At 63.1% G+C, this 57,671-nt stretch carries 51 protein-coding genes (2 of these 51 running past the window's edge); 31 read left to right on the forward strand and 20 right to left on the reverse strand.

The window, feature by feature from the left end; translation table 11 throughout:
- On the reverse strand, positions 1-97 hold the 5' portion of the coding sequence (locus tag AC097L_RS03785) for a Txe/YoeB family addiction module toxin (RefSeq protein WP_479584833.1). Its footprint begins 170 nt before the window's first position; only the first 97 of its 267 coding nucleotides appear in the window; its start codon is at positions 95-97; its stop codon lies off the left edge, out of view.
- A gap of 4 nt (positions 98-101) precedes the next feature.
- On the reverse strand, positions 102-356 hold the full coding sequence (locus AC097L_RS03790; protein WP_479584834.1) for a type II toxin-antitoxin system Phd/YefM family antitoxin: 255 nt from the start codon (positions 354-356) through the stop codon (positions 102-104).
- A gap of 78 nt (positions 357-434) precedes the next feature.
- On the opposite strand from AC097L_RS03790, the gene AC097L_RS03795 reads away from it, so the two are divergent.
- The 6 genes from AC097L_RS03795 (at position 435) to AC097L_RS03820 (ending at position 8,614) form a co-directional block, all read left to right on the forward strand.
- Complete coding sequence (locus tag AC097L_RS03795) at positions 435-2,675, forward strand: FUSC family protein (protein ID WP_479584835.1); 2,241 nt, start codon at positions 435-437, stop codon at positions 2,673-2,675.
- A 69-nt stretch (positions 2,676-2,744) separates the two neighbouring features.
- Positions 2,745-3,932, forward strand: coding sequence for an MFS transporter (locus AC097L_RS03800; RefSeq protein ID WP_479584836.1), 1,188 nt, complete (start codon positions 2,745-2,747; stop codon positions 3,930-3,932).
- 18 nt (positions 3,933-3,950) lie between these two features.
- A complete protein-coding gene (locus tag AC097L_RS03805) occupies positions 3,951-4,454 on the forward strand; it encodes a hypothetical protein (RefSeq protein WP_479584837.1) in 504 nt (167 codons plus the stop codon).
- Between the two features lie 436 nt (positions 4,455-4,890).
- A complete protein-coding gene (locus AC097L_RS03810; protein WP_479584838.1) occupies positions 4,891-6,990 on the forward strand; it encodes an ATP-dependent helicase in 2,100 nt (699 codons plus the stop codon).
- A complete protein-coding gene (locus tag AC097L_RS03815) occupies positions 6,987-7,436 on the forward strand; it encodes a hypothetical protein (protein ID WP_479584839.1) in 450 nt (149 codons plus the stop codon). The genes AC097L_RS03810 and AC097L_RS03815 overlap by 4 nt, the downstream gene beginning before the upstream one ends.
- Complete coding sequence (locus tag AC097L_RS03820) at positions 7,433-8,614, forward strand: phospholipase A (protein ID WP_479584840.1); 1,182 nt, start codon at positions 7,433-7,435, stop codon at positions 8,612-8,614. Before AC097L_RS03815 ends, AC097L_RS03820 begins: the two co-directional genes overlap by 4 nt.
- A 50-nt stretch (positions 8,615-8,664) precedes the next feature.
- Here the strand turns inward: AC097L_RS03820 and AC097L_RS03825 are convergent, their stop codons facing one another.
- Complete coding sequence (locus AC097L_RS03825; RefSeq protein WP_479584841.1) at positions 8,665-10,209, reverse strand: UxaA family hydrolase; 1,545 nt, start codon at positions 10,207-10,209, stop codon at positions 8,665-8,667.
- A 20-nt stretch (positions 10,210-10,229) separates the two neighbouring features.
- Entirely contained in the window at positions 10,230-10,949 is a 720-nt protein-coding gene (locus AC097L_RS03830) for a FadR/GntR family transcriptional regulator (protein ID WP_479584842.1), read from the reverse strand.
- Positions 10,950-11,061: 112 nt separating this feature from the next.
- Here AC097L_RS03830 and AC097L_RS03835 point away from each other — a divergent pair, with 112 nt between their 5' ends.
- The 13 genes from AC097L_RS03835 to AC097L_RS03895 all read left to right on the forward strand — a co-directional run bounded on the left by AC097L_RS03835 (position 11,062) and on the right by AC097L_RS03895 (position 27,122).
- Positions 11,062-11,796 carry an SDR family oxidoreductase gene (locus AC097L_RS03835; RefSeq protein ID WP_479584843.1) on the forward strand — a complete coding sequence of 245 codons (735 nt, stop codon included), beginning with the start codon at positions 11,062-11,064 and terminating at the stop codon, positions 11,794-11,796.
- Positions 11,797-11,988: 192 nt separating this feature from the next.
- On the forward strand, positions 11,989-12,837 hold the full coding sequence (locus tag AC097L_RS03840; RefSeq protein ID WP_479584844.1) for a fumarylacetoacetate hydrolase family protein: 849 nt from the start codon (positions 11,989-11,991) through the stop codon (positions 12,835-12,837).
- 257 nt (positions 12,838-13,094) lie between these two features.
- On the forward strand, positions 13,095-13,754 hold the full coding sequence (locus AC097L_RS03845; protein ID WP_479584845.1) for a TetR/AcrR family transcriptional regulator: 660 nt from the start codon (positions 13,095-13,097) through the stop codon (positions 13,752-13,754).
- A 42-nt stretch (positions 13,755-13,796) separates the two neighbouring features.
- Positions 13,797-15,605, forward strand: coding sequence for an acyl-CoA dehydrogenase C-terminal domain-containing protein (locus AC097L_RS03850; RefSeq protein WP_479584846.1), 1,809 nt, complete (start codon positions 13,797-13,799; stop codon positions 15,603-15,605).
- Between the two features lie 19 nt (positions 15,606-15,624).
- A complete protein-coding gene (locus AC097L_RS03855) occupies positions 15,625-16,053 on the forward strand; it encodes a DUF2147 domain-containing protein (RefSeq protein ID WP_479584847.1) in 429 nt (142 codons plus the stop codon).
- A gap of 15 nt (positions 16,054-16,068) precedes the next feature.
- Positions 16,069-18,483, forward strand: a complete 2,415-nt coding sequence (locus tag AC097L_RS03860; protein ID WP_479584848.1) for a 3-hydroxyacyl-CoA dehydrogenase/enoyl-CoA hydratase family protein — start codon at positions 16,069-16,071, stop codon at positions 18,481-18,483.
- A 9-nt stretch (positions 18,484-18,492) separates the two neighbouring features.
- Positions 18,493-19,701, forward strand: coding sequence for an acetyl-CoA C-acyltransferase (locus AC097L_RS03865; RefSeq protein WP_479584849.1), 1,209 nt, complete (start codon positions 18,493-18,495; stop codon positions 19,699-19,701).
- A 209-nt stretch (positions 19,702-19,910) separates the two neighbouring features.
- Positions 19,911-20,672: an enoyl-CoA hydratase gene (locus AC097L_RS03870; RefSeq protein WP_479584850.1), complete on the forward strand. Its 762-nt coding sequence runs from the start codon at positions 19,911-19,913 to the stop codon at positions 20,670-20,672.
- 577 nt (positions 20,673-21,249) lie between these two features.
- Positions 21,250-22,440 carry an ABC transporter substrate-binding protein gene (locus AC097L_RS03875; RefSeq protein ID WP_479584951.1) on the forward strand — a complete coding sequence of 397 codons (1,191 nt, stop codon included), beginning with the start codon at positions 21,250-21,252 and terminating at the stop codon, positions 22,438-22,440.
- 158 nt (positions 22,441-22,598) lie between these two features.
- Positions 22,599-23,474 (forward strand): branched-chain amino acid ABC transporter permease, encoded by an 876-nt coding sequence (locus AC097L_RS03880; protein ID WP_295953261.1) that lies wholly within the window; start codon positions 22,599-22,601, stop codon positions 23,472-23,474.
- Positions 23,475-23,476: 2 nt separating this feature from the next.
- On the forward strand, positions 23,477-25,414 hold the full coding sequence (locus AC097L_RS03885) for a branched-chain amino acid ABC transporter ATP-binding protein/permease (RefSeq protein WP_479584851.1): 1,938 nt from the start codon (positions 23,477-23,479) through the stop codon (positions 25,412-25,414).
- 21 nt (positions 25,415-25,435) lie between these two features.
- Positions 25,436-26,158, forward strand: coding sequence for an ABC transporter ATP-binding protein (locus AC097L_RS03890; protein ID WP_479584852.1), 723 nt, complete (start codon positions 25,436-25,438; stop codon positions 26,156-26,158).
- Positions 26,159-26,165: 7 nt separating this feature from the next.
- On the forward strand, positions 26,166-27,122 hold the full coding sequence (locus AC097L_RS03895; protein WP_479584853.1) for a DMT family transporter: 957 nt from the start codon (positions 26,166-26,168) through the stop codon (positions 27,120-27,122).
- Position 27,123: 1 nt separating this feature from the next.
- On the opposite strand, the gene gph is transcribed toward AC097L_RS03895, so the two are convergent.
- Both gph and AC097L_RS03905 read right to left on the reverse strand, forming a co-directional pair.
- Positions 27,124-27,816 carry a phosphoglycolate phosphatase gene (gph, locus tag AC097L_RS03900; RefSeq protein WP_479584854.1) on the reverse strand — a complete coding sequence of 231 codons (693 nt, stop codon included), beginning with the start codon at positions 27,814-27,816 and terminating at the stop codon, positions 27,124-27,126.
- Complete coding sequence (locus AC097L_RS03905) at positions 27,816-28,742, reverse strand: LysR substrate-binding domain-containing protein (RefSeq protein ID WP_479584855.1); 927 nt, start codon at positions 28,740-28,742, stop codon at positions 27,816-27,818. The genes gph and AC097L_RS03905 overlap by 1 nt, the downstream gene beginning before the upstream one ends.
- Positions 28,743-28,872: 130 nt before the next feature.
- Between AC097L_RS03905 and AC097L_RS03910 the strand changes: the two genes are divergently transcribed.
- From AC097L_RS03910 to pcaF, 6 genes are read left to right on the forward strand one after another with little or no spacing between them, the layout of a single operon-like run.
- Entirely contained in the window at positions 28,873-30,057 is a 1,185-nt protein-coding gene (locus AC097L_RS03910) for a muconate cycloisomerase family protein (RefSeq protein ID WP_479584856.1), read from the forward strand.
- 11 nt (positions 30,058-30,068) lie between these two features.
- Positions 30,069-30,347, forward strand: a complete 279-nt coding sequence (gene catC / locus AC097L_RS03915; RefSeq protein WP_479584857.1) for a muconolactone Delta-isomerase — start codon at positions 30,069-30,071, stop codon at positions 30,345-30,347.
- A gap of 58 nt (positions 30,348-30,405) precedes the next feature.
- Complete coding sequence (locus tag AC097L_RS03920; RefSeq protein WP_479584858.1) at positions 30,406-31,320, forward strand: catechol 1,2-dioxygenase; 915 nt, start codon at positions 30,406-30,408, stop codon at positions 31,318-31,320.
- Between the two features lie 22 nt (positions 31,321-31,342).
- A complete protein-coding gene (locus AC097L_RS03925; RefSeq protein ID WP_479584859.1) occupies positions 31,343-32,059 on the forward strand; it encodes a 3-oxoacid CoA-transferase subunit A in 717 nt (238 codons plus the stop codon).
- 14 nt (positions 32,060-32,073) lie between these two features.
- Complete coding sequence (locus AC097L_RS03930; protein WP_479584860.1) at positions 32,074-32,718, forward strand: 3-oxoacid CoA-transferase subunit B; 645 nt, start codon at positions 32,074-32,076, stop codon at positions 32,716-32,718.
- Between the two features lie 36 nt (positions 32,719-32,754).
- Complete coding sequence (gene pcaF, locus AC097L_RS03935) at positions 32,755-33,957, forward strand: 3-oxoadipyl-CoA thiolase (RefSeq protein WP_479584861.1); 1,203 nt, start codon at positions 32,755-32,757, stop codon at positions 33,955-33,957.
- 32 nt (positions 33,958-33,989) lie between these two features.
- On the opposite strand, the gene AC097L_RS03940 is transcribed toward pcaF, so the two are convergent.
- The 11 genes from AC097L_RS03940 to AC097L_RS03990 form a co-directional block, all read right to left on the reverse strand.
- Positions 33,990-34,751 carry a dienelactone hydrolase family protein gene (locus AC097L_RS03940; protein WP_479584862.1) on the reverse strand — a complete coding sequence of 254 codons (762 nt, stop codon included), beginning with the start codon at positions 34,749-34,751 and terminating at the stop codon, positions 33,990-33,992.
- 11 nt (positions 34,752-34,762) lie between these two features.
- On the reverse strand, positions 34,763-35,287 hold the full coding sequence (locus AC097L_RS03945) for a superoxide dismutase family protein (RefSeq protein ID WP_479584863.1): 525 nt from the start codon (positions 35,285-35,287) through the stop codon (positions 34,763-34,765).
- 22 nt (positions 35,288-35,309) lie between these two features.
- Positions 35,310-38,063: an aconitate hydratase AcnA gene (acnA, locus tag AC097L_RS03950; protein WP_479584864.1), complete on the reverse strand. Its 2,754-nt coding sequence runs from the start codon at positions 38,061-38,063 to the stop codon at positions 35,310-35,312.
- A gap of 71 nt (positions 38,064-38,134) precedes the next feature.
- Positions 38,135-38,671, reverse strand: coding sequence for a hypothetical protein (locus AC097L_RS03955; RefSeq protein WP_479584865.1), 537 nt, complete (start codon positions 38,669-38,671; stop codon positions 38,135-38,137).
- A gap of 5 nt (positions 38,672-38,676) precedes the next feature.
- Positions 38,677-39,504 carry an ABC transporter permease gene (locus AC097L_RS03960; RefSeq protein ID WP_479584866.1) on the reverse strand — a complete coding sequence of 276 codons (828 nt, stop codon included), beginning with the start codon at positions 39,502-39,504 and terminating at the stop codon, positions 38,677-38,679.
- The gene (locus AC097L_RS03965; RefSeq protein ID WP_479584867.1) at positions 39,501-40,349 is read right to left on the reverse strand and encodes an ABC transporter permease; all 849 of its coding nucleotides are present in this window, start codon (positions 40,347-40,349) and stop codon (positions 39,501-39,503) included. Before AC097L_RS03965 ends, AC097L_RS03960 begins: the two co-directional genes overlap by 4 nt.
- A gap of 12 nt (positions 40,350-40,361) precedes the next feature.
- Entirely contained in the window at positions 40,362-41,516 is a 1,155-nt protein-coding gene (locus AC097L_RS03970; protein WP_479584868.1) for an ABC transporter substrate-binding protein, read from the reverse strand.
- Positions 41,517-41,552: 36 nt separating this feature from the next.
- Complete coding sequence (locus AC097L_RS03975) at positions 41,553-42,638, reverse strand: ABC transporter ATP-binding protein (protein ID WP_479584869.1); 1,086 nt, start codon at positions 42,636-42,638, stop codon at positions 41,553-41,555.
- Positions 42,639-42,760: 122 nt separating this feature from the next.
- A complete protein-coding gene (locus AC097L_RS03980; protein WP_479584870.1) occupies positions 42,761-44,896 on the reverse strand; it encodes a protein-disulfide reductase DsbD family protein in 2,136 nt (711 codons plus the stop codon).
- 214 nt (positions 44,897-45,110) lie between these two features.
- Positions 45,111-45,422 carry a DUF167 domain-containing protein gene (locus AC097L_RS03985; RefSeq protein WP_479584871.1) on the reverse strand — a complete coding sequence of 104 codons (312 nt, stop codon included), beginning with the start codon at positions 45,420-45,422 and terminating at the stop codon, positions 45,111-45,113.
- Positions 45,423-45,442: 20 nt separating this feature from the next.
- Entirely contained in the window at positions 45,443-46,081 is a 639-nt protein-coding gene (locus tag AC097L_RS03990) for a LysE family translocator (RefSeq protein WP_479584872.1), read from the reverse strand.
- 235 nt (positions 46,082-46,316) lie between these two features.
- Between AC097L_RS03990 and AC097L_RS03995 the strand changes: the two genes are divergently transcribed.
- Both AC097L_RS03995 and AC097L_RS04000 read left to right on the forward strand, forming a co-directional pair.
- Entirely contained in the window at positions 46,317-46,910 is a 594-nt protein-coding gene (locus AC097L_RS03995; protein WP_479584873.1) for a CBS domain-containing protein, read from the forward strand.
- Between the two features lie 322 nt (positions 46,911-47,232).
- Positions 47,233-50,583: an EAL domain-containing protein gene (locus AC097L_RS04000; RefSeq protein ID WP_479584874.1), complete on the forward strand. Its 3,351-nt coding sequence runs from the start codon at positions 47,233-47,235 to the stop codon at positions 50,581-50,583.
- A 37-nt stretch (positions 50,584-50,620) separates the two neighbouring features.
- Here the strand turns inward: AC097L_RS04000 and AC097L_RS04005 are convergent, their stop codons facing one another.
- Entirely contained in the window at positions 50,621-51,595 is a 975-nt protein-coding gene (locus AC097L_RS04005; protein WP_479584875.1) for a sodium-dependent bicarbonate transport family permease, read from the reverse strand.
- Between the two features lie 83 nt (positions 51,596-51,678).
- On the opposite strand from AC097L_RS04005, the gene AC097L_RS04010 reads away from it, so the two are divergent.
- On the forward strand, positions 51,679-52,599 hold the full coding sequence (locus tag AC097L_RS04010) for a LysR family transcriptional regulator (RefSeq protein ID WP_479584876.1): 921 nt from the start codon (positions 51,679-51,681) through the stop codon (positions 52,597-52,599).
- Between the two features lie 30 nt (positions 52,600-52,629).
- Positions 52,630-53,802, forward strand: a complete 1,173-nt coding sequence (solA, locus tag AC097L_RS04015) for an N-methyl-L-tryptophan oxidase (RefSeq protein WP_479584877.1) — start codon at positions 52,630-52,632, stop codon at positions 53,800-53,802.
- Between the two features lie 41 nt (positions 53,803-53,843).
- On the opposite strand, the gene AC097L_RS04020 is transcribed toward solA, so the two are convergent.
- The gene (locus AC097L_RS04020; protein ID WP_479584878.1) at positions 53,844-54,248 is read right to left on the reverse strand and encodes a RidA family protein; all 405 of its coding nucleotides are present in this window, start codon (positions 54,246-54,248) and stop codon (positions 53,844-53,846) included.
- A 140-nt stretch (positions 54,249-54,388) separates the two neighbouring features.
- Between AC097L_RS04020 and AC097L_RS04025 the strand changes: the two genes are divergently transcribed.
- A complete protein-coding gene (locus tag AC097L_RS04025) occupies positions 54,389-55,315 on the forward strand; it encodes a LysR family transcriptional regulator (RefSeq protein WP_479584879.1) in 927 nt (308 codons plus the stop codon).
- 801 nt (positions 55,316-56,116) lie between these two features.
- Positions 56,117-57,454, forward strand: coding sequence for an argininosuccinate synthase (argG, locus tag AC097L_RS04030; protein WP_479584880.1), 1,338 nt, complete (start codon positions 56,117-56,119; stop codon positions 57,452-57,454).
- A 118-nt stretch (positions 57,455-57,572) separates the two neighbouring features.
- On the opposite strand, the gene AC097L_RS04035 is transcribed toward argG, so the two are convergent.
- Positions 57,573-57,671: the 3' end of an efflux transporter outer membrane subunit gene (locus AC097L_RS04035; RefSeq protein WP_479584881.1), read on the reverse strand. Its footprint extends 1,356 nt past the window's final position; 99 of the gene's 1,455 nt are visible here — the last part of the coding sequence; its start codon lies beyond the right edge, outside the window; its stop codon occupies positions 57,573-57,575.

Below are 57,671 nucleotides of genomic sequence, written 5' to 3' on the forward strand. Positions count from 1 at the left end.
TCAGGGTGTTGATGCGCTTCAAGGTTTTCTTGTCTTGCCCCTGCCAATAGGTGTAGTCGGCCCACGCCGCCGGGGTGAATCGGATGGAGCGCGCCATCGGCTCAATCCTTCACCAACTCACGGCGCACGGCCTTGCCCGCTTTGTGCTGGGCGATGGACTTGGCCAGGTGCGCGGCGTTGGCCGGGGTCGAGAGCAAGTGCATGGTTTCCATGATGCTTTGGTAGTGGTCTAGCGACATGACCACGGCATCGGCACCATCGCGGCGGCTGATGACGGTGACATCGGCATCGTCGCTTACGGTGTCCAGCACCGATTTCAGCGAGCTGCGGGCTTCCGAGTAGGTGATGATGCGCATGGTGAAGTCCTTTAACTTGTACAAAAACTGGTGCAAGTATAAGTCTTTCACCCAAACTACTCTGCTAAATTGCCCTGCATGCGCCCCACCCTAGCCGACCGCCTCCTGGCCCACACCGACCGCTTCCTGCGCGTCGCCCTGAGCCAGTACGTCACCAACGGCCTTACCGTCACCCTGGGCCTGGTGGTGATCATGCTGCTGGTGTTCGAATCGGCCGGGCTGGCGGGGGCATCGAGTGCGGCGGTAGGAGTGCTGATCACCAGCCTGCCAGACGTGCCTGCGCCGCGCCGCCGCAAGTTCATGCAGATGCTGCCCGCGCCGCTGATAGGCACGCCGCTGTCGATGCTGGTGCAACTGGTGCGCGACGACACGCTGCTGCTGGGCGTGGTGATTGTGGCGGGCACGTTTTTGGCGGTGATGGTGATGGCCTGGGGCAAGCGCGGCGGGCCGATCACGTTTGCGCTGCTGTTTTCCATGCTGTTTTCGATGGCGGCCCCGCCCCCGGCTTCGCTGGAAATGATTGCGGTGCACGGCGGCTGGTTTGCGCTGGGGGCGGGGCTGTACCTGCTGTGGGGTGTGCTGACCACCCACTGGCTGAACAACCGCTTTCGCACCCAGTTGCTGGCTGAGTGCCTGCACAGCTTTGCGCAGATTTTGCGCACCCAGGCGCAGCGTTTTGCGCCGCATGCCGACCCGCAAACCCAATCCCAAATGCTGTTGGCCAAAATGCTGGAGCAGCAGGCCACTTTTGCCGACCACCTGCAAAGCACCCGCGACGTGGTGCTCGAATCGCCCACCACCCCGGCGCGCACCCGGCTGGCGGCCATGCTGCTGGGCCTGCTGGAGGCGCGCGACCACCAACTGGCCTGCGATCTGGACCTGGACACCTTGCTGCAGCACCCCGGCAGCAGCGCCACCCTGCCCGCGCTACAACACGTGCTCAACACCACCGCCCAGCAGCTAGAGGCGCTGAGCCTGTCGCTGTTGCTGGGGCGCGGCATGCAGGCGATTGCGCCGATCGCCAACCTGCGCAGTTCCCTGGCGGGCGTACTGCCGCTGCGGCCCGAGGCGCAAGCGGTGCCCGAGCCGCTGGCCGTGGGCACGCCCGATGCCAGCGCGCTGCTGCACAACATGGCCGACCGCATTGGCCACATCAACGACGAAGCCGTGCACCTGGCCGCGCTGGCGCGGGGCGATGCCAGCCCCGAGCTGGCGGCGGTGCGCACCCAGTGGCAGCTGTTTGTCAGCCCCACGCGCTGGGCCTGGGCACCGCTGCTGGGGCAGCTGGGCTGGCGCGCTCCCACCCTGCGCTACGCGCTGCGGGCCACGCTGGCGGTGGCGGCGGGCTACGTGGTGTCGCTGCACCTGCCCTGGGTGTCGCACAACTACTGGATATTGACCACCATCGTGGTGGTGATGCGCGGCAACCTGGCGCAAACGCTGCAGCGGCGCGACGCGCGGGTGGCGGGCACGCTGCTGGGCTGTGTGCTGGTGATGGCGCTGCTGGCCACCCACCCCGGCGCGCGCACGCTGTTTTTGGTGATTGCGCTCAGCATGGGGCTGGCCCACGCGTTTGCGCTGCGCCGCTACCTGTTCACCTGCATTTTTGCCACGCTGGCCGGGCTGTTGCAGGCCCACCTGTTGCTGGTGGGCGTGGCCCCCACGTTTGCGATTTTTGAGCGCCTGGGCGACACGCTGCTGGGCGCGGCCCTGGCCTGGCTGTTCAGCTACGTGCTGCCCGCCTGGGAGCGCAGCCAGTTGCCCGGCCTGGTGCGGCGCAGCCTGCAGGCACAGTTGCAGCACGCCAAGCTGGCGCTGGAGTTAGGCGAACCGGCGCAGGCGTCCGACCTGCCCTGGCGGCTGGCGCGGCGCGAGGCCTACGATAGCCTGTCGGCCCTGACCCTGGCCACCCAGCGCAGCCTGGCCGAACCCGACCAGGTGCGCCCGCCGCTGGCCCCGCTGGAGGCGGTGCAGGCGCGCAGCTACCAATTGCTGGCGCAGTTGACCGCCATCAAGTCGCTGCTGTTGCTGCGCCGCAGCCAACTCGACATGGCCGTGGCCACCCCGGCGTTGCAAGAGGCGGCGCAGCAAATCGCCCTGGAGCTGACCGCCGCGCCCCCCACAGAAGTGGCAGCCCCCGCCTGGCGAGAAGTCGAGGTCCCATCCATCGCCGCCCAGCCTTTCCAGCCCCGGCCTGATCCCACAGCGGTAGACGACCTGACCCCCTGGCTGCTGCGACGGCTGACCCTGGCCACGTCGATGGCGCGAGAATTGCAGCAGGCCGCCAGCCAGGCCCAGCAGCGCACAGCGAAGGCTTGATGCTATTGAATAGATAGCTGCTTGCGCTGGCTCTACCTGCACAAACGGCCTATTTCTTATAAATTTACCATGACCCAACCCACCAGCACCTTGCGGCAAATTCCCCGTGGCATCTGGGTGCTGGGGTTTGTGAGCCTGCTGATGGACATCTCGTCGGAGATGGTGCACAGCCTGCTGCCGCTCTTCATGGTGTCCACGCTGGGGGCCAGCGCCTTGTTGGTCGGCGTGGTCGAAGGTCTGGCTGAATCTACCGCACTGATCGTCAAAGTGTTCTCCGGCACGCTGAGCGACTACCTGGGCCGCCGCAAAGGCCTGGCGCTGCTGGGGTACGGCCTGGGCGCGCTGACCAAGCCGCTGTTTGCCATCGCGCCCGGCATGGGCATGGTGCTCACCGCCCGGCTGCTCGACCGGGTGGGCAAGGGCATCCGCGGCGCGCCGCGTGATGCGCTGGTGGCCGACATCGCGCCCGCCCACCTGCGCGGTGCCGCCTTTGGCCTGCGCCAGTCGCTGGACACGGTGGGTGCGTTCGTCGGGCCGCTGCTGGCGGTGGTGCTGATGCTGCTGTGGGCCAACGACTTCCGGGCGGTGTTCTGGGTGGCCGTGGTGCCGGGACTGCTGGCGGTGGTGCTGCTGTTTTTCGGCCTGCAAGAGCCGCCTATGGTGCCCGGTGCCCGGCGCAGCAACCCCATCACCCGGCACAACCTGCGCAGCCTGGGCCCGGCGTATTGGTGGGTGGTGGGCCTGGGCGCTGTGTTCACAATGGCGCGCTTCAGCGAGGCGTTTCTAGTGCTGCGGGCGCAGCAGGGCGGCATTCCCGTAGCCCTGGTGCCGCTGGTGATGGTGGCGATGAACATCGTCTACGCTGGTTCGGCCTACCCCTTTGGCAAGCTGTCGGACCGTATGGGCCACACAAAGCTGCTGGCGCTGGGCCTGGTGGTGCTGATCGCCGCCGACCTGGTGCTGGCACACAGCAGCCACTGGGGCGTGGTGCTGGCCGGGGTTACCCTGTGGGGCGTGCACATGGGCATCACCCAGGGCCTGCTAGCCACCATGGTGGCCGCCACCGCTCCACCCGCGCTGCGCGGCACCGCGTACGGCTTCTTCAACCTGGCCAGCGGCCTGGCGCTGCTGGCAGCCAGCGTGTTGGCCGGCCTGCTGTGGGACCAACTGGGCGCGTCGGCCACGTTCTATGCCGGGGCGGGCTTGTGTGGGCTGGCGCTGCTGGTCCTAAAATTCGCCCCCCATCCCTCCCACTGACTGACTGCATTGACCGCTTTGACCGATACCACCGACACCCCCGAAGATGCGCCGGAAGACAGCCCCAAAATCCAGGAACCCCGCCTGTGGACCGGCGACGGCTGGACGGCGCGGGTCATCAAGAACGAAGACGACGACGGCTGGGCCGTGGCGATGGTGAAAGACGGCGAGCCCGAGCCGGCGCTAGTTGGCCCCTGGACCATGGGCCGCGACAAAAAGAACCCCAAGCCGCTGGACCACAACGCCTTCAGCACCCTGGTCAAAACCGCCAACGAGTTCGTGCGCCGCCACGAGCAGCAACTCCACGCCACGCTGCACCAGAGCATCACCGTCACGGCTGAGGCAGGCCGCGTCACCGTCAACCTGGATATCGTGCCCGACGAAGACAACCCCTACGCCTTGCTGAGCGCGCAAGACGACGGCGGCGAGACCCTGGCCGAGGTCAAGGTGGCGGCAGGCTTCAAGCTGAACCGCAGCACGGCGGTGGCCTGGGCGGATGGCGGGTTTGCCAAGCCGCGGTAGCCCAGTGGGGTCAGATCACAATTGCGCACCCCATGGTGGCGGAGCAAGACCGGCGATAACCCGCATTTGTGCTCTGACCCCTCTGGGCGGTCCCCCGCGCCGCACCGCAAATCAACAGCCGCAATCTTTAATGCCGACCCTCCATGCATCTAGCGTCGAGCATGTTTTTGGGCTGCCTATCCGCCAATAGGGGTCAGAGCACACACGCGATTGAGCGGGTCTGCGGAATCTAATTTTCAGCGCGCGTGGATGATCTGACTCCTATTGGCTACCACCCGTACTGCCCTTTCCATCAAAAATATTAAATTGATAGCAGATTACGCATATTGAATATGCGCTAGGGTCACTTTTTACTCTTAAGAAATAGCCCCGATCTCCAATCCACCAGCCCCGCTCTGTATGATCCAACGCTTTGTCCAAAGCATCCCCCCACACCATGTCCGCCGGAATGAACCCCGCCCAGCAAGAAGCTGTGAACTACCTGCACGGCCCCTGCCTGGTGCTGGCGGGGGCGGGGTCGGGCAAGACACGGGTGATCACGCACAAGATTGGCCGACTGATCGAAACCGGCGTGCCGCCCAAGAGCATTGCCGCCATCACCTTTACCAACAAGGCGGCGATGGAAATGCGTGACCGGGCCAAGGCGCTGATCGGGCGCGAGGCCAAGGACGTGGTGATTTGCACCTTCCACGCCCTGGGTGTGCGCATGGTGCGCGAAGACGGCAAGCTGCTGGGCCTGAAGCCCCAGTTCAGCATTCTGGATGCCGACGACGTGACCGGTATTTTGAAAGACGCGGGCGGCAGCGTCGATGTGGCCACGGCCCGCACTTGGCAGTGGACCATCAGCAAGTGGAAGAACATGGGCCTGAACGCCGAGCAGGCCGCCGCCCAGGCCGCCGACGATAGCGAAGCCATCACCGCCCGCGTGATGGCGCTGTACGAAGAGCGCCTCACCGCCTACCAGAGCGTAGACTTTGACGACCTGATCAGCCTGCCGCTGCGCCTGCTGCGCGACCATGAAGAGGTGCGCAGCAAGTGGCAGCGCGTGCTGAACCACGTGCTGGTGGACGAATACCAAGACACCAACGCCACCCAGTACGAGGTGCTCAAATATTTGGTGGGCGAGCGGGCCCACTTCACCGCCGTGGGCGACGATGACCAGTCCATCTACGGCTGGCGCGGGGCCACGCTGGACAATCTGAAGAAGCTGCCCATCGACTTTCCGCAGCTCAAGGTGATCACGCTGGAGCAAAACTACCGCTCCACCAGCGCCATCTTGCGGGCGGCCAACAACGTGATTGGCCCGAATCCCAAGCTGTACCCCAAAACCCTGTTCAGCGAGCTGGGCGAAGGCGAGCCGGTGCGGGTGGTGGATGCCGACAACGAAGAGCACGAGGCCGAGCGTGCCGTGGCCCGCATCCAGAGCCTGCGTGCCGGTACGGCAGCGGTGGTGCAGGGGCCGCAGTACCAGGAATACCGCCACTTCGCCATCCTGTACCGCGCCAACCACCAGGCCAAACCGTTCGAGAAGGCGCTGCGCAAGGCGGCGATTCCGTACAAGGTGTCCGGCGGCACCGGCTTTTTTGACCGGGCCGAGATCAAGGACCTGTGCGCCTGGTTCCGTCTGTGGATCAATAGCGACGACGACCCGGCGTTTCTGCGCTGCATCACCACGCCCAAGCGCGGCATTGGCCACCAGACGCTGGGCAAGCTGGGCGAATTTGCCACGCAGTACAAGCTGAGTTTGTTTGAGTCGCTGTTCACGTCCTCGCTGGGGGCGCTGCTGACCGCCAAGGCGCTGGACGGCCTGCACGAGTTTGGCCGTTACGTGACTGACCTGGAATACCAGGCCCGGCGCACCGTGGGCGCAGAAGATTCCCTGGCCTTCATGCTGCAGTGGCTCAAAGACATCGACTACGAAAAGCACCTGTACGACGGTGAAGACAGCGAAAAAGTCGCCGCCGCCCGCTGGACCAATGTGCTGGAGTTCTGCGACTGGATGGCCGCCCGTGCCGGTGGCCAGACCGACGAAGATTCGGGCACCACCACCATGCGCGAGACCAAATCGCTACTGGAAGTGGCCCAGACCATCGCCCTGCTGTCCACCATCAACCAGCGCGAAAAGGATGCGGATGTGGTGACGCTCTCGACCCTGCACGCCTCCAAGGGCCTGGAGTGGCCGCACGTGATGCTGGCGGGCGTAACCGAGGGCATGCTGCCCTTCAAGCTGGACGACGACGAGGGCCGCCAGCAGGTGGTGGCCGATGACATCACCCAGCGCCTGCAGGAAGAGCGCCGCCTGATGTACGTGGGCATTACCCGCGCCCAGCGCAGCCTGGCCGTGAGCTGGACCAAAAAGAAGAAAAAAGGCCGTGAAACCGTGGCCGCCCAGCCCAGCCGCTTCATCAAGGAGATGGGGCTGGACCAGGCCACCATCAAAGAAGACCCGCGCGAAAAGCTGCGGGCGCTGCGCGCCGAGTTCGCCCAAAAATCGCAAGCCAACGCTGCCGCCGCCCTGGCAGCACAGAATCCATGACCTTCCGAATTACTACACTTTTTATAGCTGCTTGCGTAATCAGTACCTGCGCCAGCGGCCAAAACACCGCTAAAAATACACCTGCCGTCTGCCTGGCACCGGAAGCCCTGAGCGCCGTACACCTGTACGGCCTGTGGCGCGCCGAGATTGAGGGCGAGCCCGGCGGTGCCAGCGTGCGCTTTCAAAAAGACCCCGAGCAGGACAACAGCGTAGTGGGCAGCATCAACCGCGACGGTGCCAAGGCGAAACCAGCTTTGCTGGCAGGCGACGTGCAGCACGGCGACTTCCAGCTGGAAGAATCTGACGACGGCGTGCGCATCAGCGCCACCTGGAGCGGCCAGGTCGTAGACACATCATGTGGCAAGGAAATCAAAGGACTATGGACCAACGCACTCACCGACCAAACCCATCCCTTCGTGCTGCGCAAGCAAGGGGGCTGGCAATGAAGCCCGCCAGGCACTTTGCGCTGGGGACCGCCATGGCCGCTGCCATGGCCACCTTGTGCGGTGGCGCGCAGGCCCAGGTGGCCAGCGCCGCCGACACCGCTTCGGCCATTGCCAAGGCCACCACCTCTGCGCCCTGGTTGGCCTGCAGCCGCCTGACCGATGACAAGGCCGCCCGCCTGGCCTGTTACGACGAACTGGCCCAGCAGGTCACCGCCCCGGTGCCCACTGCCCCAGCCGCGTTGGCCACGGCGGCTGCTGCCCTGCCCGAGGTACCACCCCAACCCGTGGCCGTGGCCTTGGCCATTGCCGCCGACCAGGGCTGTAAAGACGCGCGTTATTCTGAAATGTCGCGGTTCTGGGAGCTGGAGTCGGGCAGCAACTGCGGTACTTTCGGCATCCGTGGCTACCGGCCCATCAGCCTGTCGGTAGTGACCGCCGACACCGTGAACGACCAACCCAGTTCCCCGGCGGCGGGCCATACGGCCACATCGGCCATCAATTACAGCCGCACCGAAGCCCGCATCCAGGTGTCGGTACGGACCAAGATTGCCCAGGGCATGCTGACCCAGGGCAGCCCGGGCCTGAGCGATTCTCTGTGGTTTGGCTACACCCAGCAGTCGTACTGGCAGCTGTTCAGCCCCGACCTGTCGCGCCCATTCCGCAGCACCGACCACGAGCCGGAAGTGGTCTACGTCTACCCCAGCACCCTGGCCCTGCCGTTTGACTGGAAGCTGCGCTACACCGGCGTGGGCCTGGTGCACCAGTCCAACGGCCAGAGCCTGCCCTTGTCGCGCAGCTGGAACCGTGTCTACCTGATGGCCGGGTTCGAGCAATCCAACCAGTGGCGGGTGCAGGCCCGCGCCTGGCAGCGCATCCACGAGAGCAACGGCGCCGACGACAACCCCGACATCACCGACTACATCGGCCACGGCGAAGTGCTGGCCTCGTGGAACGTCAACCCCGACAACACCCTGGTGGCTACGGTGCGCAATTCCTTGAAGGTGAACAGCCGCGGCTCGGTGCGCCTGGAGTGGCTGAAAGCCCTGACCGGCAACGACAACAAAAAGAGTGCCTTGCGTCTGCACACCCAGTTGTTTAGCGGCTACGGCGACAGCCTGATCGACTACAACCGCCGCCGCACCGTGCTGAGCGTCGGTCTGAGCCTGGTGGATTTTTAAAAGCTGGCGTTGCGCCTCCTAATCTCGGTTAAAAACCGAGAAGAGGGGGTCTACATCACCGCGCCGACTTGCCAGGGCACGAACTCGTTCTGGCCGTAGCCGTGGCGCTCGCTCTTGCTTTGTGTGCCGGAGGCGGTGGCCAAAATCAGCGCAAAAATCCGCTCGCCCATGGCCTGCACCGTGCTGCTGCCGTCGATGATCTCGCCGCAGTTGATGTCCATGTCTTCCTCTTGCTTCTTCCACAGCGCGGTGTTGGTCGCCAGCTTCAGCGACGGCGTGGGCGCGCAGCCGTAGGCGCTGCCCCGGCCGGTGGTGAAGCAGATCAGATTCGCCCCACCCGCGACCTGGCCGGTGGCGCTGACCGGGTCGTAGCCGGGGGTGTCCATGAACACAAAGCCGTGCGCCGTCACCGGCTCGGCGTACTCGAACACGCCTTCCAGGTTGGTGGTGCCGCCCTTGGCCACCGCACCGAGTGACTTTTCCAGGATGGTGGTCAGGCCACCGGCCTTGTTGCCGGGGGAGGGGTTGTTGTTCATCTCGCCGCCGTTGATCTCGGTGTAGTGCTCCCACCAGTGGATGCGGCTGATCAGCTTTTCGGCAATCGCGGGGGCTACGGCGCGGCGCGTCAGCAGGTGCTCGGCCCCGTAAACCTCGGGCGTTTCGCTGAGGATGGCGGTGCCGCCATGGGCCACCAGCAAATCCACCGCCGCACCCAGGGCCGGATTGGCGCTGATGCCCGAGTAGCCATCCGACCCACCGCACTGCAGGCCGATGGTGATGTGCGACGCGCTACAGGGCTCGCGGGTGACGGCGTTGGCGCTGGCCAGCATGCCGGTGACCAGGGCAATGCCTTTGTCCACCGACTGGCGGGTGCCGCCGGTGTCCTGGATGTTGAAGGTGCGCAGGGTATCGCCCTCGCGCAGGCTGCTGTGGGCCAGCCAGGCGCTGATCTGGTTGGCCTCACAGCCCAGGCCCACGACGACCACCGCGCCGAAGTTGGCGTGGCGTGCGTAGCCCGCCAGGGTGCGCTCCAGCAGCTGCAGGCCCAGGCCTTCGCCGTCCATGCCGCAGCCGGTGCCATGGGTCAGGGCCACCACGCCGTCGATGTGCGGATAGTCGGCCAGTGCCGCCGGGTTGGTCTGGCGCGAAAAGTGCGCGGCAATGGCGCGGGCTACGGTGGCCGAGCAATTGACGCTGCTCAGGATGCCGATGTAGTTGCGCGTGGCGACCCGCCCATCGGCGCGGCGTATGCCCATGAACGTGGCCTCTTGGCGGGGTGCAGCGGGTTTCACATCGGCACCAAAGGCGTAGTCGCGGGCACCAACACCCGAGTTCGCACCCTTGTCGGGTCCCATGTCCAGGTTGTGGGTGTGCACATGCTCGCCGGGGCCAATGGCGCGGCTGGCGAAGCCGATCACCTGGTTGTAGCGCCGCACCGGCGCGCCTGCTGCAATGGCATGGGTGGCGATTTTGTGGCCAGGCGGCACCATGCCTTTGACGGCGATGCCCTCCACGGAGGCACCGCTGAGCAGCTGGCTGCGGGCAATGAGTACGTCGTCGGCGGGGTGGAGGCGGATGAAGGGGGCGGTGGTCATAGGGGGGTATTTTGTTTGGGTTAAGCCGGATTGGCGTTTTGCCAACTGGCGTTGAGCCGGTGGTGGGATTTGTCCATGTGGGCGTGCATGGCGGCACGGGCGGCGGCCGGGTCTTGGGCGCGGATGGCGGCCAGGATGGCCTGGTGCTCTTTCAATGCGGTGCGCCAGGAGCGCGGGGTCTCAAAGTAGCCGCCTAGCCGGGTAAACAGGTGGCCGCGCCGCGCATCCCAATAGCTGTGCACGGTTTCAATCAGCACCGTGTTGCCGCAGGCTTGCACGATGGCCGAGTGGAAGGCCCTGTCGCCCTCCAGCGGGGGCTGGCCCAGGGCGGCCTCTTCGCGCATGGTCTGCAGGGCCTGGTCCATGGCAGCCAGGTGCGCGGGCAGGGCCAGGGTGGCTGCCAGGGCGGCGGTTTCGCCCTCCACCACGCGGCGCGCGCGGATCAGCTCCAGCGGCCCCCATTCGGTGGCGGCCACCGGCGTGCCCTTGCTGCCCTGGCCACTCTGGTTGCGCTCCAGCACGTAGATGCCCGAGCCGGTGCGCACCTCGACCCAGCCTTCCACTTCCAGCGCAATCAGCGCCTCGCGCACCGACGGGCGGCTCACGCCCAGCAGCACGGCCAGCTCGCGCTCGGCCGGCAGGCGGTGTCCCACGGCGTATTCGCCCGACAGCATGCCGGCACGCAGTTGGTCGGCAATCTGGCGGTACAGGCGCTGGGGTTCCAGGGGTTGCAGGGGCATGGGTTGAAAGTTTAAGGGTTAGCCTTAATTGGTAAAGTGGTAAGGCCAATTCATAATCTCACAGATTGTCCCACCGCCCATCGGGCAAAACCCCACTTTTTGGAGCTGAAGCATGCGACTTTCAGGAAAAACCGCGCTGGTCACCGCCGCCGGGCAAGGCATTGGCCAGGCGGCCGTGCTGGCCATGGCGGCCGAGGGTGCCCAGGTGTGGGCCACCGACGTGAACCCGACGCTGCTGGCCAGCTACGAGGGCGTGGCCAACGTGACCGCGCTGCCGCTGGACGTGCGCGACCAGGCCGCCATCCAGGCACTGGTGGCCCGCATGCCACGCATCGACGTGCTGTTCAACTGCGCGGGCGTGGTGCACAACGGCACGGTGCTGGAAGTACAAAACAGCGAGTTGGAGTTTGCCTTTTTGCTCAATGTGCAGGCGCAGATGTGGGCCATCCAGGCCGCGCTGCCGCGCATGCTGGCGCAGGGCGCCGGCAGCATCATCAACATGGCCAGCGTGTGCAGCAGCATCAAGGGACTGCCCAACCGCTGTGTGTACGGCACCACCAAGGCGGCCGTGATTGGTCTGACCAAGAGTGTGGCCGCCGATTACGTGGCCCAGGGCATACGCTGCAACGCCATCGCCCCCGGCACGGTGGACACGCCCTCGCTGGCCGACCGCATCAACGCCAACGCCGACCCCGTGGCCGCCCGCAAGGCCTTCATTGCCCGCCAACCGATGGGGCGGCTGGCGCAGGCCCACGAGATCGTGCCCATCGTGGTATTTTTGGCCAGCGATGAATCCATATTTGCCACCGGGCAGACGTACTCCGTCGATGGCGGCATGACTATTTAATGGCACACCCCCAGGCTGCAGTGCTACGCATCTTTCGCCAACCCCCCTCGCATCGGTTTGCCAAAACCGATGCGACACGCAGGGGGCAACACCAGCAGCCTGGCAAAGCCAGTTCTGCGGTGTTCCTGGGGGGCGTGCGTTCTGGCTGAAACAGGGGTGGTGATTTTTCTTATTTTTCAACGGAAATAAACTATGAAACTCGTTCGTTATGGCAAGCCCGGCAAAGAAAAGCCCGGTCTGATTGATGCCGAAGGCAAGCTGCGTGACCTCAGCAAAGAGCTTAAAGATATTGGGCCAGAACAACTCGGCGATGCCGCGCTGGCGAAGATCGCCAAGCTCAATACCGCCAAGCTGCCGCTGGTCAAAGGCAAGCCGCGCATGGGCAGCCCGGTGGCCCGCGTGGGCAAGTTCATCGCCATCGGCCTGAACTACGCCGACCACGCCGCCGAATCCGGCCTGCCGATCCCTGCTGAGCCGGTGGTGTTCATGAAGGCCACCAGCTGCATCCAGGGACCCAATGACCCCATCATGCTGCCCAAGGGCTCGAAAAAGACCGACTGGGAGGTGGAGCTGGGCGTGGTCATTGGCACCCAGGCGCGCTACGTGTCGCAAAAAGACGCCCTCAACTTTGTGGCGGGCTACTGCACCATCAACGACATCAGCGAGCGCGAATACCAACTGGAGCGCGGCGGCACATGGGACAAGGGCAAAGGCTGCGATACTTTCGGCCCGCTCGGCCCCTGGCTGGTGACGCGCGACGAAGTGCCGAATCCGCAAAAACTCGGCATGTGGCTGGACGTGAACGGCCAGCGCGTGCAGACCGGCAACACCAAAACCATGGTCTTCACCGTGGCCAAGATCGTCAGCTACGTCAGCCAGTTCATGACCCTGATGCCCGGCGACGTGATCACCACTGGCACCCCCCCCGGCGTGGGCCTGGGCATGAAGCCGCCCAAGTTCCTGAAGAAGGGCGACACCATGGCCCTGGGGATCGACGGCCTGGGCGAGCAGCACCAGGAAGTGGTGGCATTCAAGCTGTAGCGGCCTAGCGTGGGTTTTATGCTTTTTAGGCCGCTAGCGCATGTATAGTCTACGCTAGTAGCTATTAAATACATAGCATTTGATGTTTGCACCCTAAAAAAGACCGCTGCTTCGCTGCGGTCTTTTTCGTTACCGGGCCATGGGTTTACCCTGTCGCTCAGGCGCAAAAAATGCGTTCCCATCGGTAGACTTTTGAAACCAAGTCTGGTTAAATTCTGAAAAATAGCACGATCGTTCGTATTTTTCAATTTAAACCCATGGCCCTCACCGAACATCCTGCCAAAGTCGCCCGCGATGCCCCCCTGGATGGCCGCGCTTTGCTCAAGGGCCGCCAGACCAAGGCCTCGATCATCGAGGCCGCTTTAGGTCTGGCCAGCCACATCGGGCTCGAAGGCCTGAGCATCGGCGCGCTGGCCGACGTCACGCAGATGAGCAAGTCTGGCGTGTTTGCCCATTTCGGCTCGCGCGAAGAGCTGCAGATCTCCGTCATCCGCGAGTACTACCGCCAGTTCGAGGCCGAGGTGTTCTACCCCGCCATGCAGGCCCGGCGCGGCTTGCCGCGGCTGCAGGCGCTGTTTGCCAATTGGATGCAGCGCGTGGCCATCGAGCTGCAATCGGGCTGCATTTTCATCAGCGGCGCGGTCGAGTTTGACGACCGGCCTGGCCCGGTGCGGGATGCGCTGGCCAACTCGGTGCAGGCCTGGCTGTCGGCCTTTTGCCGCGCCGTGGTGCAGGCCAAAGAGGTCGGCGACCTGCGCGCCGATGCCGACGAGCGCCAAGTCGCCTTTGAGATACACGGTTTGATTTTGTCGTTGCACTATGAGCACCGTTTTTTGAAGAATCCCGGTGCGGTAGACCGTGCCAATACCGGTTTTTTCCACCTCCTGGCGCGCTACGGACAGCCTCCTGCGCCATAAAGCCCTCTGAAATCAACCTTTTAAAAATTCCAAGGAGCCACCATGCCAAACTACACCCCTCCGCTGCGCGACATGCAATTTGTGATGCACGAAGTGCTCAAGGTCACCGACGACCTCAAGCTGATGCCGCAGCACGCGGACACCGATGCCGACACCATCAGCGCCATCCTGGAAGAGGGCGGCAAGTTCGCCTCCGAAGTGGCTTTTCCGTTGAACATCAGCGGTGATGCCGAAGGTTGCACGCTGGACAAGACCACCCACGAAGTCACCGCCCCCAAGGGCTTCAAGGAGGCCTACGCCCAGTACGTGCAAGGCGGCTGGGCGGCGTTGAGCTGCGACCCGGCCTACGGCGGCCAGGGCCTGCCGTTTGTGGTCAACCAGTGCTTCTACGAAATGCTGAACTCGGCCAACCAGGCCTGGACCATGTACCCCGGCCTGTCGCACGGTGCCTACGAGGCCCTGCACGCCCATGGCACCGACGCGCAAAAAGCCCTGTACCTGCCCCGCCTTACCAGCGGCGAATGGACCGGCAGCATGTGCCTGACCGAGCCGCACTGCGGCACCGATCTGGGCCTGCTGCGCACCAAGGCTGAACCTATCGTTGACGGTTCTGCGGATGGCACGTATGCATTGACCGGCAACAAGATCTTCATCAGCGCCGGTGAGCACGACCTGGCCGCCAACATCGTCCACCTGGTGTTGGCCCGCCTGCCGGACGCACCTGTGGGCAGCAAGGGCATCAGCCTGTTTGCGGTGCCCAAATTCCATGCGGCTGCCGATGGCACGCTGGGCAAGCGCAACGGTATCTACTGTGGCGGTCTGGAGCACAAGATGGGCATCCACGGCAACTCCACCTGCCAGATGGTGCTGGACGGTGCGATCGGCACCATCGTGGGCCAGCCCAACAAGGGTTTGGCGGCCATGTTTGTGATGATGAATGCCGCCCGCCTGGGCGTGGGCAACCAGTCGCTGGGCCTGACCGAAGTGGCCTACCAAAATGCCCTGGCCTACGCCAAAGACCGCATCCAGATGCGTTCGCTGTCCGGCACCAAGGCCAAGGACAAACCGGCCGATCCCATCATCGTGCACCCCGATGTGCGCAAGATGCTGCTTACCGCCAAGGCCTACGCCGAAGGCGGCCGCGCCCTGGGCATCTTCTGCGGCGTGCTGCTGGACAAAGAGCACAGCCATCCCGATGAGAAGGTGCGTGCCGATGCCGGTGAGATGCTGGCCCTGCTGACACCCATCGTCAAAGCCTTCCTCACCGACAACGGCCACATCGCCACCAATGCCTGCATGCAGGTCTTCGGCGGCCACGGCTTCATCAAGGAATGGGGCATGGAGCAGTACGTGCGCGACAACCGCATCAACATGATTTACGAAGGCACCAACACCATCCAGAGCCTGGACCTGCTGGGCCGCAAGGTGCTGGGCAACAACGGTGCCACGCTCAAAAAGTTTGGCCGCCTGGTGGCTGCGCTGGTGGAAGAAGAAGGCGTGAACGAGAAGATGGGTGAGTTCATCACCCCCATCGCCATCCTGGGCGACCAGGTTACCAAGCTCACCACCGAAGTCGGTTTCAAGGGCTTTCAGAATGCCGACGAAGTGGGCGCGGCTGCTGTGGACTACCTGCGCGTGGCCGGGCACCTGGTGTTTGGCTACTTCTGGGCCCGCATGGCCCAGGTGGCTCTGCGCGAGATCGCCGCCGGTAACAACGATCCGTTCTACCTGGCCAAAGTACAAACCGCGCGCTTCTACTTCGCCAAACTGTTCCCTGAAACCGCGACGCTGATGCGCACCATCCGCAGCGGCAGCAAGTCCCTCATGGACACCGACGCGGCTCTTGCCTAAAGCCCACCCTGGAGACAAAATGAAAAAAATAATAGCACTTACTGTAGGACTGGTCTGCGCTGGCGGCGTATTTGCCCAAATGACACCCGAGGGTCTGTGGCGCAATATCGACGACAAGACCGGCCAGCCCAAGGCCGAAATCCGCATCACCGCCAGCGGTAGCGTGCTCAGTGGCGTGATCGAAAAGTCGTTGGTCACCAACGGTGAGCCCAACTGCGGCCAGTGCACCGACGACCGCAAGGACAAGCCCAAGGTCGGCATGGAAATCATCCGTGGTGCCAAGAAGGCCGAGGGCAAGGACGTGTGGGAAGACGGCAAGATCCTCGACCCCGACAACGGCAAGAACTACACCCTGCGTATGGAGCCGCTGGAAGACGGCAAAAAACTCCAGGTGCGCGGCTATATCGGCCCCTTCTACCGCACCCAAATCTGGCAACGTATTCAGTAAATTCGAAAGACGCTTATGTCCCGATTCCCGATCAAAAAAGTCGCCGTCCTCGGCGCAGGCGTGATGGGCGCGCAGATTGCTGCGCACCTGGTCAACGTCAAAGTGCAGGTCGTGCTGTTCGACCTGAAGGCCAAAGAGGGCCTGGCCAACGGCATCACCGCCAAGGCTATCGCCAACCTGAAGAAGCTCAAGCCCGCGCCGCTGGGCGTGGCCGAAGATGCCGACCTGATCCAGCAGGCGAATTACGACGACCACCTGGACCAGCTGAAAGACTGCGACCTCATCATTGAGGCCATCGCCGAGCGCATGGATTGGAAGCTCGATCTGTACAAGAAGATTGCGCCCTTCGTCGCCCCGCATGCGCTGGTGGCTTCCAACACCTCGGGCCTGTCGATCACCAAGCTCAGCGAAGCCTTGCCCGAGGAGATCAAGCCGCGCTTTTGCGGCATCCACTTCTTCAACCCGCCGCGCTACATGTACCTGGTGGAGTTGATCAACACGCCCACCACCCAGCCGGAAGCGCTGGACCAGCTCGAAGCCTTCGTCACCACCAGCCTGGGCAAGGGCGTGGTGCGGGCCAAGGACACGCCCAACTTCATCGCCAACCGGGTGGGTATCGCGGGCATGCTAGGCATCATCGGCGAGACCAGCAAGTTCGGCCTGACCTATGACGTGGTGGACGATCTGACTGGCAAGCGCCTGGGCCGTGCCAGCTCGGGCACCTTCCGCACTGCCGACGTGGTGGGCCTGGACACGATGGCCCACGTGGTCAAGACGCTGCAAGACAACCTGAGTTTAGAGACCGACCCCTTCTACGGCAGCTACGGCACGCCGCCGGTGCTGGCCCAACTGCTGGACATGAAGAACCTGGGCCAGAAAACCAAGGCGGGCTTCTTCAAGAAGGTGGGTCGTGATGTGCTGCGCTTCGACGCGGCCAGCGCGACCTATGTGCCCGGTGGCGAAAAGGCCGACGAGGTCTATGGCCGCATGCTGAAAAGGCCCGCTGCCGAGCGCCTGGCCCTGCTGCGTAGCAGCGAAGGCCCCCAGGGGCAATTCCTGTGGGCGATTTTGCGCAACAGCTTCCACTACGCTGCTGTGCACCTGCAGACGATTGCCGACACCGCCCGCGATGTCGATCTGGCGATGCGCTGGGGCTTCGGCATGCAGCAAGGACCGTTCGAGCTGTGGCAAGAAGCCGGCTGGCTCACCGTGGCGAACTGGATCAATGAAGACATTGCCGTAGGCAAGGCCCTGAGCAATGCACCTTTGCCCGACTGGGTGTTCAAAGGCCCGGTGGCCGAGGCGGGCGGAGTCCACACCGCCGAAGGTTCGTGGAACCCGTCTACTTCAAAATTTGTAGCACGCCATGCACTACCTGTTTACGCCAGGCAGCTATTCCCTGAAAAAATCTCCGGCCACACCCAGGGCCTGGGCTTAGGCGGCGGTTTTGAGACGGCAGGCAAAACCTTGCATGAAGACAAGGCCATACGCCTGTGGACGCTGGATGACCAGATCGTCATCGCCAGCATCAAAACCAAGATGCACGCCATCAGCCCCGAAGTGTCGGAGGGTCTGGCCCGGGCGGTCGATCTGGCCGAGAAGGACTACGCTGGTGTGGTCATCTGGTCGGGTGACGAGCCCTTCAGCGCCGGTGCCGATCTGCAGGCCATGTTGCCCGGCTTCATGATGGGCGGCGCGGGTGCCATCAACAAGATGGAAAAAGCGCTGCAAAACGTGATGCTGAAAATCCGTTACGCCAATGTGCCGGTGGTCTCTGCCATCCGCGGCTTGGCGCTGGGCGGTGGTTGCGAGTTGGCGGTGTACTCCGCCCGCCGCGTGGTGGCGATGGAGAGCTATATCGGACTGGTGGAAGTCGGTGTGGGCCTGGTGCCCGGCGCGGGCGGCCTGACCTACATCGCCCGTCGGGCGGCTGAGAATGCCGCCCTGTCGGTGCACAAAGACCTGCTGCCCTTCCTGACCGAAGGTTTTACCGCTGCTGCGATGGCCAAGGTGGGCACCAGCGCACTGGAGTCGCGCAAGCTGGGCTATCTGCTGGAGTCTGATGTCATCGTGCCCAACAAGGACGAGCTGCTGTTTGTCGCGCTGAACGAGGCCAAGGCCATGGCCTCCAGCGGTTACCGCGCCCCGCACAAACGCCAGTTTCTGGTGGCAGGCCGCAATGGCAAAGCCACCATCCAGGGCCAGCTCGTCAACATGCGCGACGGCGGCTTCATCAGCCAGCACGACTTCCACATCGCCAGCCTGATCGCCGGTGTGGTGACCGGCGGCGACGTTGACAACGGCACCCTGGTCACCGAGGAATACCTCATGACCCTGGAGCGCAAAGCCTTCTGCAGCCTGCTGGAGAACGCCAAAACGCAGGAACGCATCATGGGCATGCTGTCCACCGGCAAGCCCGTGCGCAACTAAGGAACGAATATGAGCAAGCAAATCCAAGACGCCTACATCGTCGCCGCCACCCGCACGCCTATTGGCCGTTCGCACAAGGGGTATCTGCGCAACACCCGGCCTGACGAGCTGCTGGCCACCACGTTGCGTGCGGCGTTGGCCCAGGTACCCGGCCTCGACCCCGCCACCATCGAAGACGTGATCTGCGGCTGCGCGATCCCCGAAGCCCAGCAGGGCCTGAACGTGGCGCGCATCGGCGCGGTGCTGGCCGGCCTGCCGAATTCGGTGGGCGGCATCACTGTCAACCGCTTCTGCGCCTCGGGCATCAGCGCGGTGCAGATGGCCGCCGACCGCATCCGCGTGGGCGAGGCCGATGTGATGATCGCCGCCGGGGTGGAGAGCATGAGCATGGTGCCGATGATGGGCAACGGCCCCAGCCTGTCGCCCAACATCTTCAGCAACACCGACGACGTGGACAACTACGGCATCGCCTACGGCATGGGCCTGACCGCCGAGAAGGTGGCGCAGCAGTGGAAGATCAGCCGCAGCGCGCAAGACGAGTTTGCCTACGCTTCGCACATGAAGGCGTTGGCGGCCATGAAGGCGGGTTATTTCAACGACGAGATCACCCCGATCACGGTGGATGACCGCAGCGTCGATCTGGCCACTGGCAAGGTCCGTATCGACCAGCGCACCGTCAGCCTGGACGAAGGCGTACGCCCGGAAACCACGGTGGAAGGACTCGGCAAGTTGAAGACGGTTTTCTCGGCACGTGGCTCGGTCACGGCAGGCAACAGCTCGCAAACCTCGGACGGCGCAGGCGCGCTGATCCTGGCCAGCGAGTCGGCAGTGAAGCGCTTCGGCCTGACCCCGCTGGCGCGCTTTGTCAGCTTCGCCAGCAAGGGCGTGCCGCCGCACATCATGGGCATCGGCCCGATCGAGGCGATTCCCGCTGCGCTGCGCTATGCCGGTTTAAAGCACCAGGATATCGACTGGTTCGAGCTGAACGAAGCCTTCGCCGCCCAGTCGCTGGCCGTCATGAACACCCTCGGCCTGGACCCATCGAAGGTGAACCCCATGGGCGGCGCGATTGCCCTGGGCCACCCGCTGGGTGCCACCGGTGCCATCCGCGCCGCCACCGTCATCCACGCTCTGCGCCGCAACAACCTGAAGTACGGCATGGTGACAATGTGCGTGGGCATGGGCCAGGGTGCGGCTGGAATCTTTGAGCGCGTTTAAATAGGCACACCCCCAGGCTGCAGAGCTTCGCTTCTTTCGCCAACTCCCTTGCAGGGGGCGAACCCAGTGGCCTGGCGGAGCCAGTTCCACGGGTTCTTTGGAAGGGGTGTCTCGCCGCTAGTTTTTAGCCATTTAGGCCGCTAGCGAATATGGAAATTGCGCAGGTAGCTATCTAAATCATAGTAAATTGTTTTTTGCCGAGTACACCCATGACCGACATCCTTGTTCACACCGAAGACGGCATTCTGACCATCACGCTGAACCGCGTGGCCAAGAAGAATTCCCTCACTGCCGCCATGTACACCGCGATCTCCGACGCGTTGGAAGCGGCCCAGGCCGACCCGTTGGTGCGGGTGGCGGTCATCCAGGGGCACGAGACGATCTTCTCGGCGGGCAATGACATTGGCGACTTTTTGAAGGCCCCGCCCACGGCCGAATCGCCGGTGATCCGCTTCTTGCGCGTTATCAGCACCTTCCCTAAGCCATTGATCGGCGCGGTGTGTGGCGCGGCAGTGGGGGTGGGCACCACGCTGCTGCTGCACTGTGACCTGGTGTACGCAGGCGACAACGCGGCGTTTTCGCTGCCGTTCGTCAACCTGGGCCTGTGCCCCGAAGCCGGTTCCAGCTACCTGCTGCCGCGCCTGATGGGCCACCAGCGCGCGGCCGAAGCGCTGCTCCTGGGCGACCCGTTCACCGCAGAGACGGCGCTGGAAGTGGGCCTGATCAACCGCATCGTGCCGCCCACCGAGGTGCACGCCCTGGCGCACCGCCAGGCCCAGCGCCTGGCCGCCAAACCGCTGGCGTCGGTGGTAGCCAGCAAGCGCCTGATGAAGCAGGCGCAGGCCGCCCCGGTGGCAGCGCGCATCGAGGAAGAAATCGCCATCTTTGGCCGCATGCTACGCGAGCCCGCCGCCAAGGAGGCGCTGACCGCTTTCATGGAAAACCGCCGCCCGGATTTCTCGGCGCTCTGATGCTGCATATTGAAACAGCAAATGCTATTTAAATAGTAGCTATATGCATAGGTGGTGTATGCGCTATATGCCATTTTTATACATAAATTTGTGTAGATGCAAGTTCGCAGCCTGCCGCATAGGCTGCATTCCTGTAAGACCCTTCGCGGCCCTCTGGATCCATTTTTGCCGCACAAGTGGGCGCGAAACACCCTACAGTCTCACAACGTTGGTTTGCACCAGCGCTTGCAGGCGGCCCTCTCCAGCCTTCTTTTGCGCAACGGGGCTGGGCCTCTACACCGGGCATCTTCACCGGCACCCCTCTGAAAATACACATCTGTATTCAGGGTATTCACTGGAACACTTTGTAAACACGCGGCGTACATTTATGTATACATGGCTTTGGCTGGCCATGGACACCGGAGCAACCCCTGACCATGCGGCGTGAAAACGCTGACAAGCCCCGCGTCGGGCGCGCTAAAACTGCGTTGAACAATGGCTTTGAGGTCTACCTTGAGATTTGCCTTGAGACATGCATTGCTTTGATTAAAAACAGGAGAGACACATGCGTTTTCGTTTTGCCCCATTAGCCTCCCACATGGTCTTTGTCTCTGCCATGGCTGGCCTTGCCACTGCTGCCATGGCCGCCGAACCCATCAAGATCGGTGTCACCGGCCCGTTCACCGGCGGCTCGTCTTCCATGGGCGTGAGCATGCGCGACGGTGTGAAGCTGGCGGTGGAAGAAATCAACAAGGCCGGTGGCGTGTTGGGCCGGCCCCTGCAAACCGTGGAGCGCGATGATGAAGCCAAAAACGAGCGCGGCGTGCAGATCGCCCAGGAGCTGATCAACAAGGAAAAGGTTGCCGCCACGGTGGGCTTTATCAACACCGGCGTGGCACTGGCTTCGCAACGTTTTTACCAGGACGCCAAGATTCCGGTGATGAACAACGTGGCCACCGGCTCGGTGATCACCCACCAGTTTGACGACCAGCCTGCCAACTACATCTTCCGTAACTCGGCGCACGACAGCATCCAGGCACCCATGATTGTGGAAGAGGCGATTGCCCGCCGTGGCTACAAAAAGATCGCCATCCTGGCCGACTCCACCAACTACGGGCAACTGGGCCGCGAAGACCTGGAAAAAGCGCTGGCACTGAAAAACATCAAAGCCGTGGCAGTGGAAAAGTTCAACATCAAGGATGTGGACATGACGGCGCAGTTGCTCAAGGCCAAAGAAGCCGGTGCCGAAGCCGTGCTGACCTACGGCATTGGCCCCGAGCTGGCGCAGATCGCCAACGGCATGACCAAGCTGGGCTGGAAGGTGCCGATCATCGGCAGCTGGACCTTGTCGATGGCCAACTTCATTGACAACGCAGGCCCCGGTGGCGACGGCGCGCGCATGCCGCAAACCTTCATCCAGGAGCCCACCACTCCCAAGCGCCAGTCCTTCATCATCAGCTACCTGAAGACCTTTAACCCGAAGAATGCCCGCATCGACTCGCCGGTGTCCGCAGCCCAGGGCTATGACTCGATCTACCTGCTGGCCGCTGCCATCACCCAGGCCAAGTCCACCGAGGGCCCGAATATCAAGGCTGCGTTGGAAGACCTGAAGACACCCGTGACCGGCGTGGTCACCACCTACAACAAGCCGTTTACCGCCAAGGACCACGAAGCCATCACGGCCAATATTCCGGTGTTTGGCGAGGTCAAGGGCCAGCGTGTGATTTATGCCTACCCCGATGACTTCAAGAAGGCCTCGGAAGTGCGCGTCAAGGAAGCGAAGAAGTAAAAGAACTTATGCAGCGCCCTCTGTGTGGCCCTTTGGGCACACAGAGCGTCTTGCATAAGTCCGGAGTAAGCGGATTCCGGTTCGCACAGGGTCACCACACCGCTCTGGCCGTCAAGGCTGGTGCGGTATTTTTTTGCACATTGCACGGAGCTCACACTATGGCCATCCTGCTTCAACTCATTTACAGCGGTATCGCGCTGGGCATGATCTATGCCGTCATTGCGTTCGGCTACCAGCTGACGTTCCAGACCTCGGACACGCTCAATTTCGGCCAGGGGGATGCGCTCATGCTGGGGGCGATGGTGGGCCTTACGCTGGTCACCATGGGGGTGAATTTTTGGCTCATGCTGCCCTTGGTCATGGTGTTTGGCCTGTTCCAGGGGGCGCTGGTAGAGCGCATCGGGGTGCGCCCGGCGATCAAGATCAAGAGTGAATTTGGCTGGATCATGTCCACCATCGCGCTGGGCATTATTTTCAAAAACGTGGCGGAAAACGTGTGGGGCCGTGACGACATGAAGTTTCCGTCGCCCTTGCCCGAATCGCCGCTCAAGTTTTTGGGTGCCAATGTGCTGCCGATGGAGATTCTGGTGGTGGTCGGAGCGGTGCTGATGATGTTGGCGGTCGAGTTTTTCAACCGCAAAACCATTTACGGCAAGGCCGTGGTGGCCACCTTCAACGACCGGGACGCGGCCAAGCTGATGGGCATCAATACCGGTTTGGTGATTACGTTCTCGTACGCGCTGTCTTCGGCCACGGCGGCGTTTGCCGGGGCATTGATTGCACCGCTGACGCTCACCGGCGCCACCATGGGCTCGGTGCTGGGGCTAAAGGCGTTTGCGGTGGCCATCATTGGCGGCTTGACCAGCGGCATGGGCATTATTGTGGGCGGCATCATCCTGGGTGTGGCCGAAACCACCACCGGCTTTTACCTCTCCACCGGCTACAAGGATGTGCCCGGTCTGGTGCTGCTGCTGCTGGTGCTGGCGCTCAAGCCCGCAGGCTTGTTCGGTAAAACAGCCATCAAGAAAGTCTGACGATGAACCGCAAGTCTTTGACCGCCGCCGTGCTCGGGCTGGCCCTGCTGGCGGCGGCGCCGCTGTTTACCAGCAATCCGTATTACATCCACATGGTCGGCACGATCATGATTTACGCGATTTTGCTGTTTGGCCTGGATATCGTGGTGGGCTACACCGGCCAGGTGTCGCTGGGCCATGCCGGGCTTTTTGGCGTGGGTTCCTACACCGCCGGGGTGTTCTTTTTGAAGCTGGGTGCACCGCTATGGGTGATTATTCCGGCCAGCATTGGCGTGACCGCCGGGTTTGGTGCCTTGCTGGCCTTGCCGGCCTTGCGGGTCACCGGGCCGTACCTGGCCATGGTGACGCTGGCGTTTGGCACCATCATCCAGATACTGGTCAACGAGATGACCTTTCTGACCGAAGGCCCGATGGGGATCAAGCTGACCAAGCCCTCCATTGCCGGTTACCAGCTCAATGAAAACGGTTTTTATTGGCTGGTGTTTGTGCTCATGGTGGTATCGCTGGTGGTGGTGGACCGCATCCTCAAATCCCAACTGGGCCGTGCGTTCGAGGCCTTGCGCGGTAGCCCGGTGGCATCGGACTGCATGGGCGTGTCGGTCTACCGCTACAAGGTGTATGCGTTTGTGATCAGCGCGGGTTTTGCGGGCCTGGCCGGGTGCCTGTATGCGTATTCCGAGCAGTACATTTCGCCCAATACCTATAACTTCGAGTTGACGGTGTTGTTCTTGCTGGCGGTGATCATGGGCGGGCGCAAGTCCCGCGTCGGCGCACTACTGGGGGCCGCCATCATTGTGATTCTGCCCAAGTTGCTGGACGACCTGGAGCTGTTCCGTATCGTGGCCTCGGTGTTGGCGGTGTTGATCACGGTGGGTGCCATTGTCGGCATCGTCCGAAAAGCCACCAGCCCCAAAGCGGTGGCCATTCCGGTGCTGGGGTCGATCGCGCTGGTGGTGTTTTCCTTCTGGCTGCAATCCATCACCGACTGGCGGCTGAGCATCTTTGGCCTGATGATTTTGTTTGTGGTGTATTACCTGCAGGACGGCATTGTGGGCTTTGTGCAAAAGCTGTTTGTCCGTAAAACAACGCCTGCCGGGGGCGTGCTGGCAGACACCGGTAACGCCGGGCCGGATGCGGTCATGGTGGCCTCCAATGTCGACCACAGTGCTGTGGGGTCAGACCTGCTGGTGGCCCAGGGGGTGCTGATGCAGTTTGGCGGCTTGAAGGCCATCAACAACGTCGACCTCCGGGTCAAGCGCGGCAGCATCCACGGGCTGATCGGCCCGAATGGTTCTGGCAAAAGCACCATGATGAATGTGCTTACCGGCATCTACGTGCCCACGGCGGGCAGCATTGCATTTGCGGGCCGGGCGGTGGTGGGGCGCACCTCGGCCGACATCGCCTTGTCGGGCATTGCGCGTACTTTCCAGAACGTGCAGCTGTTTGGCGAAATGACCGCCTTGCAGAACGTGCAAGTAGGTTTGCACCACACCTTCAGAAGCCATATTGTGGATGTGGCCCTGCACACCGGCCGCTACCGGCGCGAAGAAAAGGCCGCCCATGCGCGGGGTATGGGGCTGCTGCACTTTGTAGGCCTGGGCGCGCTGGCCACCGAGGAGGCGCGCAACCTGCCGTATGGCAAGCAGCGCCTGCTGGAGATTGCCCGGGCGTTGGCGCTGGACCCGCAATTGCTGCTGTTGGATGAACCTGCGGCTGGCCTGACCGCGCCTGACATCAAGGAGCTGGTGGCGATCGTGCGCAAAATCCGCGACCACGGCATCACCGTGATCCTGATTGAGCACCACATGGATGTGGTGATGGGCCTGTGCGATGCGGTGTCGGTGCTGGACTTCGGCCAGAAGATTGCCGAAGGCAAGCCTGCCGAGGTGCAGGCCGACGAAAAAGTCATCACCGCCTATCTCGGCGGCACAGTGGCATAAGCACAAGCACAAGGATTCCCTATGTTGAGTATCAAAAACCTGGAAGCCGGTTACGGCAAGGTGCAGGTCTTGCACGGCATCTCCATGGAGGTCCCCAAGGGCAAGGTGGTCACCCTGATTGGCTCCAACGGTGCGGGCAAAACTACCACCATGCGGGCCGTGTCGGGCATGGTCAAACCCACTGCGGGCCAGATTAGCCTGCACGGCAAGCGCATTGATGGCTTGGAGTCTTACACCATCGCCAAACAAGGCCTGGCCCACTCGCCAGAGGGGCGGCGGGTATTTGCCACGATGTCCGTTAGCGACAACCTGACGCTGGGGGCTTTTCCCCGGCTGACCGGCAGCCGACCCAAAGGCGACGTGGCGGGCGACCTGGAACGCGCCATGGAGCTATTCCCCCGCCTCAAGGAACGCCGCAACCAACTGGCGGGCACTTTGTCGGGCGGTGAACAGCAAATGCTGGCCATGGCCCGCGCGGTGATGCTCAACCCCGAGATCATCTTGCTGGACGAACCCTCCATGGGCCTTGCCCCGATTTTGGTGGAAGAGGTTTTTCGCATCATTGCCGACCTGAAGTCCCGCGGCGTCACCATGCTGCTGGTGGAGCAGTTTGCCGCCGCCGCGCTGAAGGTGGCCGACTACGGCTACGTGCTGGAAAACGGCCGCATCTCGGTGCACGGCGATGCCGCCAAGCTGCGCGACGACCCGGCGGTCAAAGCGGCGTACCTGGGCGGCGGGCATTGACCCCGCCATGGCAGCTCCTTCCCATACCTCCCATACCTCCAACACAGCGCATGCTGGCCAGGCCGCATTTGTACTGACGCTGCTGGCGGCCACGTTTTTGATGGGGTCGAGCTTTATTGCCGGGAAGATACTGCTGCAAGGGGGCTTTTCACCGATGGTGCTGGTGGGCTGGCGCTTTCTGGTGGCGGCGGCGGCTACGCTGCCGCTGGTCCTGCTCGATGCAGGCCCCTTGGGCCAGGCTTTGCTGCCCAGCGCCATGACGCTGCGCGATGCCCTGGTGGTGGTACTCATCGGGCTACTGCAAACCGCGGCCGTCATGGGTTTGCTGTTTGTGGCGATGCGCACCATTGCGGCTTCTACCGCCGCTATTCTGCTGTTTACCAATCCGATCTGGGTGGCTGTGCTGGGCAGGATATTCCTGGGTGAATCGCTCCACCGCACCCGGCTACTGGGCCTGCTACTGGGCATTGTGGGGGTGTCGCTGGCCATAGGCGCGGGCTCGGGTAGCCTGCCAGGTGCCGACGCGCTGACCGGTCAAGCCATCGGCCTGGGTTCCGCCTGGTGCTGGGCTACCGCCACCATCATCAACAAGCGCGCCAGGGTCCCCATGGGCAGCTGGGCCCTGAGCTTTTGGCAAATGCTGGTCGGCGCATTGGCGGTGTTGGCCATAGCCTACGGTTCGGGCGAGCACTGGCCGCTGGTGACGACGCACGCGCAGTGGGGCTGGTTTGTTTGGCTGGCCATTCCGGCCTCGACCGGGTCGTTTGGCCTGTGGTTTGTGGCGCTGAAAAAAGGCGGGGCCACCCGCACCAGCGGCTACCTGTTTCTGGCCCCTTTGTTCACCGTGCTGCTGTCGTTCCTGGTGCTGGGCAATACCCTGGTGTGGGCGCAGGGGCTGGGCGGCGTGCTGATCGGGCTGTCACTGTGGCTGGTCAACCGGCAGCCTGCGGCGTACCGGTCCTGATCTAAATCCCGGCCAGCGAATCCAGCAGCCCGTCGGCATCCACGCCCGAGACGGGTTCGCAGTGGTTGTAGCCGTAAGTCACCAACAGCACCGGGCATCCTGCCGCCCGTGCGGCCTGTGCATCGTTGCTGGAGTCGCCCACCACCAGGGTCTGGGCGGGCAGGGTGCCCAGGGCTTCGCAGGCTTTGAGTAGTGGCAGCGGGTCGGGCTTTTTGCGCTCGAATGAATCCCCACCAAACACATGGCTGAAGAAGCCCACCAGCCCCTTGACCTGCAGCAGCGGCAGGGCCAGGGCAATGGGTTTGTTGGTCACACAGGCCAGTTTCCAGCCGCGCTGCTGCATCGCCAGCAAGCCGTCCACCACGCCGGGGTACACCGCGGAGAACTGGCCGTTGATCGCCCCGTAGTGGTGCTGGTAGCGGTCCATCGCGCGGTTGAACAATGCTGCGCTATTGATAGCGTCTTGCAAAGGTGGAATATGCGCTAGAGCATGTTTTAGTACTAAATTTATGAGATGCTCAGACCCCTTACCCACCATGGGCCGGATGGCGCTGGGCGCAATGGCCGGCAGCGCCAAATCGGCCAGCATGCCGTTCAAGGCGGCAGCAAAGTCGCCCAGGGTATCGACCATGGTGCCGTCGAGGTCGACGATGGCGGCCTGGATGGGTGCGTGGTTCAGCTTCATAAAACCCATTAATTTGGCGTTGTTTTGGACGGGCCGGTCAGTACCCGGGTGGGCGACCAGCGCAGCGGGTTGGTCAGCAGCAAGGCCGCAAACGCCTGGGCCGCTTTGCTGCGGGATGCGCCGCGCCGCCACAGAATGCCCGCGTGGCGCACCATCTCGGGATCGGTTAGGGCGATGGCATGCAGGTCGGGCACCTGTTGCGCCGCCCGCTCGGGCACGATGCTGGCCAGGTCGCCCAACAGGCACACGCCCAGCAAGGCTTCCACCGAATCCATTTCCACCCGTACCAGCGGCGTGACCCCCGCCTGGCGCAAACTTTGGTCGATCAGCCGCCGGGTGGCAAAGCTGCGCGGCAACAGCGCCAAAGGCACATCCACCAATGCGGCCATGGGTAGGCTGCGCAGGGCGGCCAGAGGGTGCTCCGGCCCCACCACCAACAGCATGCGTTCGTCGAACAGGGGTTCGGTTTCGATATCTCCGTGCTCGGTGGGCTGGAACGCAATGCCCAGGTCCAGCTCGCCCCGCAGCAGTTGCGTCTCGATCGTTCCAGCACGCAAGTCCCGCACCTCGACCATCACCTTCGGGTGCGACTGGCTGAAGCGTGCGACCGTGGCGGGCAGCACGGTGTTCAAAAACGTAGGAATCGCGCCCACCGTCAGCTTGCCCGACTGCAGGCCGCCCAGTTCGGCCAGCGCCATGCGCCCGGCCTCGATTTCCTTCAAGGCCCGCGTGGCGTAGACGCGAAACTCGGCCCCCGCCTGCGACAGCTTGAGGCCCCGGCCCAGCCGGTCGAACAGCGCTACATCCAGCTCGTCCTCCAACTGGCGCAGGCCGTGCGACAGCGTGGACTGGGTGACGAACAGATTGGCGGCCGACTGGGTCAGGTGCTCGGTCTGGGCGATGTCCAAAAAGTAGCGGAGTTGGCGGATTTCCATGCGGGCATGGTAAGGCTTTTCGTTCGATTACGTCGAACGATTAATCACAAATAAACCATTGGAAAGAACTCTTGCAGGGAATTAACCTTGACTCCGTTGTTCTTGTTTCACGTGCCAAAGGCCCCCTTCCATGACGAGTCGTTTCCCGATTGAGCGTATCGAAGCGCGGATTCTGGACATCCCCACCATCCGTCCGCACAAGCTGTCGTTTGGTTCCATCAGCCGCCAGAGCCCCGTGATCGTGCAGCTCTGGTTGGCCAACGGTGCCTGCGGTTTTGGCGAGGCGGCCACCATCGGCGGACCATCGTGGAACGAAGAGTCCCCCGAGAGCGTGCAGCACGCCATCCACAACTACCTGGCACCGGCACTGTTGGCGCAAGACGGCGCGCATTTTGAGGCCGCGCTGGCCCGCATGGACCTGGCCTGCAAGGGCAACGCATTTGCCAAAAGCGCGGTGGAGATGGCGCTGATAGATGCCGTGGCGCGCTCCCTGGATCTGCCCGCCTGGCAGTTGCTGGGCGGTAAGCGCCACCAGAGCCTGCCCCTGGCCTGGACGCTGGCCAGCGGCGATGTGGCCCGCGACCTGGACGAGGCCCAGTTGCGCCTGGAGCAAAAACGCCACCGCATTTTCAAAATGAAAATTGGGGCCCGCAGCCCGGCGCAAGACGTAGCCCACGTGGTGCAAATCGCCCACGGCCTGGCCGGTCGAGCCACCTTGACGGTAGACGTGAACCAGGCCTGGGACGGCAACACCGCGCGCCGCTACCTGCCGCAGTTGATCGACGCGGGCGTCACCCTGATCGAGCAGCCGGTGGCCAAATGGAACGTGGAAGCACTGCAAACCCTGAGCGCCACCCTGGGCGACCGGGCCAGCATCATGGCCGACGAAACCGTGTGCACCCCGCAAGACGCCATGCGGCTGGCCCGTGGCCAGGCGTGCCACGTGTTTTCGCTCAAGGTAGCCAAGCATGGCGGCCTGCTGCGCACCCGCCAGGTGGCGGCAGTGGCCGAAGCGGCCGATATCGGCTGGTACGGCGGCACCATGCTGGAAACCTCGGTCGGCAGCGCGGCATCGGCGCACGTGTTCTCAACGCTGGGCGCGCAACACCATGGCTGCGAGCTGTTTGGTCCCCAGTTGCTGGTGGACGACATCGTCACCGAACGCATGGTGATCTGCGACTTTGAACTGCAGTTGCCCGACGGCCCCGGCTTTGGCGTGGAGGTGGATGTGGCGCAATTAAACCGCTTTGACCGCGCCCACGCGGGCCAGGCTCCCATCGTCATCGACCTCGGCCACCGTGCCACCCCTGTTTAAGGAGCTACCGCATGCTATTTCTGGTTCGTATGGATGTGCACATTCCGCGGGATCTGCCGCTGGAACAAGCCAATGAAATCAAGGCCCGCGAAAAGGCCTATTCACAAGACCTGCAGCGCGATGGCCGATGGAAAAGCATCTGGCGCGTGGTGGGCGAGTACGCCAACTACAGCATTTTTGATGTGGCCTCCAACGACGAGCTGCACCAGTTGCTGCAAGGTCTGCCGCTCTTTCCTTTCATGAAGATCCACGTCACGCCGCTGGCAGCCCACCCCTCGGCCATTGCCTGAAGCTGCCAGCCCCCTTTTTTCCGTTCCCCCACCACCATCCCAACGAGGAGACAACACCATGGCCGAACTCAACCAGAAGCAATTGCTGGACATCGTCAACACCCAGCACAACGCCCCGGGCAACCCGCGCGTGCGCGCAATCACGGGCCGCATCGTTGCCGACCTGTTCCAAACCATCGACGAACTGAATGTGAGCCCCGACGAGTTCTGGAGCGCGGTGGATTGGCTCAACCGCCTGGCCCAAAGCGGCCAGACCGGCCTGATCACCGCCGGCCTGGGCTTTGACCGCCTGCTCGACATCCGTCTGGACGAAGCCGATGCCAAGGCCGGCCGTGCCGCCGGCACGCCGCGCGCCATTGAAGGCCCGCTGTTCATCGCCGGTGCCCCCTCTTCCAAGTTTGAAGTGCGGGTCGACGAAGGCGAACCCAAGGGCGAAGTGTTTGTGATGGAAGGCCAGGTGCGCGACGTGGACGGCAAGCCCGTGGCCCATGCGGTGATGGATGTGTGGCACGCCAACGAAAAAGGCGGCTACTCGCACTTCTTCCCCGGCATGCAACCGTTTGAGCTGCGCCGCCAGATCGAAACCGATGCCCAAGGCCAGTACCGCTTCCGCTCTTTCTTGCCACCGGGCTACGCCATTCCGCCCAACAGCCCCACCTCGGAGCTTTTTGAGGCGCTGGGCCGCCACGGCAACCGCCCGGCGCACATCCACTTCCTGGTGGTCGCCCCCGGCCTGCGCACGCTGACCACGCAGGTCAACATCCCGGGCGACAGCTTCATTGACGACGACTTCGCCTTCGCCACCCGCGACGGCCTGATCGTCGAAATCGAAAAAGATGTGGCACCTGCAGGCTATGAGTCGCTGGGCATCAGCGCCCCGTTCACCCGCTCGCGCTTTGACTTTGTGCTGCAAAAAGCCTTGAACGCCAGCGAAGCACTGCCCCTGACCCGCATGGAACGCGTTACGGCCTGAGCATTTACCTGAGGAAGTGTGTGTGATCCACAAAATCGCCGCCTCGGTCGCCGAGGCATTGGCAGGTATCCAGGACGGGGCCACTGTGCTGATCGGTGGCTTCGGCACCGCCGGTATTCCCAACGAACTCATTGACGGTTTGATAGCCCAAGGTGCCCGCGACCTGACCGTGGTCAACAACAACGCGGGCAACGGCGAGACCGGGCTGGCGGCGCTGCTCAAGGCCGGGCGGGTGCGCAAGATCATCTGCAGCTTTCCGCGCCAGGCCGACAGCCAGGTGTTCGACGGCCTGTACCGCAGCGGCCAACTCGAGCTGGAACTGGTGCCCCAGGGCAACCTGGCCGAGCGCCTGCGCGCCGCCGGGGCGGGTGTGGGGGCCTTTTTCACCCCCACCGGCTTTGGTACCGAGCTGGCCAAAAATGCCGACGGCAGCCCCAAGGAATGCCGCGTCATCCACGGCAAGCCGTATGTGCTGGAGTACCCGATCTACGGCGACGTGGCCCTGATCAAGGCCGAGAGCGGCGACCGTTGGGGCAACCTGGTCTACCGCAAGGCGGCACGCAACTTCGGTCCGGTGATGGCCACCGCTGCTAAATACACCGTAGCCACCGTGCATTCGATTGTGGATCTGGGCACGCTGGACCCCGAGGCCATCGTGACGCCCGGCATCTTTGTTTCCAAAATTGTGCGGATTGACCACGTGGCCACCCAGGCCGGTGGTTTCAAACACGCCGCTTGAGCCAGAAATACACCATGGGCAATTACCAAAAACGCAGCAAAGACCAGCTTGCCCAGCGCGTGGCGCAAGACATCCAGGACGGGGCCTATGTGAACCTCGGCATCGGCCAGCCCACCCTGGTGGCTAACCACATTCCAGCCCACCGGGAAGTGGTGCTGCACAGCGAAAACGGCATCCTCGGCATGGGCCCGGCCCCTGCGGCGGGGGAAGAAGACTACGACCTGATCAACGCGGGCAAGCAACCGGTCACGCTGCTCCCCGGTGGTGCGTACTTCCACCACGCCGACAGCTTCGCCATGATGCGCGGCGGCCATCTGGACATTTGCGTGTTGGGCGCGTTCCAGGTCTCTGCCACCGGCGACCTGGCCAACTGGAGCACCGGCGAGCCCGACTCCATTCCCGCCGTAGGCGGTGCCATGGACCTGGCCATCGGTGCCAAACAAACCTGGGTGATGATGGATTTGCTGACCAAACAGGGCGAAAGCAAGGTGGTCAATGCCTGCAGTTATCCGCTGACGGGCATCGCCTGCGTCAAGCGCATCTATTCCGATCTGGCCACGCTGGCGTGCACGCCGCAAGGCCTGCAGCTCATCGACAAGGTGGAAGGCCTGGAGCACGCCGAACTCGAGCGTCTGGTGGGCCTGCCCATCCAGGCCTGAACGCCACCATTGACCCCCATCCGTACCGAGAACCCCATGCACCAAGCATTTATCTGCGATGCCATCCGCACTCCCTTTGGCCGCTACGGCGGTGCGCTGAGCAGCGTGCGTGCCGACGACCTCGGTGCCATTCCCCTGCGGGCGCTGATGGCACGCAACCCGAACGTCGATTGGGCCGCGGTCACCGATGTGATCTACGGCTGCGCCAACCAGGCCGGTGAAGACAACCGCAATGTGGCCCGCATGAGCGCGCTGCTGGCAGGCCTGCCGCTGGCGGTGCCTGGCTCCACCGTGAACCGCCTGTGCGGCTCGGGTTTGGATGCTTTGGGCACTGCAGCCCGTGCCATTAAAGCGGGGGAAGCTACATTAATGATAGCGGGCGGTGTCGAGAGCATGAGCCGTGCACCTTTCGTCATGCCCAAGGCGGAGTCCGCCTTCAGCCGCAGCAACGCGGTGCACGACACCACCATCGGCTGGCGCTTTATCAACAAATTGATGAAAGAACAGTACGGTGTGGACTCCATGCCCGAAACGGCAGAGAACGTTGCCACCGACTTTCACATCAGCCGAGAAGACCAGGACACCATGGCCCTGCACAGCCAGTTGCGCGCCGTGGCCGCCCAACAGGCCGGGCACCTGGCGCGCGAGATCACCCCCGTCACCATCCCCCAAAAAAAGGGCGATGCCACCGTGGTGGACACCGACGAACACCCGCGTGCCACCAGCATGGACAGCCTGGCCAAGCTCAAGCCCGTGGTGCGCCCTGGCGGTACGGTCACGGCAGGCAATGCCTCGGGGGTAAACGATGGTGCATGTGCACTGCTGCTGGCCGATGCAGCCAGTGCTGCCAAAAACGGCCTGACACCGCGCGCCCGCGTGGTCGGCATGGCCACCGCCGGTGTGGCCCCGCGCACTATGGGTATCGGCCCGGTATCTGCCACCGAAAAAGTGCTGGCCCTCACCGGCCTGGCATTGGCGCAGTTGGACGTGATCGAGCTGAACGAGGCCTTTGCCGCACAAGGCCTGGCGGTACTACGCCAGTTGGGCCTGCAAGACGATGATGAACGGGTAAACGCCTGGGGTGGTGCCATTGCGCTGGGCCACCCGCTGGGTGCCAGTGGTGCGCGCCTGGCCACTACCGCCATCAACCGTTTGCACGCCACCGGAGGCCGCTATGCGCTGTGCACCATGTGCATTGGCGTGGGCCAGGGGATTGCTCTCGTACTGGAACGGGTTTGAACGCGGCCAGGGTAGCCGCGCTTGGTGCGTGCTTAGGACAAAACCCGCCTGAACATCCCAATCGCCATCTGGTAGCCGAGTAGCTGCAGTTCGGCATCAAAGCGTTCGCCCTCATCGCGCATGAAGGCGTGCACGCCGTTGAACTCGTGCCAGGTGAAGTTCACTTTCTCGTCGCTCAGCTTCTTGTAGACCAAGGCCCGGCCCTCTGCAGGGATGTGCGGGTCTTGTTTGCCCCAGACCATTTGCAATTCGCCTTGGATTTCACCCGTGCGTACCAGGCTTTCGTTGCCCGGCTGGGACGGGACCATGCCGGAGTGGATGTCGGTGGCGTAAAAGCACGACGTGGCCGCAATGGCCGGATTCAGGGCGGCACGGTAAGCCAGTCCACCCCCCAAACAGAAACCCATGGCACCGACTTTCCCGGAGCAGTCGTCCAGCGTTCCAAGGTAATCGATGATGGCTTGTGCGTCGCTGTCGTGGGCTTCCAGGGTTTTGGCTACTTTGTCGGCGTTGCCCTTGTCGCGCCCCGCGTCGTCGTAGCCGAGCACGGTGCCGATAGGGTTGAGCTCATGGAACACTTCTGGCACCACGACCACAAAGCCATGGCCCGCCATGGTTTGCGCGCTGCGGCGAATGGGCCCTGTTTGCTGAAAAATCTCGGAATACAGAATCAGTGCCGGGTATTTTTTAAGGGGTTTGGAGACGGCCCCAGCCTCGGTTTTCGGGCGGTAAACATAGCACCGCATGGTGCCGGTGGGGGTGGCCAGATCCACTTCGCTGGCTTGGATTTGCATGCTGTGGGGTCCTATGGGTTGCGGGTGATCACGGCACAGGCCAGCCGCGCGCCAGAATTACCGGTGGGCTGGGTGGTGAAGTCGTCCGGGTCTTTGTGCACGATCAGGCCACGGCCGACCACGTCGTGCGGGCCGCTGCCCACGGCCAGGTCGGCGGTTTCAAAGCTGATCTTGGCACTGCCCGAGGCATCGGCCTGCAGGCTGGGCAGGTCGCCCGCGTGGTGCATGGGGCCGGTGGCGGCCCCGTGGGCGTGGCCGTCGGGGTTGAAATGGCCACCCGCAGACATGCCGTCGCCACTGGAGCAGTCGCCCTTTTCATGGATATGAAAGCCTTGCACGGTGTTGGGCAGCAGGCCATGCACCTCGCCGCGAACCAGCACTTTGCCCGGCAACTGGATGAACTGGATGCTGCCGGTGGCGGTGTTACCCGCGGTGGCGGCCAGCGGAGCGGTGGCCATGGGGCCTTTGGGCTGCGTGGCGCAGGCGGTCAGCAGGGTAGCCAATGCCAGCGAGCTAAGGTTTTTACAGGTCAACATAGGGAGCTCCTTGGGGTTGAAATCAGTCCGCCAGCAATTGGCGCAGCACAAACGGCAGGATGCCGCCGTGCTGGTAGTAGTCCACCTCGATCGGTGTGTCGATGCGCAGGCGCACCTTCACCTCCTGCTGGCTGCCGTCGGCACGGTGGATGACCAGGGCCACGTCCATCTGCGGCTGCAGGGCTGCGCGGACCACCACGTCTATGGTTTCATCGCCGCGCAAGCCCAAAGTTTGCCAACTATCGTTGCCCAAAAACTGCAGCGGTAGCACGCCCATGCCCACCAGATTGGCCCGGTGGATGCGCTCAAAGCTGCGTGCCACCACCGCTTTGATGCCCAATAACTGCGTGCCCTTGGCTGCCCAGTCGCGCGACGAGCCGGTGCCGTACTCTTCACCGCCAAACACCACCGTAGGCACACCGGCCGCCATGTACTTTTGTGCGGCTTCAAAAATGGACATCTTCTCCGGCGAACCCTGGGCGGGGTGGTACAGCGTCAGGCCGCCTTCTTCCTGTGAGCCTGTGGCATCGGGCGGCAGCATCAAATTCTTGATGCGCACATTGGCGAAGGTGCCGCGCACCATCACGTCGTGGTTGCCCCTGCGCGAGCCATAGCTGTTGAAGTCGGCGCGGGGCACGCCGTGGGCCAGTAGCCACTGCCCGGCGGGGGATTTTTCGGCGATGGAGCCTGCGGGTGAGATGTGGTCGGTGGTGATGGAATCGCCAAACAGCGCCATGGTCCGCGCGCCGGTAAAGCCCGCCGCCGATAGCTGCGGGACCAGGCTGAAGCCGCCAAAAAACGGCGGCTCGGCAATGTAGGTGGACTGCGGCCAGTCGTAGACCTGCCCGGTCGTGCCCTGGATGCTGCTCCACAGTGCACCGGGGTCGGACTTGATCTTGTCGTAGTTGGCGCGGTAGGCCTGTGCATCGGTGGCAAAGCGCAGGTGTGCGTCGATCTCGTCCATACTGGGCCAGATGTCGGCCAGAAATACCGATTTGCCATCCGTGCCCAGACCTACTGGCTGGGTGGCCAGGTCGGTCATCACATTGCCCGCAATCGCGTAGGCCACCACCAGCGGCGGCGAGGCCAGAAAGTTGGCCTTCAAATTGGGGTGGATACGCGCCTCGAAGTTGCGGTTGCCCGACAGCACCGCCGCGCAGACCAATTCGTGGGTGCCGATGGCCGCATTGATCTCGGGCGACAAATCCCCCGCATTGCCGATGCAGGTGGTGCAGCCATAGCCCGCCAGGTAAAAGCCCAGCTTCTCCAGGTAGGGCAGCAGCCCGGCTTTCTGCAAATACTCGGTGACGATGCGCGAGCCGGGGGCCAGCGAGGTTTTGATGTGCGGCAGCACCGTCAGGCCTGCTTCCACCGCCTTCTTGGCCAGCAGGCCCGCCGCCAGCATCACGCTGGGGTTGGAGGTGTTGGTGCAGGAGGTGATGGCGGCGATCAGCACATCCCCATTGCCGATGGTGGTGTCGTTAGACGGCAGCGGATGGCGCAGCGCCAGTGTGTTGGCCGGGCGGTTGAAACCATTGGCTGCGTTGGGCAGGTTGTACAGCGCGGCAAAGGTGCTGGCCAGTTGGTCCAGGGCGATGCGGTCTTGCGGGCGCTTGGGGCCGGCCACGCTGGGCACCACGGTGCCCAGGTCCAGCCGCACGGTCTTGGTGTAGTCGATGTCGCCGGGGTTGGGCATGCCGAACAGGCCCTGCGCTTTGTAGTACGCCTCGAAACGCTCGATCTCGTCGGCGGTGCGGCCGGTGTTCTGGAAGTAGGCAATCGTCTTGTCGTCCACTGGGAAGAAGCCCATGGTCGCGCCGTATTCGGGGGCCATGTTGCCGATGGTGGCGCGGTCGGGCACGGGGATGGACGCGGCACCGGGGCCAAAGAACTCCACAAACTTGCCCACCACCTTCTCGGCACGCAAGATGTTGGTCACAAACAGCACCAGGTCGGTGGCGGTAACCCCCTCGCGCAGCGTGCCCGATAGCTCGAAGCCCACCACGTCCGGGGTCAGCATGTATACCGGTTGGCCCAGCATGGCCGCCTCGGCTTCGATGCCACCCACACCCCAGCCCACCACGCCAATGCCGTTGACCATGGTGGTGTGGCTGTCGGTGCCGACCAGCGAATCGGGGTAGTACACCGGGTTGGTGCCGGTGTCCTGCGGGCTCTTGTACACGCCGCGTGCAAAGTACTCCAGATTGACCTGGTGCACGATGCCAAAGCCCGGCGGCACCACGCGGAAGGTGTCAAACGCCTGCATGCCCCACTGCATGAACTGGTAGCGCTCGTGGTTGCGCTGGAATTCCAGCTGCATGTTCAGGTCCAGCGCCTGCGGTGTACCGTAGTAGTCGACCATCACAGAATGGTCCACTACCAGGTCCACCGGCACCAGGGGCTCGATGGTCTTGGGGCTTTTACCCAGGGACGCCGCCACGGTGCGCATCGCCGCCAGGTCGGCCAGCAGCGGGATGCCGGTAAAGTCCTGCAGCACCACGCGGGTCACAACGAACGGGATTTCCTCGGTGCGCTCGGCATTCGGCAGCCAGTGCGCCAGTTGCTCCACATGCTGCGGCGCGACCTTCTTGCCATCGCAGTTGCGCAGCACCGATTCCAGCACGATGCGAATGGACACCGGCAGGCGGGTGATGCCGGGGTACTGCTGCGCCAGCGCGGGCAGGGACCAGAACTGCCCGGTGCTGCCGCTGGCCGTGGTGAAAGTTTGCAGCGTGGTGGCAAACGCGTGGGGCGTGTTGTTGTGGGGGGTGGGCATGGGGGCTCCTTGGTCAGAGGTCCCCAAGATAGCAGGCTTGGATGAACCTGGCTGTCAGTGGGGATGCCGCCTTAGGTGCCTGCCCCAGCTTCCAGCGGGTGGTCCGCCTGGTAGGTCCAGTCCGGGATGGGTACGGACTGGGACGAATGGCAGATGCTGAGCCGGTCCAAGCGGACTTCCCGTCCTAGAAATTCCTGCTCCAGCGCCTGCTGCACACCGGCATCGTTTGCATGCGCCTCGCCGTAGGCCAGGCTCAGGTGCGGGAACGGCGACAAACCCTGCTGCGTCTGGCTCCATGCCTGTGCCGCAGCCTGCAAACCACCAAATGCTGCGCAGGGCGCAAAGCGCAGCACGATGCGGCGGAAAAAATGCGGGCTGTACTCTACCGCTTGAACCCGCCAGCGCTGCACCCGGGTTTGGCCTGCCAGCGAGCCGAGTGCGCTGCGCAGCCGCTCCAGAGGCTGGGCCAGATCACCCTGTACCGTGATATGCGGCGCAAAACGTTCGCTGCCGCGCAGCGCCGCCAGGCGGTCAATCGTCTGCACCAGGGCGGCTTCATCGGCGGCGGCAGGGCGCAGCCAGAGGGAATATTCGGCGGGCAGGCTCATGGCCGTTACTTTCCTACACCGGCCAGCACATCGGCCTTCAGAAAACGCTCCACAAACAGCATGAAAAGCACCGACGGCACCAGCAGCAGCAAGGCGGTGATGGAGGCGATCTGGTAGTTGCCTTCCATGGCCGCGTTCAGCATGGTCAGCGGCAAGGTGCGCACATCGGGCACGCCGACGAAGAAGGTGCCGGAAAACTCGTCTAACGAGATAAGGAAGACGAAGATGGCACTGGCCATCAGACCGGGTGCTGCCAGCGGCAGCGATACCGACACAAAGGCCCGCAGCGGCGACGCGCCCAGGTTGCGCGCGGCTTCCACCTGTTCCTGCTGGATAGCCGCGAACGAGGCCGAGGCGATCCACACCGCAAACACCAGGCCCTGGATGGCATGCACCAGCATCACGCCCCAGATGGTGCCGGTCAGCCCCAGGCCGTAGAAGATGCGCGCAATATTCATGTGCACCGCCACCGTGGGAAAGGCTTGCGGTAGCAGAAAGAACAGCAGAAACAGGTTACGAAACGGCAGCGTGCGTTTGGACAAGGCATAGCCCGCAGGGATGGCTACCGCCAGGCTGAGTAGCACCGTCAGCACCGCAATCAGCAGGCTGGTGGTGAGTGCACGCATGGCTCCGGCTTCAGGGCGGAACACCTTGTTCCAGAAGGCAAAGCCCCAGCGTTGCGGCAGCTTGGCCGGGAAGTACCAGGCCTCGGTAACCGTCCAGATCAGCATGTTCAGTAGCGGGCCGAACACGGCTATCGCCAGCAGGCCGATGAGCGCCACGCGCAGCAGCGTGCCTAAGAATTCCGGGGTGCGGGAATGGCGCAGCTTCATTTCGGTTGCCCGCCGGTGCGCAGGCCCTGGCGCAGGTAAAACCAGGCGGCCACGCCGCTCATGGCAAACGCCACAAAGCCCAGCGCATTGGCCACGCCGTAGTCGCCGTAGGAGTTGACGCGCCAGGCCATGTCGACCGTCAACAGTGTGGGCGAACCGGCAATGACCATCATCGGCACCGACAGCGCCGATAGCATGGTCACAAACGACAGAATCAGACTGACCCAGACGGTGGAGGCCACCTGCGGCAGCACGATCTCCAGCAGGATGCGCAGCCGGCCCGCGCCCAGGCCGCGCGCGGACTCGATCATCGAGCGGTCCATGGATGCCATGGCGCCGCTGATCAGCAGCGCGGCAAACGGCAACTGCTTCCACACAAAAGTGACTACCACGCCGCGCCAGTCCAGCAGGCTCATGGCGTGCAGCGGCTCGACCAGTCCGACCGACATCAGCGCGTTGTTCAGCATGCCGTTCTTGGCCAAAAAGGTACGCATGAGCTGGGCCGCCACCACGAACGGAATGAACAGCGGCCAGCGGTAGATCCAGCGCAGTGCCGCCACCGCGCGCCGGTTCTCGCCCAGCGTCAGGTAGCCAGCAATCGCCACCGCCAGCACGCCGACCAGCGCAGTGGATAGCACGGTGACCACCGCCGTCAGCGTGATGTCGTTGCCATACAGCGCAAAGGCCTTGCTGAAGTTGGCCAGATCCCAGCCACCCGTGCCTTCATTGCGGAAGGCGTAGGTCAGCGAAAACAGCAGCGGGTAGACAAACAGCAGACCCACCATCACCAAGGCGGGCAGCATCAAGGCCAGGGCGGGCAAAAGTTCGGAGGGACGGCGGCGCATCGGTTGGTGTGCTTAGTTTTGCACCTGGGCTTCGTACTGCTCGCGCAAGTCCTTGAAGTAGGGCGCCAGCGGGAAAGGCTTGCCGTTGCGGGCCAGTTCGGCCGGAGTCACGTCCACGAACAGCTGGTTCCAGACCTTGGCATCCAGCACCGGCTTGACCACGTTGGCATCGATGCCCGGGTACCAGTTGAAGCGCCGCACGATGCCATCGGCCTGCACTTGGGGGCTGGTGGCCAGGGCGATGAACTTCTTGGCCAGTTCCACGTTTTTCGCCTTGGCGGGAATCGCGTAGTAATAGGGCTGGCCAGGCATGCCGGGTGACAGAATCTTCAGCTTCATGTTGGGTGCCAAACGGCCCTCAGCCTTCCAGCTCTGGAACATGTCCACCCAGACCGGGCCCATGGCGATTTCGCCGCGGTTCAGCATGTCCAGCGTGCCTGCATTGCCAGGCGTGAACACCACTTGCTGGTTGAAGCTCTTGAGGTCGGCGAAAGCCTTCTTCCAGCCCGCGGGGGATTTGGCATCGTACGGACCTTGCTGCACGGTTTCCGGGCTGCCGCCATAGGCATACATCCAGCCCACGACAAAGGCCACGCCAGACATGCCGCCCTTCAGGCCGTTGTAGCCAAAGGTTTTGGGGTTCTTGGCCACGAAGGCGCGCAGCTCATCGTAGGAGGCGGGTGGGTTCTTGACCAGGTCGGGGTTGTAGGCCAGCGCGGTCTGGCTTTCAAACATCGGCATCACATAGCCATCGACGTTCACGCCCAGTGCCTGCCTGGCCGACTGGCTGACGGCAAATTTGCCGGTGGCGATGCTGTCGCGGTATTTCAGCAGCAGGCCGTCGCGCACCATCTCACCGGTCTTTTGCTGGTTGGGCACGATCACGTCGGTGTCCCAGGTGGCCATGCCGGCGGCTTTTTGGGCCTGTAGCTTCTCCAGCATTTTCTGCGAGCCCGCATCGTCCGGGCCGGTGCCGACGACGCTGACCTTGACGCCAGGGTTCAGCTTTTCGAACAGCGGGCCCAGGTAGTCGGTGACGTAGTCCACCATGTTCTGCGAGCCGCCGCTGATCACATTCAGCGTAGTGGTCTGGGCTTGTGCGCCTCCCGAGATGGCACCCAATGCCAGGGCGATGGAAACCGTGAGGCTGCGGCGAAGTAGTTGCATGACGTGCTCCTGTGGAGATGAATAAAAAAACGGGGCTCAGGCCTGCACCGTACCGCGCGGGTAAACGTGCAGCGCCTGGGCCGGGATGCGCACGGTCACGGCGTCGCCGTCGGCCATGGCCTGCGGGTGGTCGATGAAGAAGTCACCGCAGGCGGTGCTGATCTCGCAGCGGTAGCCGCCGCCCAGATAGCTCACCTGGTGGATGTGGCCCGGAATCTGCAGGCTGTCGGGGGTGTGCGCATCGGCCCCGGCCAGCGTCGCCATTTCGCTGCGGAAGTGCACCTGGGCCGCGCCCTGCACCGGCGCCGTGTGGGGGCACCAGACCTCGGAATGCGCCATTTGCGCCAGCTGCGGCAACCGCAGATGCACGCCGCCACCCTCGGTACGGGCTTCGCAGCGGATGGTGTTTTCTGCCCCCATGAAGGTCGCCACATACGGCGTTTGCGGGTGTTGGTAGACATCTTCCGGCGTGCCGATCTGGGCCACGCGGCCTTGCTCCAGGATCACGACCTGGTCGGCCATCACCATGGCCTCTTCGCGGTCGTGCGTGACCAGGATGGCGGTGACACCCAGCGCGCGCTGGATCGAGCGAATCTCGTGGCGCATCTGCAACCGGATGCCGGCATCCAGATTCGACAGTGGCTCGTCCAGCAGCAGGATTTCAGGTTCCACTGCCAGCGCCCGACCGAGCGCCACGCGCTGGCGCTGGCCGCCGGACAGCTCGGTCACTGCGCGCGCGCCAAAGCCTGGCAGGCCCAGCATCTGCAGCAGCTTGTCTACCCGCTGCTGTATCTCGGCACGGGGGACTTGGCGCAGCTTCAGGCCATAGCCGATGTTCTGCGCCACACTCATATGCGACCACAGCGCGTACGACTGGAACACCATGGCCATGCCACGGCGTTCGGGCGGCAGGTGCTGGATGTCCTGGCCCTTGACGCTGATGCTGCCAGCTTTGACCGGGTTAAAGCCCGAAAGTGCGCGCAGCAGCGTGGTTTTGCCGCAGCCCGACGCGCCTAGCAGAGCGACAAAACTGCCTGGTTCAATATCCAGGTCGATGCCCTTGAGCACTTCGTTTGCGCCATAGGCTACGCGCAGACCGCGCACGGAAATAATAGGGTTCACTCGGGCTCTTTGTCGGACATCGTTTAACTGGCATGCACGATAGCCACAAAGCGTGACGGCCCGATGACGGGAAAACCCTTTGTGTGTGACAGTCCGCCCCGTGGCTGACAGAGGCGAACGCGCTACAGCTTGGCGATAGCCGCCCGCAAGTCGTCCACATTTAGCACTTCCGACAGCACCTGCGGCGCGCTGCCCGCCTTGTACAGCACGTACACCGGCACGCCGTTGCGGCCCAATTGGCCGAGTGCAGCGGTAATGGCCGGGTCGCGGCGCGTCCAGTCAGCCCGCAGCAGCTGCACGTTTTTGGCCTCCAGGTCGGCCAGCACGGCGGGGTGGGACAAGGTGGTTTTCTTGTTGTACTGGCAGGTGACGCACCAGGCGGCGGTGAAGTCCACCATTACTGGCTGGCCCGTGGCCAGGGTTTGCTCGACACGGCCCGGCTCCCAGGGCTGCCAGCGCTCGGTAGCGGCCACCACGCCTGGAGCAGGCGCAATTTTTATAAGATTTTGGCCTGTAGCGCTCAAAACACCTGCGAGAGCTGCTATAGAAAGCGTAGCAATCACCCAGCGCGTGCGCCCGGCCAGCCCCAGCGCCCACAGCACCGCGGCCACCGCTACCAGCAGCAGCAGCAGGCTGCCCGCGCCGTCGATGCCGCTTTGCTGGCCCAGCACCCAGACCAGCCAGGCCACGGTGGCAAACATCGGAAACGCCATGAGCTGGCGGAAGGTCGCCATCCACGCGCCGGGCCGGGGCAGCAGCCGGGCCAGGGCCGGGCTCAGGCTGGCCAGCAGGTAGGGCAGGGCCATGCCGAAACCCATCACCGCGAAGATGGGCAACGCCTGCGCCACCGGAAGGCCCACCGCCAACCCCAGCGAGGCACCCATGAAGGGCGCGGTGCAGGGCGAGGCCACGGCCACGGCCAGCACACCCGACAAGAATGCGTTCAGCGCCGGGTTGCGCGCCTGCAGCGTGGCCACGCGGCTGGGTACAAACTGCCCAAACTCGAACAGCCCCGCCAGGTTCAGCCCTACCACGGTGAACAACACAGCTAGCCCGGCCACCACCGCTGGCGACTGCAATTGAAAGCCCCAACCCAGCTGCTCGCCCGCCGCCCGCAGGCCCAGCATCAAGCCCCCTAGCGCCAGAAAGGACAGCACGGCCCCGGCGGTGTAGGCCAGGCCATCGACACGGTGCGCCTTTTTGTTACCCGCGTGCTGGGCAAAGCCCATCAGCTTGATGGCCAGCACCGGGAACACGCAGGGCATGAGGTTCAAGATCAGCCCGCCCAGCAGCGCCCCGAGCAGGGCAGCGGCCCACGACAGGCTGGGCGCGGCAGGGATTTGTGATGCAGCGCTGTTGGCCCGCAGGGCGGCTTCCAGGGCGGGCGATACCGTTGGTGCGGCCACGGTGCGTGGCCACACACCTTGCACATCGGCCACGCTGCGGTAGCCCTGGCCTTCGGCAGTGGCCAGCACCAGCGGCATCTCGGTGGGGCTGGTGCTGCGCATGGCGGTCAGCGGCGCAGTGGCGGTCCAGCTGGGGCCGTCCCAGCGCTGGGTGATGTCGGCGGCGGGAGCGGTGATCTCCGGCGTTTCGGGGAACAGTTCCAGCGTTTGGCCGCGCAGTGCGGCGGGCAGGTCGGTCACGGTGATTTTGAGTTCTGCGCCATCTACCTGTACCTTGCTGCGTGCGGCCAAGTCGTGCGGCTGGGCTGCCAGCGCCGCATCGAACGCGGCGGCTTGCATGCCGGTAGAGCTTTTGACCGGCAGCTTCAGTATGAAGTCACCTTCTTCGGGAATGCATTCCTTGCGGCACACCAGCCAGGCGGCGTGCAGCTTCACTTCCAGCTCGCTGGCCAAGAGAGACGGTTTGAAATCGGGCGAGATGGTCAGCGGCACGGGCAGCAGCAGCGTGCCTTCAAAGCCGTAGTTGGCCAGCGTGCCGATACGGATTTTGCGCGGCACCGGCCAGGCAATGTCGCCTGCCGTCACACCGGGCGGCAGGGTCCAGGTCAGGCTGGTGGCCAGGCCCGAATCGCCAGGGTTCTTCCAGTAGGTGTGCCATTCCGGCTGGTGCGCAATCTGCAAACCCACCCACACCGGCTGGCCAGGCACCACACCCTGCGGCGCGTGGGCCAGCAGCTCGGCGCGCACCTGCGGCGTGGTGACGACGGAATTCAAGCTTTTTTGGGCGCTAGCGCAGATAGGTATTGCGCTGGTAGCTATTAAAAGAAGAGCGGTGAGGAGGCGGTGCAGCATGGTGGAGCTAGTGTGGTGTTGCGTGCTAGATGGAACAAATAAAACCGATGGATTTTTGGTCAGGATTAGGCGAAAACCACAGCAATAGCTCTGCTATTGCGCGGATTTGCAACGACATCATGGACAAAAAGACGCGGTTTTATGTTCCAGATAGCGCGCAACACCACACTTCAGTATGAGGGTGGGAGCGGCTGGCAGGGGGCAAAGTTCCAAGTCAGACATGCGTGAACACGGCAGGCAGCTTCTTCGGCGCGGTGATGCGCAGTTGCTTGTGCACGCTTTCCTGGCCAAACACCACCTCGATATCACCTACCGCCACGCCAAACAAGGGTGCGAGGAAGCGCACCATGTGGTCCGTCGCCTTGCCGTTCTTGGGCATGGCCGTGACGCTGACCTTGAGCTGCGGCCCCATGGGCTTGGCAATCGCGTCGCAGCAAGCCGAAGGTTTGCCCAGGATGTTGACGATAAGCACGTCGCCATCCCAGGCAAAAAAGGAGTCGCCGGTGGCGTTGCGTGGCGCGGCCATGGAGCCAGGTTCAGTTCGGGTCAGTTCGGGTTTTTGAGCTGCAGCAAGCCCAGACCCAGCAGGCCAAAGGCACCCCCGGTGACGCGGTTGAATACCTGGGCCCGGCGTTGGGTGGCGAACCAGCCCTGCAAGCGCGTAGCCAGCAGTGAATAGACCACGTGCGACGCCAAGGCACAGGCAGTAAAAGCGCTGGTCAGCGCCAGATACTGCGGCAGCATGGGCGCGTCCAGGTGCAGAAACTGCGGAAACAGCGCGGTGAAAAATAGAATGCTCTTGGGGTTGGTCAGCGACACCAGCAGGCCCTGGCGGGCCAGTGCCAAGCGGGATTTGTCGGCTTGCTCCACGACCTGGGTGGTCTTGCTGAACACCGAGCCGGGATGGGTCCACTGGCGGTAGCCCAGGTACATCAGGTACAGCGCCCCGGCGGTCTTCAGCCCGGCGAACAGCCATGCCGAGGTATGCAGCAAGGTGCCCAGCCCGGCCATGGCAATGCCCGACACCACAAAAACCCCTACCGCGCTGCCGACGGAACTGCCCAACAGCGTCTTGCGCAGGCCCCAAGCCATCGTGTTGGACATCGCCAGCAGCACGGCCGGGCCGGGGGTGAATGCGGTCACCAGGGAAATGGTGGTGAAAAGGAGCCAGGCGGAGCTTGTCATGGGGGCGTGAACAGTGCGGTGGGGGAGGGTCAATCTACCCTATTCGGCGTTTCCCCTCTGCCACCCCCATTGCAAACCGCCGGTAAAGTCCGGGAAAACCCTAGTAAATCCGCTTGTGGTGCTGGCGGGGCAGGCCTATAACCGAGGCGGTTGCACCGCATTGACACCCACGCGACCGGCCTCCGACGGACGCTCACGCCCCCGGACTCCCAGGGTGTGGTTTTGAAAGGTTTCCATGTCCGACGGCTCTCTCCCCACCTTCCGCTTCCCCGCAAACACCCACATCGTCCAGGTCCAGCCGGCCCAGCACGGCGCCGTGACCCTGGGCTCGCCCGCGCTGGAAGTGTTTACCGATCTGGCGCAGATCCGCGCCGCCACGGTGCAGCCGCAAACCGGCCTGGGCCAGGCCGAGCTGAAGATGATCTACCAGGGCGTGCGCCTGCTGTTTGTGGTATCCGACATGCCCTCGGTGGACGGCATCCTGACCGCCGCCGACATCGCCGGGGACCGCCCCATGCGCCTGGTGCACCAGCGCCAGGTCAAGTACCAGGAACTCACCGCCGCCGATGTGATGACCCCGCTGTCTGCCATCGACGCGGTCACTTTTGCCTCGCTGCAGCGCGCCACCGTGGAACAGGTGGTAGCCACGCTGATACAGCGCGGCCGCCCACACCTGCTGGTGGTCGATTCCGAAACCGCCGATGGCTCCCCGCGCATACGCGGCCTGATCTCGCAAACCCAGGTCGAGCGCCAATTGGGGCATGCGCTGCCGGTGACGGCCATGGCACAGACGTTTGCGGAGCTGGAGCAGGTGCTGGCGGGGCATTGAGGACAAAGCGGCTTTGGGGCTCCTTGGGGTCCATCGCAGTCTGTGGCCTCAGGCGATGTATGGCCGCCGAGCCGCCCATGGGTATGACGGCGTTGCAATCCATTCCGTGCCCATAGGCTGGTCTGAGCGCCATGCGTGCATAGTTGTTTCGAGTGCGGCGCCCTTGGACACAGCGTGTCGGTTCAAATAAATCTCTGTTTCTGCACCTAACCGACGATAAGAAGCGAAGTTCTAGTCCAATTTTTCTGATCAACGGGTAAATTACTCTCCTATAAGGCCTGAAAAGTCCCGAAAATCAGGGAGTTTTAAGGAAGGACTCCCCATGTTGACAGCACCCAGGCCAGTGGACGAGCCCGAGCGTTTGCGAGCACTCGAGCGCCTTGATGTTCTCGACTCCGCACCGGAGCGCGAGTTTGACGCCTTGGTGGCGACCGCAGCATTGGTCTGCGGCGTTCCCATCTCGCTCATCAGCCTGATCGACAGCAACCGCCAGTGGTTCAAGGCCAACGTCGGCTTGCCAGGAGTGACCGAAACACCTAGAGACGTGGCGTTCTGCGCCCACGCCATCCTGGAAGATGGCGTGTTCGAGGTGCCCGATGCTTTGGCCGACCCACGATTTGCCGACAACGTGTTGGTCGCCATGGCGCCCGATATCCGTTTCTACGCAGGGGCCACGCTGCGCCTGAGCGACGGTGCCCACGTTGGCACCTTGTGCGTGATCGACCGGGTTCCCCGCAAGCTCAGCGACAAGCAGCGCGAAGCACTGCGTCTTCTTTCGGTGGCCGCCGTGCAGGCGCTGGAATCCCGCAAGCTGGCCCGCGCCTTCGTGGCTAGCGAGACCCGGTTTCGCATCCTCAGCGACGCGTCTCCACTGGGCGTTTTCGCCGCCGATGCGGTCGGCGCATGCACCTATACCAATGTTCGCTGGCAAGACATCTACGGCTTGGACGAAAGCGAAGCCCTCGGCAGCGGCTGGAGCCGCACGCTGCACCCCGATGACAAGGCCGCCGTTTTTGCGGAGTGGCAGCGCAAAGCCGCGCTAAAGCTCGAGTTCGACATGGAGTTCAGGGTGCGCCGTGACGACGGCACGGTGCGCAATGTTCGTTCCATTGCCCGCCCTGTGTTTGATGCGGATGGCGAGGTGAATGACTACGTAGGTTCGGTCGAGGACATTACGGAGCGTAAGTTGCAGGAAGACAAACTGCGCAAGAGCGAAGAATTACTCAACCAGACCGGTGAATTGGCGCAAGTCGGCGGTTGGGAATTCGACATCGCCAGTGGCAACATCGTGTGGTCGGCACAGACCTGCCGTATCCACGGTGTGCCGCCCGGCTACCAGCCGCAGCTTGCCGAAGCGATCGAGTTTTATGCCCCAGAAGCCCGGCCAACCATCGAAGCTGCGGTGGTGAAGGCGATGGCCAACGGCGGAGATTATGACTTGGAGTTGCCATTTATTCAGCGGGGCGGGCAGCGTATCTGGGTGCGTGCGGTAGGCCATGCAGAATTCCAGGGTGGCAAGCCGGTGCGGCTGTTGGGTGCCTTTCAGGACATCACGAAAGACATTCGACAGCGCCAGTTTCTAGAGGTTGCCCAGCAAAGGGTCACCCTGGCCGCCGAGAACGGTGGCATCGGCATCTGGGAGCGCGATCTGCAAACCGGTGCGCAGCACTGGGAGCCGCGCACCTATGCGCTGTTCGGGCTGCCAGCCGATTGCCGAGACGACCCCGCCACAGTGATGGCCCAGTGCGTCCATCCCGGCGACCGAGCGGCCTTGGAGCAGGCCATAGGCGACGCGACGGGTCACGGCACGAAGCTGGAGGCTGATTTCCGCGTCGTCTGGCCCAACGGCAGCGTTCACCACCTGCACACTGCGGCGCGTGTCACGCACGACAGCCAGGGAAACGCCGCGCAAATGATCGGGGTGAACTGGGATGTCACACCGCTTTGGGAACTGAACGCCCGACTGGCCGAACAGCACGAGTTGTTGCGTGTGACCTTGCACTCCATCGGCGACGCGGTAATCACCACGGATGCCAAAAGCCAGGTGACCTGGTTGAACCCTGCCGCCGAGCGCATGACCGGCTGGCTGTCGAACGAAGCGCTGGGGCGGCCCATCGCGCAGGTCTTCCAAATCCTCAATGAAAAAACCCGCCAGCCGTCCGTGAACCCGGTGACCACTTGCCTGCAGCGTGGCAAGGTCGTGGGCCTTGCCAATCACACGGTGCTCATCTCGCGCAACGGCGAAGAGTTTGGTATTGAAGACTCCGCCGCGCCTATCTGCAGCGCCAACGGCGACATCCTCGGCGTGGTGCTGGTCTTTCATGATGTGACGGAGCAGCGCCGCTTGTCGGGCGAAATGAGCTACCGGGCCACGCACGACGCGCTGACCGGGCTGGTGAACCGGGCCGAGTTCGAGACGCGGCTGCGCCGAACGTTGGAGAAGGCGCATGAGGACCGCAGCGAACATGCCTTGCTCTACATCGACCTCGATCAATTCAAGCTCGTGAACGATGCCTGCGGCCACTCGGTGGGCGACCAACTTTTGCAACAGGTAGCCAAGCTGTTCAAGGAAGCGGTTCGCGCGCGCGACACCCTGGCGCGGCTGGGCGGCGACGAGTTTGCGGTCATTCTGGAGCACTGCTCGGCTGACCAGGCTGGCCGGCTGGCGCAGCAGATATGCGACCGCATGGAGGAGTTCAGATTCCTCCACGACCAGCGGCGTTTCAGGATTGGCGCCAGCATTGGGCTGGTGCCCGTAGACAACCGCTGGGCCAACACGGCGGCCGCCTTGCAGGCGGCCGACACCTCGTGCTTTGCGGCCAAGGAAGCGGGGCGCAACCGCGTGCATGTATGGTTCGATACCGACCAGGCCATGCGCGCACGCCATGGCGAGATGCAATGGGCTACCCGGCTAGAGCAGGCTCTGGATGAAGACAGGTTCGTCCTGTACGCGCAGCGGATCGAACCGCTCGACAAGCACCACACCGGGCTGCATGCCGAAGTGCTGATTCGCCTGCTGGACACCGATGGCAGCCTCATTCCGCCGGGGGCCTTCTTGCCGGCCGCAGAGCGCTTTCACATGGCGACGCGCATCGACCGCTGGGTGCTCAGGCGCGCCATGCAGCACATTCAGCGCTTGCCCGCATTGGCGGTGCTGGACACCTTGTGCATCAACCTTTCTGGGCAGTCGGTGGGCGACCGGGCGTTTCATCGCCACGCTATCGACGCACTGGCCGCTGCTGGCAGCGCCGTGTGCCAGCGCATTTGTCTCGAGATCACCGAGACGGCAGCCGTCACCAACATGACGGATGCCGTCATCTTCATCGAACAAGCACGGGCACTGGGGGTGCGGATTGCGCTGGATGACTTTGGCGCGGGGGCATCTTCATTTGGCTATCTCAAAAACCTCAAGGTTGACCTGCTCAAGATCGACGGCAGCTTCATCCGGGACGTGATCGACGATCCGCTGGACGATGCCGCCGTGCGCTGTTTCGTCGACGTGGCGCGCGTGGTGCATGTGAAGACCGTCGCCGAGTTTGTGGACCGGCCAGAGGTTCTTCAACGCGTGCGCGAGATCGGTGTCGACTACGCCCAGGGATTTTTGCTGCACAAGCCCGAACCCATCGAAAACGTGTTGTGTGTTGCCGAGCCTTACGCAATCAGCTACCAATGAGCCCGTAACGCTGCTGGAGGTGCCCCTGTGGAGGTATTCAATGCAGCACCGCCTGCGCCAGGGCGGTGTAGCTGGGTATCCCGAAAAGCAGGTTCAGTGGGAAAGTCACGCCCAGGCTCAGGCCGAAGTACAGCGAGGGATTGGCCTCTGGAAGTGCGTACCGCAGCACCGCAGGCACGGCAATGTACGAGGCGCTTGCCGCCAGAACCATTAGCAAGGCGCCGTCGCCCGCAGGCAGGTTGAATACAAACGCCAGACCCAGGGCAAGGCCCGCATGCACTATCGGGCCGAGCACGGCATAGGCGATCAGCACGGGTGACTTACCCCGAATCTGGGGCAGATTGCGCGCCGCCATCAGGCCCATGTCCAGCAAGAAAAAGGACAGCATCCCCTTGAACAGGTCCCCCGTGAACGGTTGCATGGCCGCCTTTCCGCCGTCGCCCGTGATCAAACCCACGGCCATCGCCCCCAGCAGCAGCAATTGGGCACCATCCGTGAAGGATTCGTGCAGGATCTTGCCGATGGACACACCCGGCTTGGTCTGTTCGGCCAATGTCGGGGTGGCCTTTTGGCGCAGTCGGTTGGCAAACACGATGGCCATGATGATGGCCGGCGACTCCATCAAAGCCATGCCTGCGGCCATGTGCCCGCCGTAAGGCACATGCTGGTTTTCCAAATACTGGACGGTGGTCACAAAGGTCACCGCGCTCACAGACCCGTAGGTGGCAGCGACGGCTGCGGCATCAAAGCCTGAAACAAATCGCCGCAGGAACCCGTAGCCCAGCAACGGAATACATACCGCAAGCGCAATCGCCGCCGCCAGGCTGACGGCTACGTTGGCCGTCAGCCCGGAATGCGACAGCGCAAACCCGCCCTTGAGGCCCAAGGCCATCAAAAGATACAAGGACAGAAACCGTGAGATGGCGGGCGGGATTTCGAGGTTGGACTTGACCGCTCCGGCCAATACACCAAAGACAAAGAAAAGAATTGCGGGGTCGAGCAGGTTTTGCATAGGGTTCTCCAGACTTACATCCTAAAAATAAACATCTACTTTGTAAAATCGATTTATATGCGTTTAAGAATAGATAAAAGTCTATGAATATCACTTTTCGTCAACTGAGGTTGTTCCTGGCTTTGGCCGATACCGGCAGCGTGAGCGCGGCTGCCAAGGCCATGCATGTGACCCAGCCCACGGCCTCCATGCAGCTGAAAGATGTGGCCCAGTCGGTAGGTCTGCCGCTGTATGAAATCGTGGGGAAAAAGATTTACCTCACGGATGTGGGCAAAGAGCTGGCCAGCACTGCGCGCTCGGTTGCACACACTTGGGACGCCTTTGAGCAGGGCGTGGATGCCGTCAAGGGCTTGTCGCGAGGCAAGTTGCGGGTGGCGGTGGTGAGTACGGCAAAGTACTTCATGCCGCGCCTGATGGGCAGTTTTTGCAACCTGCATCCGGGTATCGATGTGGCATTGCAGATTCTCAACCGCGATGGCGTGGTGCACCGCTTGCGTGAGAACCTGGACGACCTTTACATCATGTCCATGCCACCGACGGACATGGACCTGGATGACGAGGTGTTCATGCCCAATCCCATTGTGGTGATTGCGCCGACTTCCGATCCCCTGGCCACACGTAAACGCGTACCCTTGCACGAACTCGCCCAGCGCCGCTTCATCCTTAGAGAAAAAGGGTCTGGCACCCGGATGGGCAGTGACCAGTATTTTCGCCAGCAGAAGTTCAGACCCGATGTCCGGCTGGAACTGGGCAGCAATGAAGCCGTGAAGGAGTCGGTCGCTGGGGGGCTGGGTGTGGGGGTGGTATCTCGCCATGCCCTGCATGGGCTGCAGAAAGAGCACGGGGTCAGTGTGATCGATGTGGAGGGCTTTCCTTTGCCATCCGCTTGGCACATCGTCCACCCGACGGGCAAGAAGTTCTCGCCACTGGCCCTGGCGTTCAAGCAGCATTTGCTCGAAGAGGTGGTTCGCCGCAAATGGAATAGGCCTACCCTGGCGCAATAAAACTTTCCTTCAAAACGCTAGGATCGCCCCATGCAAGATTCGATCTACGATGTCGCCGTGGTTGGCGTGGGCGCGATGGGATCCGCCGCGCTGTACCAACTGGCCAAGCGCGGTCTCAAGGTGGTCGGTATGGACCGCTTTGCACCGCCCCACAACCTGGGGTCTAGCCATGGCGACACGCGCATCACGCGCCAAGCCGTTGGTGAGGGGCCGGCCTACGCGCCCTTGGTGATGCGCTCGCAAGCGCTCTGGCGGGAGATCGAGACCACCACCGGGACACGGCTGTTCGAAGAATGCGGCGTGCTGGTGATGGCCTCCAGTGACACCACCACCAGCCACCATGGCATGTCGAACTTCACGGGGCGGACCATCGAGGTCGCACGGGCCTACGGCATTGAACATAAAGTCCTGAACGCTCTGCAGATCCGGGCGCGTTTTCCGCAATTCGGCCCCTTGCCCGACTGCACCGTCGGCTATTTCGAACCCGGTGGAGGCTATGTCAAGCCCGAGCTCTGCATTCAAACGCAAATCGCACTGGCGATGCGCCATGGCGCTGCATTGCACACCGGCGTGGCGGTCACCGACTTGCACAGCAACGCAGGCGAAGTGACCATCGGCACGGCTGGCGGCACCATCCGCGCGCGCAAGGTGATCGTTTCCGCTGGCATGTGGAGCGGTCCATTGCTCGGGGCGCCCTTTGACCGGCTGTTAAAGGTGTACCGGCAGAAGCTCTATTGGTTCAAGTTGCGGCAGCCATCGATTTTTCCGCAACCATCGCCCAGTTTTATTCTGTTCCACGGCCCGACTGAGCAGGACACCTGCTACGGATTCCCACCGCTGCCGGGCGAAAACAGCATGAAGATCGCGACCGAGCAGTACGAAGTAGGGGGCGGTCCAGACGGGCTGGAGCGTGAAGTCAGTGTCCAGGAATCCGATGCCATGTTCCGAGACCACGTGCTGGGCCGCATCGAGGGCGTTAGCTCGGAGGTGCTCAAGACGGCTGTTTGCGCTTACACGGTCACGCCAGACTCGGGCTTCATCATCGACCAGCACCCACGGCTGGCAAACGTCACTGTGGTCAGCGCCTGCTCGGGACACGGCTTCAAGCATTCCGCCGCCATTGGCGAGGCACTGGCGCAGCAGCACGCGGGTGAACCGTGTGGGTTTGACTTCAGACCGTTTGCACTAGCCCGCTTCGCATGATGTAAGCCCGGCAACCGGTGCCGACTGCTCCCCGCGCCAGATCAGCCAGCACTGGCCTCTGGCAGCTTGGCAATCACCTTGATCTCAAAGTCGAAGCCATACAGCCAGGTCACGCCGACGCCGGTCAGCGTCGGGTGCGGCGCGTTGCCCCAGTAGTCGGGAATCACCTTCCAGATCGTCTCGAACTTGGAGGCCGGGTCGACGATGAAGACGGTGACATCCACCACGTCGTCGAACGTGCAGCCCGCGGCTTGCAAAATGGCGTTCAGGTTGTCGAAGGCGAGGCGGACCTGCGCTTCCAGCCCGGGCTCGGGCGACCCGTCTTCCCGGCTGCCCACCTGGCCCGACACGAACAAAAAGCCGTTGGAGCGCACCGCAAGCGAGTAGCGGTTGCGTGCATACAGCGCCTGGCGGCCCGGTGGGAAAACGACGTCGCGTTGGGTCATACATATCCTTTGTGGTGGGGCGCAGCCGCCCCGTGGTGAACGATGCAGCCACTGTAGGACCCTGTGCCCGGCCGATAAACCGGCAAGTCCACGCATCACTGTTTGTAAAATCCAAACAATCATCACTGCCTGGGGCCGCAATGGACCGTTTCGATGCAATGCAGGCCTTTGCCCGGGTCGTGGAAACCGGCAGCTTCACCAAGGCGGCCGAGACCCTGCACATGGGCAAGACCAGCGTGACGCAACTGGTGCAGCAGCTGGAGGCGCGGCTGCGCGTGCGCCTGCTGAACCGCACCACACGCAAGGTCAACCTCACTGCCGATGGCGCGGCCTATTACGAGCGGGTGCTGCGCATCCTGGCCGACGTGGACGATGCCGAGACCAGCCTGTCCAGCGCCGCAGCCTTGCCGCGCGGTCGGCTGCGGGTGGATGTCCCCAGCCCCCTGGCCCGCATGGTGCTGGTGCCGGCCTTGCCGGCTTTCCACGCCCAGTACCCCGACATCCAGATCGACATGGGTGTCAGCGACCGCATGGTAGACATCATCGACGAGCGCGTGGACTGCGTGGTGCGCGGCGGCGCGCTTACCGACCAGTCGCTGGTGGCCCGCCACGTGGGTGATCTGCAGCTGGGCGTGTACGCCGCCCCCAGCTACCTGGCGCAGGCTGGTACACCCGTGCACCCGCGGGAGCTGGAGAACACGCAGCACCGCGTCGTCGGCTTCCTGTGGACGCGCAGCGGCAAGACCTTTCCGTACGCGATGCACCGCGACGGCGAAAGCCTCACGGTGCAAGGCCGCTACGTGTTCTCGGTGGACGATGGCAATGCCTACCTCGCAGCGGGGCTGGCCGGTGTGGGCGTGCTGTGGCTGCCGGATTACATGGCCAAACCGCACCGGGCCAGCGGCGAATTGCTCCCGCTGTTCGAGGACTGGTGGCTGGACCCCATGCCGCTGTACCTGGCGTTTGCGCCGAACCGGCATGTCAGTAGCAAACTGCGGGTGTTCATCGATTGGGTGATTGCGCTGATGGCGCAGCATGCTCCGATTGCCCGGCGACCGGCTGTTTGAGCGTGGTGATAGGCTCTGGTTTTTAGATTAAATCGGCCTTTACCGAAATATCTATCAGCACAAGCAGCTATCAATAATGTAGTGATTTGCGTGCACTGGATGGCTGTCAAGGGACGCCCCTGCCGATGACGGCGTAGACGTTTTCGGAGCTGGAGCAGGTGTTGGCGGGGCATTGGGGGGCGGGGCGGCTTTGGGCCCAAAGCAGACCTTTGAAACGTGCGGGCCTTGCCCTATCGTGCAGCCATTCGGACTATGCCGATATCGAATGCCAAGTAGAAGAGAGCCAGCAAGATAAAGCCTGCTTTGCCCATTACCGCACGCGAATGTCTTACGGCGCTGAGGGCCATATAAATTCCGGTGGTGAAACTTGCGCCAAGCACTGCCAATCGACTCCAGGATAGTTGCGTCGTGTAGTTGTGTTGGTAGCCAGCAAGTACAAATGCGCTGATCAATCCGATAACTGCGATAGAGGCAATAGCGCAGCACTTACTTTGATAACTTGTCATCATTGTGTTGTTCGTTTCTACACTTGCGGTGTCTGCTTCTGGCCGATAACGGCCATTTTTCTAGTCTGCCTTCCACTGTAAATCAAAGCCCCCAGCATGCATGGCACGTAGCACGCGAGTGATGCAGCGCAGTTTTTGAATCAAATTGGTCTTTACCGCAATATCTACCTGCGCAGGCAGCTACAAAAAACATAGTAGCCCACGCCCACCGTGGGTAAGCCGCGATGCCTCCCTACCAGAGCCATTCCCCCGCGTCATTTAACATCGAAGGTTTCGCACTGACCCAGAGAACACCATGGTTGCCAATATCCTGCAAAAACTTCCCGCTGGCGAACGCGTCGGCATCGCCTTCTCTGGCGGGCTGGACACCAGCGCCGCCGTGCACTGGATGCGCGCCAAGGGGGCGATTCCCTGCGCCTACACCGCCAACCTGGGCCAGCCCGACGAGTCCGATTACGACGAAATCCCGCGCAAGGCGCTGGCCTACGGCGCCGAAATGGCCCGTCTGGTGGATTGCCGCCCGCAGCTGGTAGCCGAAGGTATTGCCGCCATCCAGTCCGGGGCTTTCCACATCAGCACCGGTGGCGCCACCTACTTCAACACCACGCCGCTGGGTCGGGCGGTGACAGGCACTGCGCTGGTGGTGGCCATGCGCGACGACGGCGTCAACATCTGGGGCGACGGCAGTACCTACAAGGGCAACGACATCGAGCGCTTCTACCGCTACGGCCTGCTGTGCAACCCCGAGCTGCGCATCTACAAGCCTTGGCTGGACCAGCTGTTCATCGACGAACTCGGCGGCCGCAAGGAAATGAGCGAGTACCTGGTGGCCAACGGCTTCGACTACAAGATGAGCGTCGAGAAGGCCTATTCCACCGACTCCAACATCCTGGGCGCGACCCACGAAGCCAAGGACCTGGAGTTTTTGAACGCGGGCATGCACATCGTCAAGCCCATCATGGGCGTGCCGTTCTGGCGCGACGACTGCGTGGTCAAGGCCGAGAGCGTGACCGTGCGCTTCGAAGAAGGCCAGCCAGTGGCGCTGAACGGCCAGACCTTCCCCGATGCCGTGGCCCTGATGTACGCCGCGAACGAAATCGGCGGCCGCCACGGCCTGGGCATGTGCGACCAGATCGAGAACCGCATCATCGAAGCCAAGAGCCGCGGCATCTACGAAGCCCCTGGCATGGCGCTGCTGCACATCGCCTACGAGCGCCTAGTGACCGGTATCCACAACGAAGACACCATCGAACAGTACCGCGCCAATGGCCGCAAACTGGGCCGCCTGCTGTACCAGGGCCGCTGGTTCGACTCGCAAAGCCTGATGCTGCGCGAAACCGCCCAGCGCTGGATCGCCCGCGCCATCACCGGCGAAGTGACGCTGGAGCTGCGCCGCGGCAACGACTATTCGCTGATGAATACCGAGAGCCCCAACCTGACCTATCACCCCGAGCGTTTGACGATGGAAAGCGGAGCCGGTGGCTTCACCCCCGCCGACCGCATCGGCCAACTGACCATGCGCAACATGGACATCGCCGACACGCGCCAGAAGCTGGCGGTGTACACCCAGGCCGGGCTGCTGGGCACCTCGGGCTCCAGCACCACCTTGATCGCCAACCCCGGCGCAGTCTGAAGGCGCGGGCCGTCCACGGCAGTACCCCGTTGGATGGTCTAAGTTGGTGTGCTAAGTTTGCTATATAAAATATAGCTGATTGTGTATATGGAATATGCACAAGCGGCTATTTTTATGCCTATTTTTCGGCGGTGGTGTGCGTTTCCGGCTCCCAGCCACCCCCTAAAGCCAAAAACACCCCCACCTGGTCGTCCGCCAGTTGCGCCGCGGACGCGGC

The organism is Rhodoferax sp. RT5P35 (assembly GCF_056521385.1).

Excerpts from the sequence above, each read along its gene's own strand:
- AC097L_RS03790 (WP_479584834.1), bottom strand. The coding sequence starts at position 356 with ATGCGCATCATCACCTACTCGGAAGCCCGCAGCTCGCTGAAATCGGTG.
- AC097L_RS03795 (WP_479584835.1), top strand. The coding sequence starts at position 435 with ATGCGCCCCACCCTAGCCGACCGCCTCCTGGCCCACACCGACCGCTTC.
- AC097L_RS03800 (WP_479584836.1), top strand. The coding sequence starts at position 2,745 with ATGACCCAACCCACCAGCACCTTGCGGCAAATTCCCCGTGGCATCTGG.
- AC097L_RS03810 (WP_479584838.1), top strand. The coding sequence starts at position 4,891 with ATGTCCGCCGGAATGAACCCCGCCCAGCAAGAAGCTGTGAACTACCTG.
- AC097L_RS03815 (WP_479584839.1), top strand. The coding sequence starts at position 6,987 with ATGACCTTCCGAATTACTACACTTTTTATAGCTGCTTGCGTAATCAGT.
- AC097L_RS03820 (WP_479584840.1), top strand. The coding sequence starts at position 7,433 with ATGAAGCCCGCCAGGCACTTTGCGCTGGGGACCGCCATGGCCGCTGCC.
- AC097L_RS03825 (WP_479584841.1), bottom strand. The coding sequence starts at position 10,209 with ATGACCACCGCCCCCTTCATCCGCCTCCACCCCGCCGACGACGTACTC.
- AC097L_RS03830 (WP_479584842.1), bottom strand. The coding sequence starts at position 10,949 with ATGCCCCTGCAACCCCTGGAACCCCAGCGCCTGTACCGCCAGATTGCC.
- AC097L_RS03835 (WP_479584843.1), top strand. The coding sequence starts at position 11,062 with ATGCGACTTTCAGGAAAAACCGCGCTGGTCACCGCCGCCGGGCAAGGC.
- AC097L_RS03840 (WP_479584844.1), top strand. The coding sequence starts at position 11,989 with ATGAAACTCGTTCGTTATGGCAAGCCCGGCAAAGAAAAGCCCGGTCTG.
- AC097L_RS03845 (WP_479584845.1), top strand. The coding sequence starts at position 13,095 with ATGGCCCTCACCGAACATCCTGCCAAAGTCGCCCGCGATGCCCCCCTG.
- AC097L_RS03850 (WP_479584846.1), top strand. The coding sequence starts at position 13,797 with ATGCCAAACTACACCCCTCCGCTGCGCGACATGCAATTTGTGATGCAC.
- AC097L_RS03855 (WP_479584847.1), top strand. The coding sequence starts at position 15,625 with ATGAAAAAAATAATAGCACTTACTGTAGGACTGGTCTGCGCTGGCGGC.
- AC097L_RS03860 (WP_479584848.1), top strand. The coding sequence starts at position 16,069 with ATGTCCCGATTCCCGATCAAAAAAGTCGCCGTCCTCGGCGCAGGCGTG.
- AC097L_RS03865 (WP_479584849.1), top strand. The coding sequence starts at position 18,493 with ATGAGCAAGCAAATCCAAGACGCCTACATCGTCGCCGCCACCCGCACG.
- AC097L_RS03870 (WP_479584850.1), top strand. The coding sequence starts at position 19,911 with ATGACCGACATCCTTGTTCACACCGAAGACGGCATTCTGACCATCACG.
- AC097L_RS03875 (WP_479584951.1), top strand. The coding sequence starts at position 21,250 with ATGGTCTTTGTCTCTGCCATGGCTGGCCTTGCCACTGCTGCCATGGCC.
- AC097L_RS03880 (WP_295953261.1), top strand. The coding sequence starts at position 22,599 with ATGGCCATCCTGCTTCAACTCATTTACAGCGGTATCGCGCTGGGCATG.
- AC097L_RS03885 (WP_479584851.1), top strand. The coding sequence starts at position 23,477 with ATGAACCGCAAGTCTTTGACCGCCGCCGTGCTCGGGCTGGCCCTGCTG.
- AC097L_RS03890 (WP_479584852.1), top strand. The coding sequence starts at position 25,436 with ATGTTGAGTATCAAAAACCTGGAAGCCGGTTACGGCAAGGTGCAGGTC.
- AC097L_RS03895 (WP_479584853.1), top strand. The coding sequence starts at position 26,166 with ATGGCAGCTCCTTCCCATACCTCCCATACCTCCAACACAGCGCATGCT.
- gph (WP_479584854.1), bottom strand. The coding sequence starts at position 27,816 with ATGGGTTTTATGAAGCTGAACCACGCACCCATCCAGGCCGCCATCGTC.
- AC097L_RS03905 (WP_479584855.1), bottom strand. The coding sequence starts at position 28,742 with ATGGAAATCCGCCAACTCCGCTACTTTTTGGACATCGCCCAGACCGAG.
- AC097L_RS03910 (WP_479584856.1), top strand. The coding sequence starts at position 28,873 with ATGACGAGTCGTTTCCCGATTGAGCGTATCGAAGCGCGGATTCTGGAC.
- catC (WP_479584857.1), top strand. The coding sequence starts at position 30,069 with ATGCTATTTCTGGTTCGTATGGATGTGCACATTCCGCGGGATCTGCCG.
- AC097L_RS03920 (WP_479584858.1), top strand. The coding sequence starts at position 30,406 with ATGGCCGAACTCAACCAGAAGCAATTGCTGGACATCGTCAACACCCAG.
- AC097L_RS03930 (WP_479584860.1), top strand. The coding sequence starts at position 32,074 with ATGGGCAATTACCAAAAACGCAGCAAAGACCAGCTTGCCCAGCGCGTG.
- pcaF (WP_479584861.1), top strand. The coding sequence starts at position 32,755 with ATGCACCAAGCATTTATCTGCGATGCCATCCGCACTCCCTTTGGCCGC.
- AC097L_RS03940 (WP_479584862.1), bottom strand. The coding sequence starts at position 34,751 with ATGCAAATCCAAGCCAGCGAAGTGGATCTGGCCACCCCCACCGGCACC.
- AC097L_RS03945 (WP_479584863.1), bottom strand. The coding sequence starts at position 35,287 with ATGTTGACCTGTAAAAACCTTAGCTCGCTGGCATTGGCTACCCTGCTG.
- acnA (WP_479584864.1), bottom strand. The coding sequence starts at position 38,063 with ATGCCCACCCCCCACAACAACACGCCCCACGCGTTTGCCACCACGCTG.
- AC097L_RS03955 (WP_479584865.1), bottom strand. The coding sequence starts at position 38,671 with ATGAGCCTGCCCGCCGAATATTCCCTCTGGCTGCGCCCTGCCGCCGCC.
- AC097L_RS03960 (WP_479584866.1), bottom strand. The coding sequence starts at position 39,504 with ATGAAGCTGCGCCATTCCCGCACCCCGGAATTCTTAGGCACGCTGCTG.
- AC097L_RS03965 (WP_479584867.1), bottom strand. The coding sequence starts at position 40,349 with ATGCGCCGCCGTCCCTCCGAACTTTTGCCCGCCCTGGCCTTGATGCTG.
- AC097L_RS03970 (WP_479584868.1), bottom strand. The coding sequence starts at position 41,516 with ATGCAACTACTTCGCCGCAGCCTCACGGTTTCCATCGCCCTGGCATTG.
- AC097L_RS03980 (WP_479584870.1), bottom strand. The coding sequence starts at position 44,896 with ATGCTGCACCGCCTCCTCACCGCTCTTCTTTTAATAGCTACCAGCGCA.
- AC097L_RS03985 (WP_479584871.1), bottom strand. The coding sequence starts at position 45,422 with ATGGCCGCGCCACGCAACGCCACCGGCGACTCCTTTTTTGCCTGGGAT.
- AC097L_RS03990 (WP_479584872.1), bottom strand. The coding sequence starts at position 46,081 with ATGACAAGCTCCGCCTGGCTCCTTTTCACCACCATTTCCCTGGTGACC.
- AC097L_RS03995 (WP_479584873.1), top strand. The coding sequence starts at position 46,317 with ATGTCCGACGGCTCTCTCCCCACCTTCCGCTTCCCCGCAAACACCCAC.
- AC097L_RS04000 (WP_479584874.1), top strand. The coding sequence starts at position 47,233 with ATGTTGACAGCACCCAGGCCAGTGGACGAGCCCGAGCGTTTGCGAGCA.
- AC097L_RS04005 (WP_479584875.1), bottom strand. The coding sequence starts at position 51,595 with ATGCAAAACCTGCTCGACCCCGCAATTCTTTTCTTTGTCTTTGGTGTA.
- AC097L_RS04010 (WP_479584876.1), top strand. The coding sequence starts at position 51,679 with ATGAATATCACTTTTCGTCAACTGAGGTTGTTCCTGGCTTTGGCCGAT.
- solA (WP_479584877.1), top strand. The coding sequence starts at position 52,630 with ATGCAAGATTCGATCTACGATGTCGCCGTGGTTGGCGTGGGCGCGATG.
- AC097L_RS04020 (WP_479584878.1), bottom strand. The coding sequence starts at position 54,248 with ATGACCCAACGCGACGTCGTTTTCCCACCGGGCCGCCAGGCGCTGTAT.
- AC097L_RS04025 (WP_479584879.1), top strand. The coding sequence starts at position 54,389 with ATGGACCGTTTCGATGCAATGCAGGCCTTTGCCCGGGTCGTGGAAACC.
- argG (WP_479584880.1), top strand. The coding sequence starts at position 56,117 with ATGGTTGCCAATATCCTGCAAAAACTTCCCGCTGGCGAACGCGTCGGC.